The 57,445-nt window shown below is 57.6% G+C and carries 56 protein-coding genes and 1 pseudogene (2 of these 57 running past the window's edge); 19 read left to right on the top strand and 38 right to left on the bottom strand.

Going from position 1 to position 57,445, the window contains the following annotated elements; genetic code table 11:
• Positions 1-380: the 3' portion of a thiolase family protein gene (locus AC0V6W_RS01130; RefSeq protein WP_486146343.1), read on the top strand. The gene continues 817 nt to the left of window position 1, outside the view; the window shows 380 of its 1,197 coding nt (coding positions 818-1,197); its start codon lies beyond the left edge, outside the window; the stop codon is at positions 378-380.
• Between the two features lie 48 nt (positions 381-428).
• On the opposite strand, the gene AC0V6W_RS01135 is transcribed toward AC0V6W_RS01130, so the two are convergent.
• Positions 429-920 (bottom strand): SH3 domain-containing protein, encoded by a 492-nt coding sequence (locus AC0V6W_RS01135; RefSeq protein WP_486151422.1) that lies wholly within the window; start codon positions 918-920, stop codon positions 429-431.
• A gap of 114 nt (positions 921-1,034) precedes the next feature.
• Between AC0V6W_RS01135 and AC0V6W_RS01140 the strand changes: the two genes are divergently transcribed.
• Both AC0V6W_RS01140 and AC0V6W_RS01145 read left to right on the top strand, forming a co-directional pair.
• Positions 1,035-2,051, top strand: a complete 1,017-nt coding sequence (locus AC0V6W_RS01140; RefSeq protein WP_486146345.1) for a 2-hydroxyacid dehydrogenase — start codon at positions 1,035-1,037, stop codon at positions 2,049-2,051.
• Between the two features lie 11 nt (positions 2,052-2,062).
• Positions 2,063-3,259 carry an ammonium transporter gene (locus AC0V6W_RS01145; protein ID WP_486146347.1) on the top strand — a complete coding sequence of 399 codons (1,197 nt, stop codon included), beginning with the start codon at positions 2,063-2,065 and terminating at the stop codon, positions 3,257-3,259.
• On the opposite strand, the gene AC0V6W_RS01150 is transcribed toward AC0V6W_RS01145, so the two are convergent.
• From AC0V6W_RS01150 to AC0V6W_RS01200, 11 genes are all read right to left on the bottom strand, one after another.
• A complete protein-coding gene (locus tag AC0V6W_RS01150) occupies positions 3,256-3,963 on the bottom strand; it encodes an alpha/beta fold hydrolase (protein ID WP_486146349.1) in 708 nt (235 codons plus the stop codon). The two genes, AC0V6W_RS01145 and AC0V6W_RS01150, sit on opposite strands and share 4 nt — an antisense overlap.
• Positions 3,964-3,975: 12 nt before the next feature.
• Positions 3,976-4,431 (bottom strand): GNAT family N-acetyltransferase, encoded by a 456-nt coding sequence (locus AC0V6W_RS01155; protein ID WP_486146351.1) that lies wholly within the window; start codon positions 4,429-4,431, stop codon positions 3,976-3,978.
• A 14-nt stretch (positions 4,432-4,445) separates the two neighbouring features.
• Positions 4,446-5,240, bottom strand: a complete 795-nt coding sequence (locus tag AC0V6W_RS01160; RefSeq protein WP_486146353.1) for an enoyl-ACP reductase FabI — start codon at positions 5,238-5,240, stop codon at positions 4,446-4,448.
• Positions 5,241-5,295: 55 nt separating this feature from the next.
• Entirely contained in the window at positions 5,296-6,525 is a 1,230-nt protein-coding gene (locus AC0V6W_RS01165; protein ID WP_486146354.1) for a beta-ketoacyl-ACP synthase II, read from the bottom strand.
• Between the two features lie 8 nt (positions 6,526-6,533).
• Positions 6,534-7,043: a bifunctional 3-hydroxydecanoyl-ACP dehydratase/trans-2-decenoyl-ACP isomerase gene (gene fabA / locus AC0V6W_RS01170; protein WP_486146355.1), complete on the bottom strand. Its 510-nt coding sequence runs from the start codon at positions 7,041-7,043 to the stop codon at positions 6,534-6,536.
• 106 nt (positions 7,044-7,149) lie between these two features.
• The gene (locus AC0V6W_RS01175; protein ID WP_486146356.1) at positions 7,150-7,875 is read right to left on the bottom strand and encodes a class I SAM-dependent methyltransferase; all 726 of its coding nucleotides are present in this window, start codon (positions 7,873-7,875) and stop codon (positions 7,150-7,152) included.
• Positions 7,875-9,002 (bottom strand): peptide chain release factor 2, encoded by a 1,128-nt coding sequence (prfB, locus tag AC0V6W_RS01180; RefSeq protein ID WP_486146357.1) that lies wholly within the window; start codon positions 9,000-9,002, stop codon positions 7,875-7,877. Before prfB ends, AC0V6W_RS01175 begins: the two co-directional genes overlap by 1 nt.
• An 83-nt stretch (positions 9,003-9,085) precedes the next feature.
• Positions 9,086-9,634, bottom strand: coding sequence for a peroxiredoxin (locus tag AC0V6W_RS01185; protein ID WP_486146358.1), 549 nt, complete (start codon positions 9,632-9,634; stop codon positions 9,086-9,088).
• Between the two features lie 48 nt (positions 9,635-9,682).
• Positions 9,683-12,196, bottom strand: a complete 2,514-nt coding sequence (locus AC0V6W_RS01190; protein WP_486146359.1) for a penicillin-binding protein 1A — start codon at positions 12,194-12,196, stop codon at positions 9,683-9,685.
• A gap of 87 nt (positions 12,197-12,283) precedes the next feature.
• On the bottom strand, positions 12,284-12,436 hold the full coding sequence (locus AC0V6W_RS01195; RefSeq protein ID WP_486146360.1) for an N-acetylmuramoyl-L-alanine amidase: 153 nt from the start codon (positions 12,434-12,436) through the stop codon (positions 12,284-12,286).
• Positions 12,390-13,136, bottom strand: a complete 747-nt coding sequence (locus tag AC0V6W_RS01200; RefSeq protein ID WP_486146361.1) for an N-acetylmuramoyl-L-alanine amidase family protein — start codon at positions 13,134-13,136, stop codon at positions 12,390-12,392. Before AC0V6W_RS01200 ends, AC0V6W_RS01195 begins: the two co-directional genes overlap by 47 nt.
• A gap of 490 nt (positions 13,137-13,626) precedes the next feature.
• On the opposite strand from AC0V6W_RS01200, the pseudogene AC0V6W_RS01205 reads away from it, so the two are divergent.
• A pseudogene (locus AC0V6W_RS01205) lies at positions 13,627-16,346 on the top strand (Rne/Rng family ribonuclease).
• 89 nt (positions 16,347-16,435) lie between these two features.
• Here the strand turns inward: AC0V6W_RS01205 and AC0V6W_RS01210 are convergent.
• Both AC0V6W_RS01210 and AC0V6W_RS01215 read right to left on the bottom strand, forming a co-directional pair.
• The gene (locus tag AC0V6W_RS01210) at positions 16,436-17,062 is read right to left on the bottom strand and encodes a class I SAM-dependent methyltransferase (protein WP_486146362.1); all 627 of its coding nucleotides are present in this window, start codon (positions 17,060-17,062) and stop codon (positions 16,436-16,438) included.
• A gap of 10 nt (positions 17,063-17,072) precedes the next feature.
• A complete protein-coding gene (locus AC0V6W_RS01215) occupies positions 17,073-18,548 on the bottom strand; it encodes a hypothetical protein (protein ID WP_486146363.1) in 1,476 nt (491 codons plus the stop codon).
• Between the two features lie 201 nt (positions 18,549-18,749).
• Here AC0V6W_RS01215 and AC0V6W_RS01220 point away from each other — a divergent pair, with 201 nt between their 5' ends.
• Together AC0V6W_RS01220 and AC0V6W_RS01225 are read left to right on the top strand one after the other, a co-directional pair.
• Positions 18,750-19,781, top strand: coding sequence for a D-alanine--D-alanine ligase family protein (locus tag AC0V6W_RS01220; RefSeq protein ID WP_486146364.1), 1,032 nt, complete (start codon positions 18,750-18,752; stop codon positions 19,779-19,781).
• 266 nt (positions 19,782-20,047) lie between these two features.
• On the top strand, positions 20,048-21,247 hold the full coding sequence (locus tag AC0V6W_RS01225) for a serine hydrolase domain-containing protein (RefSeq protein WP_486146366.1): 1,200 nt from the start codon (positions 20,048-20,050) through the stop codon (positions 21,245-21,247).
• Between the two features lie 156 nt (positions 21,248-21,403).
• Here AC0V6W_RS01225 and AC0V6W_RS01230 read toward each other — a convergent pair whose 3' ends face one another.
• Positions 21,404-22,138, bottom strand: a complete 735-nt coding sequence (locus AC0V6W_RS01230; protein WP_486146368.1) for an SDR family NAD(P)-dependent oxidoreductase — start codon at positions 22,136-22,138, stop codon at positions 21,404-21,406.
• 363 nt (positions 22,139-22,501) lie between these two features.
• Here AC0V6W_RS01230 and AC0V6W_RS01235 point away from each other — a divergent pair, with 363 nt between their 5' ends.
• The 3 genes from AC0V6W_RS01235 to zapE are packed head-to-tail and all read left to right on the top strand — an operon-like array spanning position 22,502 to position 24,952.
• On the top strand, positions 22,502-23,284 hold the full coding sequence (locus AC0V6W_RS01235; RefSeq protein WP_486146369.1) for a succinate dehydrogenase iron-sulfur subunit: 783 nt from the start codon (positions 22,502-22,504) through the stop codon (positions 23,282-23,284).
• 52 nt (positions 23,285-23,336) lie between these two features.
• Positions 23,337-23,822, top strand: a complete 486-nt coding sequence (locus AC0V6W_RS01240) for a PaaI family thioesterase (protein WP_486146370.1) — start codon at positions 23,337-23,339, stop codon at positions 23,820-23,822.
• Positions 23,819-24,952, top strand: a complete 1,134-nt coding sequence (zapE, locus tag AC0V6W_RS01245; RefSeq protein WP_486146371.1) for a cell division protein ZapE — start codon at positions 23,819-23,821, stop codon at positions 24,950-24,952. Before AC0V6W_RS01240 ends, zapE begins: the two co-directional genes overlap by 4 nt.
• An 11-nt stretch (positions 24,953-24,963) precedes the next feature.
• Here the strand turns inward: zapE and AC0V6W_RS01250 are convergent, their stop codons facing one another.
• The 15 genes from AC0V6W_RS01250 to AC0V6W_RS01320 form a co-directional block, all read right to left on the bottom strand.
• Positions 24,964-25,887: a crotonase/enoyl-CoA hydratase family protein gene (locus AC0V6W_RS01250; protein ID WP_486146373.1), complete on the bottom strand. Its 924-nt coding sequence runs from the start codon at positions 25,885-25,887 to the stop codon at positions 24,964-24,966.
• Positions 25,888-26,077: 190 nt separating this feature from the next.
• The gene (locus tag AC0V6W_RS01255) at positions 26,078-27,976 is read right to left on the bottom strand and encodes an XrtA/PEP-CTERM system amidotransferase (protein WP_486146374.1); all 1,899 of its coding nucleotides are present in this window, start codon (positions 27,974-27,976) and stop codon (positions 26,078-26,080) included.
• A 10-nt stretch (positions 27,977-27,986) separates the two neighbouring features.
• Entirely contained in the window at positions 27,987-29,018 is a 1,032-nt protein-coding gene (gene xrtA / locus AC0V6W_RS01260) for an exosortase A (protein WP_486146375.1), read from the bottom strand.
• A complete protein-coding gene (locus tag AC0V6W_RS01265) occupies positions 29,008-30,231 on the bottom strand; it encodes a TIGR03087 family PEP-CTERM/XrtA system glycosyltransferase (protein ID WP_486146377.1) in 1,224 nt (407 codons plus the stop codon). Before AC0V6W_RS01265 ends, xrtA begins: the two co-directional genes overlap by 11 nt.
• 15 nt (positions 30,232-30,246) lie before the next feature.
• Positions 30,247-30,759 carry a GNAT family N-acetyltransferase gene (locus AC0V6W_RS01270; RefSeq protein ID WP_486146379.1) on the bottom strand — a complete coding sequence of 171 codons (513 nt, stop codon included), beginning with the start codon at positions 30,757-30,759 and terminating at the stop codon, positions 30,247-30,249.
• Positions 30,671-31,321: a hypothetical protein gene (locus tag AC0V6W_RS01275; protein ID WP_486146381.1), complete on the bottom strand. Its 651-nt coding sequence runs from the start codon at positions 31,319-31,321 to the stop codon at positions 30,671-30,673. Before AC0V6W_RS01275 ends, AC0V6W_RS01270 begins: the two co-directional genes overlap by 89 nt.
• Positions 31,318-32,253 carry an XrtA system polysaccharide deacetylase gene (locus AC0V6W_RS01280; RefSeq protein ID WP_486146383.1) on the bottom strand — a complete coding sequence of 312 codons (936 nt, stop codon included), beginning with the start codon at positions 32,251-32,253 and terminating at the stop codon, positions 31,318-31,320. The genes AC0V6W_RS01275 and AC0V6W_RS01280 overlap by 4 nt, the downstream gene beginning before the upstream one ends.
• A 2-nt stretch (positions 32,254-32,255) precedes the next feature.
• The gene (locus tag AC0V6W_RS01285; RefSeq protein ID WP_486146385.1) at positions 32,256-33,410 is read right to left on the bottom strand and encodes an XrtA/PEP-CTERM system-associated ATPase; all 1,155 of its coding nucleotides are present in this window, start codon (positions 33,408-33,410) and stop codon (positions 32,256-32,258) included.
• Positions 33,411-33,430: 20 nt separating this feature from the next.
• Positions 33,431-34,084 (bottom strand): hypothetical protein, encoded by a 654-nt coding sequence (locus AC0V6W_RS01290; RefSeq protein ID WP_486146387.1) that lies wholly within the window; start codon positions 34,082-34,084, stop codon positions 33,431-33,433.
• A complete protein-coding gene (locus tag AC0V6W_RS01295) occupies positions 34,029-35,054 on the bottom strand; it encodes a TonB-dependent receptor (RefSeq protein ID WP_486146389.1) in 1,026 nt (341 codons plus the stop codon). Before AC0V6W_RS01295 ends, AC0V6W_RS01290 begins: the two co-directional genes overlap by 56 nt.
• Before the next feature lie 53 nt (positions 35,055-35,107).
• Positions 35,108-36,070: an AAA family ATPase gene (locus AC0V6W_RS01300; RefSeq protein ID WP_486146391.1), complete on the bottom strand. Its 963-nt coding sequence runs from the start codon at positions 36,068-36,070 to the stop codon at positions 35,108-35,110.
• Positions 36,071-36,080: 10 nt separating this feature from the next.
• Positions 36,081-37,601 (bottom strand): XrtA system polysaccharide chain length determinant, encoded by a 1,521-nt coding sequence (locus AC0V6W_RS01305; RefSeq protein WP_486146393.1) that lies wholly within the window; start codon positions 37,599-37,601, stop codon positions 36,081-36,083.
• Between the two features lie 15 nt (positions 37,602-37,616).
• Entirely contained in the window at positions 37,617-38,258 is a 642-nt protein-coding gene (locus AC0V6W_RS01310; protein WP_486146395.1) for an XrtA/PEP-CTERM system exopolysaccharide export protein, read from the bottom strand.
• 198 nt (positions 38,259-38,456) lie between these two features.
• Positions 38,457-39,683, bottom strand: a complete 1,227-nt coding sequence (locus tag AC0V6W_RS01315; RefSeq protein WP_486146397.1) for a pyridoxal-dependent decarboxylase, exosortase A system-associated — start codon at positions 39,681-39,683, stop codon at positions 38,457-38,459.
• Complete coding sequence (locus AC0V6W_RS01320) at positions 39,680-41,242, bottom strand: acyl-CoA ligase (AMP-forming), exosortase A system-associated (protein ID WP_486146399.1); 1,563 nt, start codon at positions 41,240-41,242, stop codon at positions 39,680-39,682. Before AC0V6W_RS01320 ends, AC0V6W_RS01315 begins: the two co-directional genes overlap by 4 nt.
• 32 nt (positions 41,243-41,274) lie before the next feature.
• Here AC0V6W_RS01320 and AC0V6W_RS01325 point away from each other — a divergent pair, with 32 nt between their 5' ends.
• The 4 genes from AC0V6W_RS01325 to AC0V6W_RS01340 all read left to right on the top strand — a co-directional run bounded on the left by AC0V6W_RS01325 (position 41,275) and on the right by AC0V6W_RS01340 (position 44,291).
• Positions 41,275-42,303 (top strand): GNAT family N-acetyltransferase, encoded by a 1,029-nt coding sequence (locus AC0V6W_RS01325; RefSeq protein ID WP_486151424.1) that lies wholly within the window; start codon positions 41,275-41,277, stop codon positions 42,301-42,303.
• A 166-nt stretch (positions 42,304-42,469) separates the two neighbouring features.
• Complete coding sequence (locus tag AC0V6W_RS01330; RefSeq protein WP_486151426.1) at positions 42,470-42,763, top strand: acyl carrier protein; 294 nt, start codon at positions 42,470-42,472, stop codon at positions 42,761-42,763.
• A complete protein-coding gene (locus tag AC0V6W_RS01335; RefSeq protein WP_486146401.1) occupies positions 42,760-43,479 on the top strand; it encodes a hypothetical protein in 720 nt (239 codons plus the stop codon). The genes AC0V6W_RS01330 and AC0V6W_RS01335 overlap by 4 nt, the downstream gene beginning before the upstream one ends.
• Positions 43,476-44,291: a hydrolase 1, exosortase A system-associated gene (locus AC0V6W_RS01340; protein WP_486146403.1), complete on the top strand. Its 816-nt coding sequence runs from the start codon at positions 43,476-43,478 to the stop codon at positions 44,289-44,291. The genes AC0V6W_RS01335 and AC0V6W_RS01340 overlap by 4 nt, the downstream gene beginning before the upstream one ends.
• Here the strand turns inward: AC0V6W_RS01340 and AC0V6W_RS01345 are convergent.
• From AC0V6W_RS01345 to AC0V6W_RS01370, 6 genes are all read right to left on the bottom strand, one after another.
• Complete coding sequence (locus AC0V6W_RS01345) at positions 44,288-45,502, bottom strand: class I SAM-dependent RNA methyltransferase (protein WP_486146405.1); 1,215 nt, start codon at positions 45,500-45,502, stop codon at positions 44,288-44,290. The two genes, AC0V6W_RS01340 and AC0V6W_RS01345, sit on opposite strands and share 4 nt — an antisense overlap.
• Complete coding sequence (locus AC0V6W_RS01350; protein ID WP_486146407.1) at positions 45,499-45,861, bottom strand: hypothetical protein; 363 nt, start codon at positions 45,859-45,861, stop codon at positions 45,499-45,501. Before AC0V6W_RS01350 ends, AC0V6W_RS01345 begins: the two co-directional genes overlap by 4 nt.
• The gene (gene ilvD, locus AC0V6W_RS01355) at positions 45,842-47,557 is read right to left on the bottom strand and encodes a dihydroxy-acid dehydratase (RefSeq protein ID WP_486146409.1); all 1,716 of its coding nucleotides are present in this window, start codon (positions 47,555-47,557) and stop codon (positions 45,842-45,844) included. Before ilvD ends, AC0V6W_RS01350 begins: the two co-directional genes overlap by 20 nt.
• A 41-nt stretch (positions 47,558-47,598) precedes the next feature.
• Positions 47,599-48,321 (bottom strand): N-formylglutamate amidohydrolase, encoded by a 723-nt coding sequence (locus AC0V6W_RS01360; protein WP_486146411.1) that lies wholly within the window; start codon positions 48,319-48,321, stop codon positions 47,599-47,601.
• A gap of 9 nt (positions 48,322-48,330) precedes the next feature.
• Complete coding sequence (locus AC0V6W_RS01365; RefSeq protein ID WP_486146413.1) at positions 48,331-49,167, bottom strand: 4-(cytidine 5'-diphospho)-2-C-methyl-D-erythritol kinase; 837 nt, start codon at positions 49,165-49,167, stop codon at positions 48,331-48,333.
• Between the two features lie 387 nt (positions 49,168-49,554).
• On the bottom strand, positions 49,555-51,201 hold the full coding sequence (locus AC0V6W_RS01370) for an electron transfer flavoprotein-ubiquinone oxidoreductase (protein ID WP_486146415.1): 1,647 nt from the start codon (positions 51,199-51,201) through the stop codon (positions 49,555-49,557).
• 103 nt (positions 51,202-51,304) lie between these two features.
• Between AC0V6W_RS01370 and AC0V6W_RS01375 the strand changes: the two genes are divergently transcribed.
• From AC0V6W_RS01375 to AC0V6W_RS01395, 5 genes are all read left to right on the top strand, one after another.
• Positions 51,305-52,105 (top strand): uracil-DNA glycosylase family protein, encoded by an 801-nt coding sequence (locus AC0V6W_RS01375; protein ID WP_486146417.1) that lies wholly within the window; start codon positions 51,305-51,307, stop codon positions 52,103-52,105.
• Entirely contained in the window at positions 52,075-53,868 is a 1,794-nt protein-coding gene (locus AC0V6W_RS01380; protein WP_486146419.1) for a lytic transglycosylase domain-containing protein, read from the top strand. Before AC0V6W_RS01375 ends, AC0V6W_RS01380 begins: the two co-directional genes overlap by 31 nt.
• Positions 53,869-53,879: 11 nt before the next feature.
• A complete protein-coding gene (gene moaB / locus AC0V6W_RS01385; protein ID WP_486146421.1) occupies positions 53,880-54,407 on the top strand; it encodes a molybdenum cofactor biosynthesis protein B in 528 nt (175 codons plus the stop codon).
• Positions 54,408-54,659: 252 nt separating this feature from the next.
• Complete coding sequence (locus AC0V6W_RS01390) at positions 54,660-55,880, top strand: PA0069 family radical SAM protein (protein WP_486146423.1); 1,221 nt, start codon at positions 54,660-54,662, stop codon at positions 55,878-55,880.
• A 117-nt stretch (positions 55,881-55,997) separates the two neighbouring features.
• Positions 55,998-56,162 carry a hypothetical protein gene (locus tag AC0V6W_RS01395; protein WP_486146425.1) on the top strand — a complete coding sequence of 55 codons (165 nt, stop codon included), beginning with the start codon at positions 55,998-56,000 and terminating at the stop codon, positions 56,160-56,162.
• A 119-nt stretch (positions 56,163-56,281) separates the two neighbouring features.
• Here the strand turns inward: AC0V6W_RS01395 and AC0V6W_RS01400 are convergent, their stop codons facing one another.
• On the bottom strand, positions 56,282-56,494 hold the full coding sequence (locus AC0V6W_RS01400; protein ID WP_486146427.1) for a cold-shock protein: 213 nt from the start codon (positions 56,492-56,494) through the stop codon (positions 56,282-56,284).
• Between the two features lie 376 nt (positions 56,495-56,870).
• Here AC0V6W_RS01400 and AC0V6W_RS01405 point away from each other — a divergent pair, with 376 nt between their 5' ends.
• Positions 56,871-57,269, top strand: a complete 399-nt coding sequence (locus AC0V6W_RS01405; protein ID WP_486146429.1) for a hypothetical protein — start codon at positions 56,871-56,873, stop codon at positions 57,267-57,269.
• On the opposite strand, the gene AC0V6W_RS01410 is transcribed toward AC0V6W_RS01405, so the two are convergent.
• Positions 57,266-57,445 carry the 3' portion of a DUF1330 domain-containing protein gene (locus AC0V6W_RS01410; RefSeq protein WP_486146431.1) on the bottom strand. 261 nt of this gene lie beyond the right edge of the window, so 180 of the gene's 441 nt are visible here — the last part of the coding sequence; its start codon lies beyond the right edge, outside the window; its stop codon occupies positions 57,266-57,268. The genes AC0V6W_RS01405 and AC0V6W_RS01410 overlap by 4 nt on opposite strands.

A 57,445-nucleotide genomic window follows, 5' to 3' on the forward strand; every position in this document is an offset into this window, starting at 1 on the left:
AAGGCCTGACCCCTGTCGCGCGTCTTGTCGCCAGCGCAGCCCATGCGCATGAGCCTGCCAAATTCACCACCGCGCCCATCCCCGCAATCCAGAAAGTGCTCGATAAAGCGGGCTGGTCAGTTCATGAAGTGGACCTGTTCGAAGTGAACGAAGCGTTTGCCTGCGTTGCCATGTTTGCAATGCGCGACCTTGGCATTGCGCACGACAAGATTAACGTAAATGGCGGCGGCACCGCGCTTGGCCACCCAATCGGCGCATCGGGATCGCGGATTATTGTGACCTTGCTGGGCGCGCTGAAAGCTCAGGGCAAAACCAAAGGCGTTGCCAGCCTGTGCATTGGCGGCGGGGAAGCGACCGCCATCGCTGTTGAAATGATCTAATGATCTGAAGATATGCGGCGGCGCTGAGGAAACCTTGGCGCTGCCGCTTTATTCGCTGGGCAATTGGGGCGCGCGTGTGCCCCATAACCTGTCACGCGCCACCCATCCGGTGCGGCCTTCTATATCGATCTCGCACCAATCAGTTTGGCATGTGCCAAGCTTACCCACCACGCCCGGCTGAGCGCGCCAGCGGATTTGCGCCGTTGCATCAGGTTTTGCGCGCAATTCGGTCGCACCCTCCCCCATGATGAGCGCGCCGCGCACGCCGCTCAATTGGCTGTCCGCAATCCAGCCCTGTGTCCCTTCGTGATCGACAACCAGGCTCCACGCTTCGCGTTTGCGAATGACGATCACTGGCAATCCCTTGCGTTTATAGACCCAGTCAATCGGGTAATCCTGACTAGGCCCCACGCGCATGCGCACCTCTTCATAGCGCAAGCTGCGCCATTCGGTTGTGTCAGCATCCTGTGCAACAGCAGCAGGACCGCCCATCACGCCAATCAAGACCAAAGCGAACAAAGAAAACAGCCGAGTTATCATCACATCCAGCAATAGCGCCGATGGCCCGCTTTCATCAAGACAGTTGGGAAAGCTTTCGCATCACGCACCTGCATCCCTTGACCGGGCCGCCCTACTCGCTTTAGCCCTTGGGCCATGGCCAACCAAACCGCATCGCCTCAATTTTCAGCCGGACTTCCCAAAGTCGCTGTCACTCGCCAGCTCATGCCAAGCGTCGAGGCGCGCATGGCGGAACTGTTCGAAGCGCGGCTTAACAGCGAAGATATCCCGATGAGCCGTGATGCGCTGATCGCTGCCATGCAGAATTGCGATGTCCTGGTGCCCACAGTCACAGACCGGATCGATGCAGACATGATCGCGCAGGCAGGCAAGGATTTGCGCCTGATCGCCAGTTTCGGCGCTGGCACGGAACATATCGACCTTGCCGCAGCAGCCGCTCGCAAAATCCCTGTGACCAACACGCCAGGCGTTTTCACCGATGACACCGCCGATATCGCAATGGCGGCGATTATCGGTGTGCCGCGCCGCATTCGCGAAGGCACTGGCCTGGTGCGCCGGGGAGAATGGACAGGCTGGGCACCATCGGGCCTGCTGGGCCGAAAGCTCGGCGGCAAAGTGCTCGGCATTGTCGGCATGGGGCGCATCGGTCAGGCGGTTGCGCACCGCGCGCGCGCTTTCGGGCTTGAGGTTGCTTACACCAATCGCAAACCTCTGCCTGATGCGGTGGAAAGCATGCTGGGTGTGCGCTTTGTCCCCAATGTCGATGATCTGATGGCGCAGGCAGACATATTGTCGCTGCATTGCCCGCTGACGGATGAGACCGCCGGAATGGTCGATGCGCGCCGGATCGCCTTGATGAAACCGGGCAGCAGCATCGTTAACACTGCGCGCGGGGAATTGATCGACAATGACGCTTTGGTGGGTGCACTGGAAAGCGGACATCTGATCGGCGCTGGCCTTGATGTCTATCCTGATGAACCCAATGTCGATCAGCGCCTGATCGCCCATCCCAATGTGATGACCCTGCCCCATATCGGCAGCGCCACTGCGGAAGGGCGCGAGGCCTCAGGCGAAAAGGTAATCGCCAATATCCGCTTTTGGGCAGATGGGCATCGCCCGCCTGATCAAGTGCTCACCGCGTTGATTGGCTGATCGGTATGGCGGTGGCACAAGAATCAGCACAGCAGGCTGCCATTGTTGTGAGCGGTGCAGATGCCGCGTTCGTGCTGGGCGCCAGCGTAATAGCCATCGGTCTTGGAGCGTTGGGCGCAGGCGCAAGCGCGGCGGGCCATTCGGGCGCGCCGCAGCGCAGCGCAGTCATCTTGCAAAGCGCTTGCATCACCGCAGCGGCGGCGCTTGTTTGGATTGTTGCAGGCTACGGCCTGGGATTTGGCGCGGTGACGAATGGCTGGTTTGACCAGATCGCACTGGGCATGGGGTTTGATGCAGCCGATGTGCGTCCCGGCACAGCTTTGCCAGAAAGCGGTTTTGCCCTGTTTCGCATGGCCTTTGCGATATTAGCAGCCACCTTACTGGTCGGCGCATGGGCTGGCCGCGCGCGGCTGTCATGGGCGATTGTTTTTGCAGGCCTTTGGACTCTGATCGTGTTCGCACCCATCGCGCACTGGCTGTGGGGCGGCGGCTGGTTGCGGTCGCAGATTGGCGCGATTGATTATGCGGGCGGTCTGGTTGTCCACACCGCAGCTGGCATCTCCGCTCTGGTGATCGCGGTTCTGATCGGGCCGCGCAAAGGGTTTGAGATACGCGCCGCGGCCGATATCTCTTCCACGACCATCATGCTTGGCGTGGGTCTTTTGTGGACCGCATCCCTGGCACTCAATGGAGCCTCTGCGCTCAGCGCCAATCACAACGCCGCAGCTGCGATGATATCCGTTTTGAGCGCCGGATGCGCGGCTGGTCTGACCTGGCTTGCGCTAGAAAATGCGGGCAGCGGCGAGCCATCGGCGCAAGGGTTTGCCAAAGGCGCACTCGCCGGGCTTGCTGCGATTGCTGCGGCGTCTGTTTATGTGTCCCCCATGGCGGCGATTATCATTGGTATTCTTGGAGGGATTGGGTGCTTTGCCGTCAATAGCTGGGTCACGGTTAGTCTTGGCGTTGACGATGCGGCGGGGGTTTTTGCCGTGCATGGTGTCGGAGGCATTTTGGGCGCGCTGCTGCTGGCGGTGTTCCTGTCATCGGGCCTTGGCGGCACGGGCTATTTCGGCACGTCCACAATGCTGAGCCAATTGACCGCGCAAGCCATTGCGGTGGGCGCTGTCGCTGTGTGGAGCGCGGTTGGAACTGCGCTTACTGCTCTGGCGGTGTCGCTGATCTTTCCGATGCGAGCCAGCGAGACCTAATCACACGCCGCATGTTCGCCCAGCAATTGCACCACATGATCAATGGAGGGGCGGCTGGCGGAAAACTGGAAATGCCGCTCTTTCACTTCGATCCGCAGATCGCTTTCGCCCTCGCGCCCGCATGAGCATTCTGGCGCGACAATTCCATCGCGCGGCGACCATATGGCGAGCGTTTTTACTGGCGGTTTGGCGCTGGGATCATCAGGCAGCGGCGGCGCATCGACTTTGTGGTCATTGATCGCTTCATACAAACGCCAGGCATTGTTTGCACGCCGATTACCCGAAAACGGCGTGCCAAGCGTCATCACCAGTTCCACCTTTTCAGGATGACGCTGGGCCAGCACCCGGGCGAACAATCCGCCAAGGCTGATCCCGATAACGCAGACCTTTTGACCGTGCCGCGCATACACCGCATCAAGCCGCGCTTCGGCTTTGGCAAAGAATTCAGCCGTCACCCCGGTCACCACCCCCATTTTTGACGCATAGGCCGGATAGCCATGCGCGCTAAGCGTGCGGCGCATCAAAGACGTGGCATAATCGCTTGAAAGAATGCCGGGAAAGACCAGGACCGGGGGAAGCTTTTCCTTTTGCGGCTTCGCTCCAATTGGCGGGCGAACACGGCGCACGGGGCTGGACCAGATCAGCGCCAGATTGGGAATTTCGCGCAGCCAATTGGATAAAGGCGGCGGTTTGGCCTCGCTCATATCCGCCCCCGCTTAAGCAAGGCGAAGCGCGAACAATTTGTTGAATTCGCCTGATGTGTAGCCTGCAAAATCATCGCAGGGTTTAAACCCATATTTGCGGTAAAGGCCAAGCGCGGCTTCGAACACTGGCCCCGATCCTGTTTCCAATTTGATTTCGGCAAAGCCTTGCGTGCGCGCAGCCTCAATCAAATGCTCCAGCATCCGCTTGCCCGCCCCGGTGCCGCGCGCGCTGGGATGGGCGCGCATGGATTTGATCTCGGCAAAATCGGCATGGCGTTTGATCGCTCCGATTGCACGCAAACTGTCACCATCGCGCGCTGCAAACACGGTGACATCATCCGCTTTCAACCCGCTCAAATCGAGCACATGACACGTGCCGGGAGGTGAAGAGCCGACCATTTCGCCGTGATGCAATTCAAGCAGAGCGATCACATCGGGTTCGCTAAGATCGGTGCGGGCGATTTGCATTCTGCGCGCTGCCTTTACAGATTGTCGTGCTGCGGCATCCCCAGAACATGGAAACCGCCATCGACACGGATAATCTCGCCCGTCGTACACGCACCTGCATCGCTGCACAGGTAAACAGCCGTGCCTCCCACCGCTTCAAGCGTGGCATTGGCGCGCAAGGGAGCGTTGGCCTCGGTGTGTTTCCACGTCTTGCGCGCGCCGCCAATCGCTGATCCGGCAAGCGTCTTCATGGGGCCGGGACTGATGGCGTTGACCCGGATACCTTCTGGCCCCAGATCATTCGCAAGATACCGCACGCCCGCTTCCAAAGCCGCCTTGGCAACGCCCATCACATTGTAATTGGGCGTGACGCGGTTCGATCCCATATAGCTCAGCGTGATCAAAGTGCCGCCGTTTTCCACCATCAAAGGATGCGCGCGGCGCGATACTTCGATGAAGCTGTAGGCCGAGATATCCATGGAGTTTTTGAAATTGGCCCGCGATGTATCAAGGATGCGGCCTGTCAGCTCCGATTTGTCGGAAAAAGCGATGGCATGAATAAGAAAATCGAGGCTGCCCCACCGTTTGGCAAGCGCGTCAAATGCCCCATCCAGCGACGCGTCATCGGTTACATCCACGTCGAGCATAAAGTCAGAACCCACGCTTTGCGCAAGCGGCTCCAGCCTTTTGCCAAAAGCATCGCCCTGATAGGTAAAAGCAAGCTCAGCCCCGGCCTCAGCGCAGGCTTTGGCGATGCCCCATGCGATTGAACGTTCATTTGCAACGCCCATGATCAGGCCACGTTTTCCTGCAAGCATGCCCATTTTCATCTCACCTTATTCTCTCGGCCCTGACGCCGTTTTTTCAAGCCTGACGGCCGCTAATTCACCCGTGAAACTTTGACAGCAGCATCGAACCATTGGTTCCGCCGAAACCAAAGCTGTTGGTCATAACCGTATCAAGCCCGGCATTTTCGGCGAGCTGTGTTGCAATCTCTTCAGCCTTCAATTCCGGATCGAGCGTTTCGACATTGATCGACGGGATGATGAAATCATGCTCCAGCGCCAGCAGGCAATAGATCGCCTCTTGCGCACCCGTTGCCCCCTGACTGTGTCCGGTCATGGATTTGGTTGAGCTGACGGGAGGAGTGCTTCCTTCGCCAAACACCCTACGGACCGCTTCGATCTCGCCCACATCGCCAACCGGGGTCGATGTGCCGTGCGCGTTGATATAGCTTACCTTGCGGTCTTCGCCCAAGGTTTTGATCGCCCCGCGCATTGCACGCTCGCCGCCCTCACCCGAGGGCGCAACCATATCCGCCCCATCGGACGTCGCTGCAAATCCGGTGACCTCGGCATAGATTTTGGCGCCGCGCGCCTGTGCGTGCTCAAGGCTTTCTAGCACAACCATTGCGCCGCCCCCGCCAATCACAAACCCATCGCGATCTGCATCAAATGCGCGGGATGCGCGTTCCGGCGTGTCGTTATATTTGCTCGACATCGCGCCCATGGCATCGAACAGGCACGACAGTGTCCAATCCAGCTCTTCACCGCCTCCGCCGAACATCACATCCTGCGTGCCCAGCGCAATTTGCTGCGCTGCCATGCCGATGCAATGCAGGCTGGTTGAACAGGCCGAGGTGATCGAGAAATTCATGCCCTTGATCTGATACGCCGTCGCGAGGTTCGCGCTGACGGTTGACGACATCGTCTTGGGAACAGCAAACGGCCCGATGCGCTTGGTAGACCCGTTCTTTAGCACGGTTTGATGCGCGGCCAGCATTGCAGATGTCGATGGACCGCCAGACCCGGCAATCACGCCAGTCATCGGATTGACGATGTCTTTTTCTTCAAGCCCGCTATCTGCAATCGCCTGCCCCATCGCGATATGCGCATAGGCCGCACCCGGCCCCATGAAACGAAGCGTGCGCTTGTCGACATGTTCCTTAACATCAAGATCGACCGCGCCCGCAATCTGCGAGCGAAACCCGCGTTCGGCCATATCCTCGTTAAAGGTGATGCCGGACTTGCCAGCTTTCAGCGAAGCGAGCACTTCGGCTTGATTATTCCCGATTGAAGAGACAATCCCCAATCCTGTTACAACAACGCGGCGCATAATCCCCCTTAAGCCTCTGACAAGGCGACTTTCATGTCTTTGACCTGATAAATAACTTCACCATCAGCTTCGACCCGGCCATCGGCCACACCCATGGTCAGACGGCGAGTTTGCACAGCTTTGGTAAAATCGACGAAATAGGTCAGCTGCTTGCGATCAGGCCGGACCATGCCGGTCAGCTTCACTTCGCCCACGCCAAGCGCATAGCCGCGCCCCTTCCAACCGCGCCAGCCTAGATTAAAACCAGTAAGCTGCCACAGCCCATCAAGGCCCAGACAGCCAGGCATAATCGGGTTGCCGGGAAAGTGGCAATCGAAGAACCACAAGTCAGGTTTGATATCAAACTCTGCCACCACGTGCCCTTTGCCACCCGGCCCGCCATCGCCAGAGATTTCGGTGATCCGGTCCATCATCAGCATGGGCGGTTCGGGCAATTGTGCATTGCCGGGCCCGAACAATTCCCCGCGCGCGCACTTAAGAAGATCCTCGCGATCAAAACTGCTTGGATAATCTGCCATCCTAAAAGCGTCCCACCTGTTGTTGTTTGTACCCTGCGGCGCGCCTAGCACCCCCGATTGCCGAGGAAAAGGGCGCATCCGGTTTCGTAATGGTTTCCGTGATTGGCTAGGGCGCGCTGCTGCACGTTTCAATCGCGCCCGGTTCGGTGCGCGCATCGCCTCTTTCAAAGCGGGCGAAATACCCTTTGATGTCAGGCTTTTCGCTGAACTCGATAAGTTTGTAGCCCACTGCTTCAAATTCGCAAAACAACAAGGCAGGAGGAATACCGTGGCGATTGGTGGGGCGATCAGCTTCCACCACGATGATCTGCCCGGTTTGAGTCAAAGCCGGCCACATCTTCCACAGGAATGCGTAAGGTTCGCCCACTTCGTGATACATGTGGACGAGGAAAATCCGGTCAAAGCTGTCAGCGGGCAGGCGCGGATCATCGACAGCGCCGGGCTTGATCGAGATGTTTTCAAGCCGCTCGTTCTGAACCCGGCGGGCAAGCCGTTCCAGCGCTTTCAGATCAATATCCTGCGCGGTTACCCGGCCTGTTTCGCCCACCCGTTCAGCAAGGCGAACGGTGTAATACCCCTCGCCCGCGCCGATATCTGCGACAGTCATGCCATCGGAGATATTGGCCAGGTCCATCACCTTTTGCGCCTCACCGCGTTCATCGCGGGCGTCTTCGTTCGAGAATTGATTGGAAACAACTTCGGCAACCGGCCGGTCGGGCAGCGGGAAATCAAGCGCGCTTTCGGGCCGCTGGCCATTGTCGCCTGCCTGATTGCAAGCGGAAAGCAGCACAAATGGCGCCAGGAGCACACAATACAGCACTCCTGCCCGCATTAATCGACATCCTCAATATCAGCCGTTTCACCCGTCACCTGCTGGGCCAAGGCCGCCGAGATATACCCATCAATTTCGCCATCGAGCACTTTGTCGGGTGAGCTGGAGGTGAAGCCGGTGCGCAGATCCTTGACCATCTGATAGGGCTGCAAGACGTAAGAGCGGATCTGGTGGCCCCAGCCAATCTCGCTCTTTTCCTGATATTCACCGCTGGCGGCCGCCTCACGCTCAGCCATTTCGCGTTCGAACAGACGCGCTTTCAGCATGTTCATCGCGGTTGCGCGGTTCTTGTGCTGGCTGCGATCATTCTGACTGGCGACGACGATACCGGTGGGCTGGTGCGTGATGCGCACGGCCGAATCGGTCGTGTTCACATGCTGGCCGCCTGCCCCCGATGCGCGGTAAGTGTCGATTTTGAGGTCTGCCGGATTGATCTCAATATCGATATCATCATCGATGACCGGATAGACCCAGACGCTGGAAAAGCTGGTATGCCGTTTGGCCGCGCTGTCATAGGGGCTGATGCGGACAAGGCGGTGAACGCCGCTCTCGGTTTTGCCATATCCATAGGCGTTCTCGCCTTTGATCAGCAAAGTCGCCGATTTAATCCCGGCCTGATCGCCTGCCTGATATTCAACCGTTTCCACTTTGAACCCGCGTCGTTCTGCCCAGCGCGAATACATACGGAACAGCATTTCGGCCCAATCCTGCGATTCCGTACCGCCCGCGCCTGCGTGAATTTCCAGATAGGTGTCATTCCCATCCGCTTCGCCTGAAAGCAGCGCCTGAACCTTATCGGCATCCGCCCGGTCGGCCAGTTTAGCAAGGCTGGCGAGGCCATCATCGATGATGCTTTCCTCATCTTCCGCCTCGCCCATTTCGATGAATTCCATCGCATCGGCCATTTCAGCTGAGATGGAATTGACCGTTTCCACCGCGTTTTCGAGCTGTTTCTGCTCGCGGCTGACGGCCTGGGCTTCCTTGGGATTGTCCCACAATGTCGGATCCTGAACGCGGGCATTCAGCTCATCCAGGCGGCGCAAAGCGCGCTCCCAATCGAGCGATTGCCGCACCAGATCAAGCGCCGCTTCGATCCTGTCGATATGAGCCTGTGCTTCGGCGCGCATCGTTCATACCCTTTACAAAAACAAGAGCGAACCGCTTAGCGGGGCAGGCGTGATTGTAAAGCTTGGCAGGGCGGCTTTGTCGTTCACCGGGAAAGCCTGCGCAGTGCCGCCAGCGTCTTTTTGACATGGCCCCGGTAATCCCCGTCCGAATGAACAAAGGCAACACGGCCATCGGGCGCAATAACATAGGATGTGCGGCTCGACAGGCCGGAATTGCCCAGTGCCACATCGTAAGCGCCAATCGTACGGCGGCTCGCAACGCCTACGGGAAAGGCATCGCGGCATTCTTCGCGGCTAAAGCGTTTCAGGGTCGCAATATCATCGTTGGACAAACCGATAACCTGCGCGCCGGCTTTGCGAAAATCAGGCATCGCCTCGGCAAAGGCATTGGCTTCCAAGGTGCAGCCTCTGGTGAACGCCTTGGGATAAAAATACAGCACGACCGGCCCTTGTTTGAGCGCGGCGGTAAGCGAGAAAGTGAACTCATCGCCCGCTATGGCGGCCTTGGTCGATATGGCGGGCGCTCTATCACCTGCGGCAAGCTGGGCTGCGGCAGGTGCGGTGAGGAAAACAGCCAGCAAAGCTGCGGTGATCATGCGGAATTGTTTGGTCATATCATTGAAACTCGTCATGCTGTGTCTGTGTTCCCCGCGCGCGGTGCCGCAAGCATCAAAAACGCATCAATAAATACCGCCCTGATCCTCAACAAAGTCTTCGGGTTCATCGCTGGCTTGTTCCTCGACCACTTGTGCCCCGCGCCTGCCAGCACGGATCAATGCGAGAATTTCGTCGCGTTTGGCAGCGATCGCGTCGGCTCTTGTCGCGCGGTCTGGTTCGGTATCGGGTTTGAACGCTTCCCAAATGATATCAGCCTTGTCCGCGCCGGATGGCCAGCCATCAAACACCCTTTTGCCCGTGCGGCGATCCACACGGACCATGCGAATGCCTTCGGGCGCGACGGGGGGCAGATCGGCCCATTTGCCGCGCGATTGCTGGATCATGTCCTTGATAATGGGTGCGACAATCGTGCCGCCATAGGCATATCCGCCAAGGTTTTTGGGCGTGTCAAAACCGAGATAGGCGCCTGCGATCATTTGCTGCGTACCGCCGATAAACCACACATCTTTTGGCCCGCTGGTGGTGCCCGTCTTGCCGAACAAAGGCAGATCGAGCGAATTGAGCACAGTCGCCGTCCCGCGCGTCACCACACCTTCGAGCATATGCATTGTCTGGAACGCGGTGCGCGCATCCATCGCCTGCCGGCCTTTCAGACCAAAGCGCGGCATCGCCTCGCCGTCCCATTCGGCCATATTGCAGCCGCGGCAGGTGCGTTCATCCGCACGCCAGATGACTTTCCCGCGCCGATCCTGAACATAGTCGATGACCGTGGGATCATTCAGCCGCCCGTGATTGGCCAAAGCAGCATAGGCCGCAACGATCCGGGAAACGGTGGTTTCCTCCGATCCCAGAGCGGTCGCGGCATAAGGATCGGCATCATCGCTGATCCCGGTCTTGGCAATCATATCGACGACATTGTCCATCCCGGCCTGCATGCCGATCTGCACTGTCATAATGTTCTGCGATTGCTCCAGGCCATAGCGCATCGGGAACTGCCCCGCGCGCCCGCCCCGGATGCATTTCTGCCCTTTGGTGCGGCCCTGATAATAGCAGAACCGGCTGTTATCGATCTGGGTTGAAGGGGTCATGCCATTGTCCAGCCCGGTGGCATAGACAAATGGTTTGACCGTCGATCCGGGTTGCCGCATCGCCTGGGTCGCACGGTTGAAATCAGACAAACGGTGATCAAAACCGCCCTGCATCGCGAGCACCCGGCCATATTGCGCATCCTGCACCACCAACCCGCCTTGCGCGCCCGGAATGGTGCGTACACGGTAACCATTGCCTTGCGGAGACACCGCGATCACATCGCCCGTTTTAAGAGCATTGGGCAGGCGCGATAGGGGCGCTTCTTCCCCATCGGAAAATCCGATAGTCGCAGAACTGCCATTGCGCGCTGTCACTACGCCCACGCGCCAATCATCGTAATTGATCGAGATATAAGAGCTCGCAAGCTGGCTGGCCCAATTGCCTTCTGACACGTCAATGGTTGCAATCGGGCCGGACCATCCGCGCGATCCATGATAGCGGATCAAGCCTTTGCGCAGCGCACCGCGCGCAGCATCTTGCAATTCCATATCGAGCGACGTGCGCACCCACAGCCCGCCGCCATAAACCGAATTGCCGCCATCCTCGGAATTCTCGCCGAATTTGTCGATCAGCTCTCGTCGTACTTCTTCGAGGAAATATCCCGCATCAACGCTGCGCTGAGTGCGCTGGCGGACCAGCCCCAGCGGCTGCGCTTTGGCAGCGGACGCTTCGGCAGCGGTGATAAAGCCGTTATCCGCCATTTGATCGAGCACAAATCCGCGCCGGGCAATCGCTGCATCCTGCTTGCCTGCCCGGCCATACCGTTCGGGCGCTTTGGGAAGGACAGCTAGAAACGCCATTTCATGCAATTCCAGCTCGCCCACATCTTTATCGAAATAAGCGCGGGACGCTGCCTGCACACCGAATGATCGGCGGCCCAGCGGGATTTCATTGAGGTAAAGCTCAAGGATCTCCTGCTTGGTCAATGCCGCTTCGATGCGGCTTGCAAGGATCATCTCTTTCAGCTTGCGCGTGACCGAATATTCGTCGCCCAAGAGCAGCACTTTGGCAACTTGCTGAGTGATTGTTGAGCCGCCAACTGCCCGCCCGGTGCGCGCGGGGTTCAGGTAATCGAGAACCGCGCCCGCAGTGCCGGTGAAATCCACCCCGCCATGGCTGTAGAAAGTCTTATCTTCCGCCGAAAGATACGCCTGTTTCAGCTTTTCAGGAAAATCGGCATATTGCAGCTGCACGCGCCTCTCACGGGCATAGGAATGGATGATATCCCCTTCCATCCCGCGCACCACCGTGGGCAGCGGCGTTTCATATTCGAGCAGGCTTTCCGCCTCTGGCAAATCGCGCGCCAGCCAAACCCATGCCGCAATCCAGAACGCAATCAGGCAAACGAACAGAACAGCAGCAATTTTGAACAGCCAGCTGGTGCGCCACTTATTGGCAACCCAGCCACCAAAACGCGACACATCGCGGCCCGCGCGAAAGCGGATATAGGCAAATGTGGACAGGTTGGAATTGTCAGTCTCAGTCATTTCGCATGGCCGATAGCATGGCTTTATTGCGCTGCGCTAGGCGCTTTGAACGCCAGTTTAACGCAAGACCGAAAGATGTGGCCCCCATCACTCACCACGCGGATCAGAACGGCGAGCGAAATAGACCTGAATGGCATTGGCCAAAACGCGGGCATAGGCGGCCTGCCCTTTGGCCGTTGTCAGCCGCGCGCGGTCATCGCGATTGGTCACAAATCCGCTTTCGAACAAAACCGAAGGCACATCGGGACTGCGCAATACGGCCAAAGCGGCAGATCGGCGCGAGATCGGGGTGGAGCACGATTTCGCCCTCGCCCTCCCGGTTGATAAGCCGCGCAAATTCGGTCGCATCTTCCTGCGTTTGCGCCTGCGAAAGCTCCACCAGGATTGAGCTGACAACTTCGCTTTCCCCCTCCACGGAAATCCCATTCAGACGGTCTGCCTCGTTCTCGCGCGCAGCAAAACGGGCCGCAGCCTCAGATGAAGCATCGGTGGACAAGGTGTAAATGCTCGCGCCTGAAACCGTGTCAAACTCACCCGCGGAATCGGCGTGGATTGAAATGAACAGATCCGCTTCGAGCTGCCGCGCGATCTCTGGCCGATTGCCCAGAACCAGCGTCTCATCCCCATCGCGCGTTAAGGCCACGCGGATGCCGCCACGCTCCACCAATTCATCGCGCAAGGCGAGCGCAATCGCGAGCGTGATCGCTTTTTCCTCGATCCGCCCGCCTTCTTCATCTTCGCCAATCGCGCCGGGATCGCGCCCGCCGTGCCCTGCATCAATCACCACCAGAGGACGATCTGCATCCTCGGGTCCGGCAATATCAGGCAGCGCAAAATCGCCGCCTTCGCCCATCAATTCCCAGCGCAAGACATAATCACGCCCCAGAACCGGGACGGGAATGGACACGCCCAGCGCGATCGCCCCTGCGACAATCAACACAGGGCATCCAAGAATTATTAACAGTAAGCTGCGAATGCTCATCGTGGTTAACCGCTTAGGCCGCCGGGCAAGACATGCGCAATAGAGTTGCGGGGTGTAACCCACGGTGCTAGCGTTCAAATTATGAGGCAAGACCGAGCGCGTCACTGACGAGCAAACGGTGAAACCTCTTTTCCAAAGGCCGAATGGTGTTCAAATCCATTGCCGGTCACACAACAGGTTGATGCAGTGACGAGACGCTTCCGCTCGCAAGATTTATCCGTTCGCGCTTTTGGCGCTGGGCGGTTTGCGGGCCTGAGCGCGGACAAGATCCGCACCTCGTTCAAAGCAGACACAGATCTCGCGCACGTTCCCCTTGCGGGAATGGGCGCGACTATAGCAATTGGCGCAACGTCACCAAATCCGGCGCGCGCTTTTATCCATCAGACACAAATACAACCCGCCCGCACCCGCCGAAAAGCGGTGCGACACCGGGTTTGGAGACAATATAATGGCAACGCGCATGCTAATCGATGCGCGCCACTCGGAAGAGACCCGGGTGGCGGTGCTCAAAGGCAATCGAATTGAGGAATTTGATTTCGAATCTGCCGAACACAAGCAGATCAAAGGCAATATCTACCTAGCCAAAGTCACAAGAGTAGAACCATCACTGCAAGCAGCCTTCGTCGATTTCGGCGGCAATCGGCATGGCTTCCTCGCGTTCAGCGAAATTCATCCCGATTATTACCAGATTCCGGCGGATGACCGGCAGGCGCTGCTTGCCGAAGAAGCCGCCGCCGCCGAAGAAGAAGCGCGTTTGCGCGATGAGGAAGAGGACGAAGGGCACACTCCCGGCGAAGAATACGACGCCGAGGAAGAAAGCGCAGAAGCGCTAGCCGAAGATCTCGCCGAAGATGGCCTTGAAGAAATAGACACGTCCGAAAAGGACAAAGTCGCCACTATCGAAGATGGCGCATCAGACGACGATAGCGACGATGCATCGGACGAAGATGACGACGATGACGATGAAGACGAATCATCCGAAGACAAAGATGATGGCGAGGATAAATCGCGCCGGGGCCGGCGTGGCCGCGGACGCCGCCGTCAGGGCGGCAAAGGCAAAGGCGGCAAAGGCCGCAGCCGTGCCAAGGAAGTGGACGAAGTTCGCGCCAAGCGTATGGCTCTGCGTCGCCGCTACAAAATTCAGGACGTTATCCAGCGCCGTCAGGTTGTGCTGGTGCAAGTCGTCAAGGAAGAGCGCGGCAATAAAGGCGCTGCGCTGACAACCTATCTCAGCCTTGCAGGCCGTTACACTGTGCTGATGCCCAACAGCTCGCATGGGGGCGGGATCAGCCGCAAGATCAGCTCTTCATCTGATCGCAAGCGGTTGAAACAGGTCGTGTCCGATTTGTCCTTGCCCAAACAAATGGGCCTGATCGTTCGCACAGCAGGGCTCAGCCGGACCAAAACCGAGATCAAGCGTGATTTTGATTACCTTGCCCGGTTGTGGGACGAAATTCGCGAGACCACGTTGTCCTCTACCGCGCCAAGTCTGGTGCATTCGGACAGCGATCTGATCAAACGCGCGATCCGCGATATCTATAACCGCGAGATCGAGGAAGTCGTGGTCGAAGGGGAAGATGGCTATAAAGCCGCCAAAGCCTTCATGAAAATGCTGATGCCCAGCCATGCACGCCGGGTGAAAGCCTATTCTGATCCGGTGCCATTGTTCCAGCGTTACGGCGCAGAGGATCAATTGCGCGCAATGTATGATCCGATGGTCCAGCTGAAATCGGGCGGATATCTTATTATCAACCCGACAGAAGCTTTGGTGTCGATCGACATCAACTCGGGCCGTTCAACCAAAGAACACGGGATCGAGCAAACCGCGCTTCACACCAATCTCGAAGCTGCGCGCGAGATCGCCCGGCAATTGCGCCTGCGCGATATGGCAGGCCTCGTGGTGATCGACTTTATCGACATGGAATACAATTCCAATGTCCGCAAGGTCGAAAAAGCGATGAAAGACGCGCTCAAAACGGATCGCGCACGCATTCAGGTCGGCCGCATTTCAGGCTTTGGCCTGATGGAAATGAGCCGCCAGCGTCTGCGCACTGGCGTGCTGGAAGCAACCACGCGCGAATGCCCGCATTGCGATGGCACGGGCCTTGTTCGCACAGCATCCTCAGCAGGCCTTTCAGCGCTGCGTCTGATCGAAGACGAGGCGGCCAAAGGCAAAGGCACTGTCATCAAACTGGCAGCCAGCACCGAGGCGGCGATTTATCTCCTCAACGAGAAACGCACCGAGCTGGTTGAGATTGAGCAACGCTACGGCGTGAATGTCGAAATCGCGCCTGAGGGTGAGGATGAAGGCGCGAAAATGGTCGTTGGCAGCAGCGGCCCTCGCCCAACATCGGCTCCCAAGTTTGAGCCCATCGTTGATGATGACGATGAGGACGAGGATCTGCCCGAAGAGAGCTTTGACGAAGACGAGGACGAACGCCCCCGCAAGAAACGCCGCCGCCGCCGTGGTGGACGCGGGCGCAACAAACGCAGCGATGAAGGCGGCGATGATAGCGGCGAAAGCGCATGGGATGACAATTCCGATGATGACCGGGCCTCTGACAATGCTTCTGGCAATGCCGGTGACAGCGACGATGGCGAGGAAAAGCCAAAAAGCGCCGCCGCAGAGGGGGCCGTGGCCGCCGCCGCAAATCGGGTGACGAGACCGGTTCGCAAGGTGAAAATGGCGATGCGCAGGCAGCTGAGGAACTTGCAGAACAGGTCAAAGAAGACATGACCGTGGTGGCAGGCCCAGACGATGCACCTCAAACAGCCGAGGCAATGGCCGAGCAAACGGCTGATGAAGCGCCTGCCGAAGAAGCGCCTGCCGAAGAAGCGCCTTCCGAAGAAGCACCGGCAGAAAAGCCAAAGCGCAAACGCGTAGCCCGCAAGAAAAAGGTCGAGCCGAAAGACGAAGCACCTTCAAAAGATGCCCCTGCTGAAGCTGACGCTGGGGCCAAGGCAGAGCCAGACGCAGAGGAAAAGCCCAAGCGCAAACGCGCACCGCGTAAGAAAAAGGTCGAAGAGGCCGAACCTGCGCAGGCCGTTCAGGCTGAACCCGAGGCGCAAAGCGGCGCCGAGAGCGGTGACACGGCTGAAGCGTCAGAGGAGACTGGCAAATCCGGCTCCAAAAAACGCGGTTGGTGGCAGCGCACCTTCGGCGAATAAGATGTGATCCCATGTGAGGCCTGGGCTGTGCGGTGTGACCGCGCCGCCTGGGCTTTCACATTTTTCGCGTGCTTACGCCGTCCGTGCGCTTATTTTCGGGCAATGCCCCACTCATTCCAGCCCGCAAATCGGGGTGCTTTGGGCAGATATCCCTGCCCCTTTGGCTCTACGGAGAAGCCCGCACCGCGAAAGGCTGCGCTGATTGGCCGGGTCAGACGGCAGCCGCCTGCCAACCGGCTCCACACAGGTTCAATTCGGTCCTGCCATTTGGCAATCCCTGCATCAGGCGCGCGGCCATGTTCGAGAAACAGCGCCTGCCCTCCCGGCCTTAATATCCGGCGCATCTCAGCCAGAACCGCGGCCGGATCATCGACCGAGCACAGTGTGAATGTGCACACCGCAGTGTCAAAAGAGCTGGCGGCAAACGGGATATGCTCGCCCTTTGCAGGCCTAAAATCCGCTTCAAGGCCAAGTTCGCGCGCACTTGATCTTGCGCTTTCAAGCAGCCCTTCATGCGGATCAATCCCGGCATAGCTGGTGATGGCCGCCGGGTCATAGAACGCTTGATTGATACCCCCGCCGCAGCCCAGCTCAAACACATCGCCGCGCGCCAAAGGGACAATCGCAGCGCGGCGTTTCATCACCTGACCTTGCGAACACGCGCAGGTGATAAGACGCGGCATGATGCGCTCATTGTACCACGCCGTCAGTCCCATCGCCCGCTCCTCAGACCCCGCCGGTTGCCGCCCGAATGGCCTCGCCAATGCGCGTCATATCAGCCTCAATGCTCGCGCGTGCATCGTCAATCGTCAGCCCGGCCAGATGCGCAATCATCGGCATGGAAAGCCCAATACGCAAACTGCCGCCCCAACCGCCGCTATCAGCCAACTTAACACATTTCACCGGTTGCCCCAGCCTGATGCCATCCAACGCAAGCTTTGTATGAATGCCTTGCGCATCATCGAATGCCTTCAAGCCGGGCAGTGCGCTCATATCCAATGTCACCAAAGTGCGCATTTCAATCGGCATGTCCGGGGTGCATTGCGCCTCACCCGGCCACACCCGCTTTGCCCCCAAGGGCTGCGCGCAATGCTCCATCACTGCAGTTTCAAATGCGGCGATGATGTCTGTGACATGCTGCATTGGTATGAGCTGGAACCGCTCAATCTCGAACACGGCAGCTTCCAGCCTGAGAGCAAGCGAGCGGTTCTCGCTATCCTCCAGCACCGAGGCGCCCGGCCACGCCGCAGGCCATTCCGCTCGCCGGGCAATTGTCTTCAGCCCCTCTGGCAGGGTTGCCGCCTTCGCCATGACTTCGGGAGGCACCAAAGCCCAGCCATTAAACGGCGGCGCGCCTACAAATTTGGACCCTGTCATCAGCACAATTGCGCCGCGTGCCAGATAGGCGGCTATAGCGCTTTGCGTGATCCGCGCCTGACACGCATCAATAACAAACGTCACCGCATCGCCAAACCGGGCCTGCAAGGCATCAATATCCGCAACGCTCGGCAGGACCAGCCCCGTTTTTGAGCCATGGACCCCGTGGACCAAGCAATGCTTGCCCGCGCGCCCCGCCTGCTCAATCTCTCGCGCCATCGCCTGCGCTATGCTGGCGCTGGAAAGGCCCTTGCCCGCCGCGCATCGCACCGGGATATCGACCATGGTGACATCGCCAAATCCGGGCACAGGCTCGCCTGCGTTAACGCTGATGCCCAAAGCGGTTTCAGCAGCGAAATAGCGCGCGCGGGCTGAATGCACGCAGCCGCTGCCTATTTCGTCCGCGCCCAAGAGGACATTGTGCACCCCGCCCGGCGCACGCCCTACGGCGCAGGCAAGCGCTGTATATTCCAGATCCGTTCCTGACGGCGCAAAGACGATCTCAGCCGCCTCGCCCAGCGCAAAAGCAGCCTTGATCCGCGCCGCGCAATTGCCCAGCCACTCGCCATAATCGCTCGCATCCCCCGCGCTTTCCAGCAAATGCGAAAAGGCATCTGCCGAGATATCGTTCACTGTCGAAGACGAGTAGGCCAGCACATCGCGCGGAAAAGGCGCGGACATATATTTGTTGAGGCCCGTATCCTCGCGCAAGGCAATGCGCGCATCACCGCCGGCAGCCAGATCACCGATCAGCTGCCGCTCTGCCACGTCAAACGTTATGCCTGGTAAAGGCCAGTTTAGCCTGATCTGGGTAATAAATGCCAATCCCGAATGGCCATGCCGCTTTGCGCCGCTTCAGCCTTGTTGCCAATGCCCGATTTAGATCGCGCCCTGCCCGCGGTCCTGTACGGGATTGGCTTTAACCAAAGGCTGACCACAAGAAAACCGCAAATTGACTGGCGCGCGCCCGCCTGTTTGCCTAGGCCGGGTAAGCTGATCCAAACAAAAAAGAACGAAATCGCAACCATGGTGCAAGCCTTAACATCCGCCCTCACCCCGCTGCGCATTCCCGCTGAGGCCAAAGCCCGGCTTAACGTGCTGTTTCTGGCCAAGAATGCCCTTTGGGAGGGTGACATCCACCCCACCGATGGCAATCATGCGCGTTATCACCGCGAAATGCGCGAAGTGCTCGAAGGGCTCGGCCTTAATCTGACCATTCGCGAGACGCACGATATTCTGTTCGATCCGCCGGGCGATGTTGATTTCGTCTTTCCGCTGCTTAACCGGGCTGGGTTTTTCAATTCTGAAATGCTGGTGCCCTTGCTGTGCGAAAGAGCCGGGCTGCCCTATCTGGGGGCAAGCCCCATCCTGCGCGGATTGTCGGATGACAAACATTTGGCCAAGCGCGTTGCTGCCGATGCGGGCGTGCCCACCGCCCCGTGGGCCGTGTTTCGCAAAGGCGCGCCGGTTACGCCGGACAAATTGCCCAAAGCCGCGCGTTATGTCGTGAAACCCAACAATTCCTCGGCCAGCTGGGGCGTCGAAGATGCGCATGACTGGGACGGGATCGCCGCCGCGATAGAGCGCATTCACAATGATCCAGACAATGGCGGGCAGGATGCGATTGTCGAACCGTTTCTGAAAGGCAGCGATGTCGAAGTGCCGGTGGTGACGATCAAAGGCACGCCGCAAATCATGCCCATGCTGATCTTTCGCCAGGCAGACCCGTCACATCTGCGCACCTATTACGAAAAACGCGACCTGGTGGATCGCAGCCAGAAATATTCACTCGACCCATTTGAAAACCCGCAAATGACCGAGCAAATCGCCAAGCTGACCGCACAGGTTTGGGAAGAATATCGCCCGTTTGATTATGGCCGGTTCGAATTCCGAGTGAACGAGGATACGGGCGAAATCACGTTCCTGGAGCTAAATCTCAACTGCAATTTGTGGTCCGAAAAAGTATTTGGCAAATCCGCTGTATTGGCCGGATGGACACAGGAACAGCTGATCGAAACTCTGCTGGCAGAGGCAATGGCCCGGCACGAGTTGATTTAAGAGCCAATACGTATTTGATCAGGGGCAAAGAGGACAGTCGGCAGGCGACCCAGTTTCGGCTATTGAACTCGGTTGGGAATTGGGTTGACCGCTGACCGTCTATTTTCAATCTAAGGTAGCCACTTCGCTTTGCGCAGCGCCGTCCGACGACAACATTTGGCGCTGAGCAGTCAGCCCAGATTTCTGTGATCGACGGTCAAAAGAAGTGTTGACTACGACCGTAATCGAGGTAGCGGAGAGAGTAGGTTTCTTGGGAGTTCGACGAATTGAAGACAACAAGTTATGTTGCGCGTACCGCTCTGGTCGTTTGCAGCGGTTTGGTTCTCCTGCATGGATGTTCGCCTCAGGCGACTGTTGCTTCATCTCAACCCAGTATCAGCAATCCATATGCCGATTTAGAGCTAGATTTTGATGCTCTTCTGGCGGAAAACAAAGTTGTCACAGCCGGGGCAGCGATAATCACTGAAGGGCACGTTGCGTGGATTGGAAACTTTGGTGAGCAAGCGCCCGGGATCATGGCCTCCGAACAGACTTTGTACAATGTAGGGTCGATTACCAAAACTGTCGCAGCGGAAACCATACTTCGACTAGTATCGGATGGTACATTGTCGCTTGACGCATCAATGTCACCTGTTTGGGTAGATCCCGACCTCCAAGATGACAATCGGCATGAGCTACTAACGCCTCGTGTCGCGCTTACACATAGTACGGGTTTTCCCAATTGGCGGTTCTTTACCGAGAACGGAAAGCTTGCCTTCAATGCCGATCCGGGGACATCATTCACCTATTCGGGCGAAGGGTATGAATATTTGGCAACCTATTCTGAGATGCTAACAGACCAGAAGTTTGAAGCGCTTGTCCAAGAATACGTCTTTAATCCGATAGGCATTGAGAATGCATCGTATAGCATTGACAAGGCCTATTTCGATAACATCGCTCAAGCGAAGGCCCCGGATGGATCCTTTCCAGGACATTATTGTTACCCAAACAACGGGTATTGCCGCTCGGAAGGTAGCTCGACCCCAGCAGACGATTTGGTGATTTCAGTCAGCGATTATGCCTTATTTCTCATCTCGGTGATGAATTCCGACGGGTACGAAAAATCCCTAACTGCCGATAGAGATACAGTGCATGTCAAAAAGAAAGAGGCTGACAGTACAATCCTTTGCGACAGCACAAAATACGCGCAATGCCCGCTTGCTCAAGGGTATGGCTTGGGATGGGAAGTACTCGACTTCGGGGACCGTAAGATTGTTTCCCATGGCGGCAGTGATTGGCACGAGTTAACGCTAGCTTATTTCGATACGCAGTCAAAAGACGGTATCATCATCTTTCTCAACGCCCCGAGCAAAGACGCTTTGAAGGTCATGCCAAAAGCAATTTCATTGTTGGATGCTGACTCGCCAATGATCGAACTTTACCAGCGTTGGCTACAACAAGCTGAAGCTGCTGCTGGTCCCGATTAAGAGTACACTTTGCTCAGTCAAATTGAAGGTGTTCCCGTCTGGGCAGCTCATCAAGGCCGACGTCCGCTTTCACCCCCAAATACGGTCAAGCCATTTGACAAAGGTGTTCGCCAAAAGCCTACATCTAGAGCGCCTCGCGCCCCAAAATCTCGCAGATCAGGCGGGAACCACCTTGCCGGCGAAATCGAATACCTTCCCGCTGTCCCCAGCATCGAGCCCACAAAGCACAGCAAGCAGATTGTCAGCCGCTTTATCCGGCGGGGTTAGCTGTCCTTCGGGCAGGCCTTTTTGAAAAGGCGCTGATAGATCGCTGTCCACCGTGCCGGGATGCAGGCCCACCACCACGCTTTGCTTGTGAGTGCGGGCCATTTCCAGCGCGAAGTTCTTAATCAGCATATTGAGCGCCGCTTTTGAGGCGCGGTAAGAATGCCATCCGCCAAGCCGGTTATCCGAAATCGAGCCGACCCGCGCAGAGAGCGCTGCGAATACGAACCCATCATCGCGCGCCATCAGGGGCAGCATATGTTTGGCGATGTTGGCAGGGCCGATTGTGTTGATCGCAAAAACCTGCGCCATCGCGCCCGGATCAAGGTGTTTGTAAGTCCGCTCTGGCCCGGTGCCATCGGGTAAAGTGAGCACTCCGCTGGCCGCGATCACCCATTCGGGCGGATTATCTCGCATCATGTCTGCGGCGGCTTTTATAGTCGCCTCATCAGCCAAATCGAATGCGAAAGGGGTTATCGCATCGCCTTGCGGCGCCTCTCCTGCGCGAGAGCCTGCATAGACACGCTCGCACCCGCTTTGCGCCAGCTGCTCACACAAAGCGCGCCCAATCCCGCCGGTGCTGCCAAAGACTGCGGCAGTGCGCGGATATTTTCCTACTTCACCCATAGAGAGTAAAGCATTGGAATGCGCGCTTGGTTCCCCGCAATCACTCAGCGCTCGGGCGCAAACACGCGGCATTCAGTCACTGGCAAATTGGCCCAAACCAAAGGTTACACATTGGAACACGCATTTGCCGATTTCCCTCAATTTCTTAGGGCGTTGTCGAAAAGGAAAACTTTTGCAGAATATGGGGGTGAGCGGTCCATGTTGGCGTGGCCGAATGCACCGAAAACACCGAATGCGCGCGCGTCTTGCCTATCGCCTTGCCTTTGGTGCAACCCACAGGCCAAACCACGCAATCGCGTGCCCCTTGTCTCAGGCGGTGGAAACGCTAGTAACAGTGTCAAGACACATGGGATCAGACTGACAATGGCTACTTTCACGCTTCCGAAGAACTCAGTCATCCGCAAGGATGGCAACACGCACAAAGCCGAAGGCGCTGCGCGGGTGAAGAAGTTCAAGGTGTACCGCTACGATCCCGATAGCGGCAAGAACCCGCGCTATGACACGTTCGAGGTCGATCTGGATGAATGCGGCCCGATGGTTCTGGATGCCTTGTTCAAGATCAAGAACGAGATCGACCCGACGCTGACGTTCCGCCGGTCCTGCCGCGAAGGGATTTGCGGGTCATGCTCGATGAACCTGAATGGCAAAAACGGCCTTGCCTGCACCACCGCGATTGAGGATCTGAAAGGCGAGATCCGCATCACTCCCCTGCCCCATATGGATGTGATCAAGGATCTGGTGCCCGATTTCACCCACTTCTACGCGCAATACGCCAGCATCCGCCCGTGGCTGCAAACCGTCAGCCCAACACCTTCGGGCAAGGAACGGCTGCAATCGCCTGAACAGCGCGAGCAGCTGGACGGACTGTATGAGTGCATTCTGTGCGCATGCTGTTCAACATCGTGCCCGTCCTATTGGTGGAATTCGGACAAGTTCCTTGGCCCTGCGATCCTGCTTCAGGCCTATCGCTGGCTCGCTGACAGCCGCGATGAGATGACAGGCGAACGGCTGAATGAGCTTGAAGACCCCTTCCGCCTCTATCGCTGTCACACGATCATGAACTGCGCGAATGTGTGCCCCAAGGGCTTGTCGCCAGCCAAAGCGATTGCAGAAACCAAGAAGATGATGGCGGAACGCGCGATCTAAGCTGGGTTAAAGGCGCTTTCCTACTTCCATAAGGCATGGCAGAGGCTGGCGCATGAACACCGCCCATGACACGATCAACGTACCCTTCGACTTTCACGCCATTTCGCCTGAAGATGCCGAGGGGGAGCAAGACTGGTTCAGCTGGAACCTTGTCGATCGCACACGCTACAACACCGCCGTGCTGGGCGATATGCGGGTTCGCCGAGAAGGCGATACGTGCCGTTTGCGCATGTATCCCGAACGCCGCCACACCAATCTGGGTGACAATGTGCATGGCGCAGTCACCCTTGGCCTGATCGACATCGCGCTGTTTGCAACCATGCATATGTGCGGCACGGGCGAAGCTGGTCCGTCGGTAACGGTGGAGCTGTCCACGCAGTTTGTCGATGCAGGCGACCCTTCGCGGCCGCTTGATGCCGTAAGCGAGATCGTGCGCGAGACTGGCCGGATGCTGTTCGTGCGCGGACAAGCGGTTCAAGGGGACACGATTGTCGCAAGCTATTCGGGCATTGTGCGCAAGATGAAGGCGCGCAAATGACAGGGATAATTGCGCGCTACGAACAGCTGATCGCAGAGGGTCAGCTACAACCCGACGCCGCACAGCAAGCCGCAGCTGAGCGCCTGCAACGCTTGCAGGATGAGCTGGCCGCTTCCCCGCCCTCACGCAGCTGGTTCGAACGGTTGACGGGCACTGCGGTATCGCGCGTAGACCCGCGCGGTGTCTACATGTGGGGCGGAGTGGGACGCGGCAAATCGATGTTGATGGACCTGTTCGTCGAAACGCTCGCGATTGAGAGCAAGCGGCGCGTGCATTTCCACGCCTTCATGCTTGAGGTAGACGCTCTCGTCGCTGAAGCGCGCAAACAGCAGCGCCCCGATCCCTTGATATCGGTCGCGTTGGAGCTTGCCGAGAAGACACGCTGCCTGGCCTTTGACGAGATGGTGGTGACCAACACAGCCGATGCAGCGATCATGGGGCGGTTCTTCACTGCCATGATGCAAAACGGCACAGTGATCGTGACAACATCCAATCGCCCGCCGCAAGACCTCTACAAGGACGGCCTCAATCGCTCGCTGTTTGTGCCTTTCATCGATCTGGTTGAGCAAGAGATGGATGTGGTCGAGCTGAACGGCCCGACCGATTACAGATTGGAACGGATTGGCGGGCTATCCACCTGGCACACTCCCATCGGCGAGGCAGCCACAGCGCAGGTGCGCGAGGCGTTCTTCCGATTGACCGACTTTGCCCCCGAAGATGCCGATCACGTTCCCACGGGCACTTTGGACTTGGGCGGAGGGCGCACTCTGCATGTGCCCAAAGCGCTCAAAGGTGTGGGCGTGTTCAGTTTCAAGCGATTGTGCGCAGAGAACCGCGGTGCGTCAGACTATCTGGCGATTGCCCGCGCGTTCCACACGGTCATAATCGTGGGCATTCCGCAAATGGGTCCGGAAAACCGCAATGAAGCGATCCGCTTCACCAAACTGATCGATGCGCTTTACGAACACCGTGTAAAGCTGTTTGCAACCGCGGCGGCAGAGCCTGATGGGCTCTACAAGACAGGCGATGGCGCGTTCGAGTTTGAGCGTACGGCGAGCCGGCTAAACGAAATGCAAAGCGATGACTATATGGCTTTGGGCCATGGCGCGCAGGAGGAGGCTGGTGTTTAACGCTTGGCAACCTAGGCAGCAGCGTTGCGCTCTGCCACTCGGCCTTGAGCGGCAACAAGACGGCTCATCATCTTCAGGTCATGGTCGGTCAGTTGCAAAGCGGTGTCCGCCCACATTTCGGTGATGCGGTTCAGTTCTGCCAGCTCAAGGTTCCACACATGCTTGGTAGCCCGGCAAGCGCCAACGATACCCGCATGACGGCGATCCGACTTCTTGATGTAGTCTTGCACAGCCTGAACCCCCTCACCCGGCTCTGCAAGAACATGAACAATTCCAAGGTCGTACATGTCCTGAGCGGTGTAAGTCTCGCTCGAAAGGATGATGCGATCCGCCATGGCGCTGCCAAGCTTGCGCGACAACATCGCATGCGCGCCCATACCAGGATAAAGGCCAAACATGATCTCAGGCAGGCCGAACGTCGCCTGCTTTTCGGCAATGATCGTATCAAAGGAGAGCAAAGCCTCAAACCCGCCGCCCAGCGCAGCACCTTGGACAAGGCCCACAGTAACCATCGGAATGTCGAGCGTGCGCAGATTGCGGTCAAGAATGGCGCAGCAGCGGTGGCCGTATCTGACCAATGCATCCCGGTCACGATTGCGGATCAAGCGCTGGAACAGCTCAAGATCGCCGCCATAGCAGAACACATCATTGGCGCGGCTGCCCAACACAAGGTAACGAAGCGGAACGCCGGACCCGCCGAAACTGCCGCCAATAAGCCGCTGCCAAGCTTCAAAATCATCAAGCATTGCGGGCGTGAAACTGGGCCGAAACTCAGGCCGCATGAACGTCCACAAAGTGGCGCGTTGATCGTCATACAAAACATCAAGCTGATCGAGGTTCAACAGCTCTTGCGGGATCGAGGCGTGTACGAGGCTTTCCGCAAGTGCATCTTCGTCACCCGTCAAGGGAATTGCGCTGTTGGCGCCAATATCCATACCTGTTCTCCGACCCTCCCCAAGAAATTCAAGGGGAATGGCTCTGAATAGAGCCGCAGCCTTTGCGGCTTGCTATGAACCTAAGCTAGTCGAGAGCGCTGCGTGTTTGCAAATAGTAATTCAAACTAATTCGGGTATTGAAATCCCAAAAAGGGATAGTGCTCTTTGGGACACATCGAAAAACGAGAGATCACCTTGTCAGTTCAAGACGCTGTATCGATTTGTCGAGCATCAGCAATTGCCACAAGATACGCGAATTGTCTGACCTGCCCGCGATATGATCTTCGGAGAGATTGGAGAGTTTGCGGGCATCAAACCAACCAGCATTTGCGACCACCGACGTACTGGTTATCGCTCTCGCTTCATCAGCCAGCGGGCCGCGAAACCAGTCGGCGATCGGCGTAACGAACCCTTGCTTGGGCCGGTACAGGATATCCCGAGGAAGCACCGGCTCCATCGAATGTTTCAGCAGATATTTGCCGATGCTGCCGCGCACTCGCATATCTTCGGGCAAACGGGCTGCAAATTCGACCAAGCGGTGATCGAGCAAAGGCTCACGCGCCTCGAGACTAACCGCCATGCTGGTGCGATCCACTTTGGTCAGGATATCTCCAGGCATCCAGAAAGTGAGATCGGCATACTGAGCGCGGTCCAAACCGCTTCGTCCGGGAGCATGACGCATAATGTCGATCAGCTCATCCTCGCCCTTAAAGCCCGCCAGATCACGCTTGAAACTGGCGGAATAGAGCCCCGCGCGAAAGTCCGATGTTGTTGCGGACAATCCGCGCGCATAACCGCGCTCACCACTTTCCGCCAATGCCAACAAGGTCGCTTTTGCGCGCAAGGGACGCGGTGCCCAATCGGCTTTGGGCCATAATCGCCCCAACCCGCCAAAAAGCGGCCCGCGCAATGATGCAGGAATCTTGCTGCGAATGCGCTCTTCATTGTGATGAAAGACCTGACGGCGATAACCCGCAAACGCTTCGTCCGCGCCATCACCGGACAAAGCAACGGTGACATGCTTTCGGGCAAGCTGGCACACTTTCCAGGTGGGTAATGCAGAGGCGTCCGCGAATGGCTCGTCAAACATATCCGCGAGTGCATCAATGCCTGCAAACTCGCCCGCATCGACAATCTGTGACTTGTGATTTGTCTCAAACTTCTCCGCTATAGTGTTGGCATAGCTGGTCTCATCCAGCCCTTTCGCGTCAAAGCCGATTGAACAGGTTGTGACAGGATGCGCGCTCTGCTCGGACATCAGCGCCACCACGCTGGAGCTGTCTACGCCGCCCGAAAGAAACGCGCCCAAAGGCACATCAGAGACCATACGCGATGTGACCGCCTCGCGCATTAAATGCGCAAGCTCGGCCGATAAATCCGCTTCACCGCCCGCCGCGCGGTCTTCAAAGCTGATATCCCACCAACGACGCGGATCGGACATCCCCTTGCCCTGCTCAAGCTTCAGAAAATGGCCTGCAGGTAGCTTACTTACGCCTTTAAGGATCGAGTGGCTGTCGGGCACGTAGCCCCATGTCAAAAATGCATCGAGTGCCTCAGCATCAAGCCTGCGCGGCATTTGCGGCAAGGCGAGCAAACCTTTCAATTCCGAAGCAAATGCAAGCTGCCCATCGGGAAGGAGAGACAGAAAAAGCGGCTTTACCCCAAACCTGTCACGCGCCAAAAACAGCTCGCGGGTTTGCGTGTCGTAAAGGGCAAAGGCGAACATGCCATCAAGCCGGGCGAGGCAATCAATTCCCCAGCGCGCATAGGCGGCCAGAATAACCTCTGTATCGCCCATTGTCTGAAAGCGCGCGCCGCTATCTTCCAGTTCCGTTCTCAGCTTTTGAAAATTGTAGATCTCACCATTGAAGACTATCACATACCGACCGTCAGCCGAGTGCATCGGTTGCGGTGAACCCTCCAGATCAATGACAGACAATCGGCGATGGCCAAGGCCAATGCCTGGCGCGGTCCACACTCCTGCCCCATCCGGGCCGCGATGGACCAGAGCATCGGTCATCGTCTCAACACTTGTTGGATCGATATGGCCGCTGCCTTGCGTATCAAAAATTCCTGCGATGCCGCACATGGTTCAGCTTTCAAACACCGCTGGAAGGGATAAGAGCAGCGCCTGTTATTGCTGCTGAAATGGCAAGTCCCATCACTGCGGCTGCGGCAATGCCGGTCTTTACAACGAGCGGGTCCAATCGAGCCAGAATTTGCGCATCACCGATTTGTTCAGCAGTCCAGCCATAATCTTCGGGTTCACGTTCAAAAAACCGCCATACCGCCGCAAGCAAAACTGCGACCACGATTGCAAAGAAGAACCATCCATAAATGACATGGTCAAACCCCTCTGCAAATTCGACGCCGTAAAATTGCGCGATATAGATCGTCCCCCATGCGCGCACTCCGTTGGCGAGGATCGGAACGATCACACAAGCGGCCAAAAAAGAAGCGCGCTTCATCCAGCTGTTAAAGCGAGTGAAGCAAACCAGCACTGCCAATGTCACCATAGCGATGAGAAAACGAACCCCCGAGCACGCCTCGGCAACAATAAACAGACCTGCGGGAGTGTCGATGTAGATGCCATCAATACTGGCAGGGATACCAGACCATTCGGTGAGCGCTATTGCGATGTCTGCGGTGATCATCTGCAAGGGACCGATAATCTCATCGCCGAACGGCACCAGAAACACCGCAAACCCTAATGGCAGCATCAAGAGAACCGATGCCCGAAGGCCCAGAACTGTCAGGACAGCGGCCTGAAGCGCGCCGACCGCGCCCGCTTGGGCAAACAGATTGATCCCCGTGAACCGACCAACTGCCCAAAGCCCCAAAGCCAAGACCACAAGCCCCAGTCCTGGGGCAAAACTGCGCGGCACAATCTTGCCAAGCTCAGACAGTTTCAGAGTAACCAGCCAAGCGATGATGAGCGGCACCAACAAGATGTGCGAATAGGTATCAATGTTCCACCATTGGTGCAGCATTTCGCCCCATTCGCGAGCGGTCACAAGAATGAGTGCCGCGCTCGCTGCGACAAGGCTGAGCACCGGCATACGCCATTCCGCAGGTAGGCTGTCCAGCAGCCCCCCGCGCGCTGTATCGCTCGCTGTCCCTTCAGGCGGCATCGCGCGCGCCTCCAGTCATGCCAAGCAAATCATCAAGCGGAGCCAAGGTCGCCGTCCAATCGTGATGATCCATGACAAAACGGCGCGCAGCCTTACCGATAGCCATCAAAGCCGCTTTGTCCGCCAAAGCGGTCTTTATTGTGCTGGCCATTTCTTGCGGGTCAGCATCGCTCACCAGCCAATGTTCCGCGTGGGTCGCTGTAATTCCGGTGGCGGCTTCGGGAGTTAGGCAAACAGGTTTGGCCATCGCCATCGCTTCAAGCACTTTGTTCTGAACCCCGCGGGCTATGAGAAGCGGCGCGAGAACACAGTCAGCAGCTGCAAGAAACGGGCGCACATCGGGAACTTCACCCCATATGCGAACACCCGGCATATCACCGTGTTTCAGCAAAGAAGGCGTGGGATTGCGGCCAACAATGTGAAATATCGCTTTGGGATGATCGGCTCTTACGAGTGGCAAAAGCTCTTCAATCGCCCACAAGGTGGCTTGTTCATTTGGCCGGTAATCCATTTGACCGGTGAAGACGAAATGCGGCCCGTCGCCCGCTTTTAAGTCCGGATGGGGAGTAGTGACAGCGGGATCAAAAGCGCGCGCGTCTATCCCGTTGCCGATCACCTGCACATTGGCTTTGGATGGCTCCTTAAGGCGGGAAGTGAACAAGGCCGCTTCAGCATCGCTAATGAGGATCGTGGCATCAGCACGATGTGCGAGCCTTTCCTCCTCTTGCGATAGCAACCGAGCCTCACGGGCGTTGAGCCACACCCGTTCACCCGCATCGGCGTAGTTTTCAAACTTGGCGCTATCAACATCGCACAGATCAATGACGCACGAGCCTGAATAATCTGCGGGTAGATACTGCCCCATCTGGCCCGAAAATATAACGACTTTGCCAATGCCGCGCTCGCGCAGAGTATAGCGCACCCAGCTTTCAAGCCGCGCGCTGTGAAAAGCGGTAAGGCTCACAGGCTTGCCCGTCACAACCGCTTGCGCGCCAGCGAGTGACAAGGGTTTTTTGCGGTCCACCACGCAATGCGATGCGGCCACTGCGTCCAATTGAGTGATGGCTGCCCGGTCCTCTTCACTGTCAGCAAAACAGCCCACATGCACCGGACCCAATTGCGCCAATTTGGCAAGCAAATGATGCGAGCGGATTTTGTCGCCGCGATTGGGCGGGAACGGGATCCGATGCGTAAGAAACAGAATATCGCTCACTGGCCCACCCAACTGTTAGGCGAGCCCGCGCGCGATCCACGGCCCAATCGTGTTCGCAACCGGCAATGGAAGCTTCTTCCACAGGTCAATCTTGCGGCTGTAGCTGGCGTCAGTGGGATCAATATTGCGCGGTTCGTGCCCCGCCGCATTCCAGCCTGAATAAGTGAGCGGCTTGGGCTCAAACCCCCAATTTTTCTTAAACTTGTATGGCCCGCTATCGGTTTTAGACCGGCCAAAATCAAAACTTTGCATCCCGCGTTCGCGCGCGTGTTTCATAAGCTCGAAATACATGCGCTCATTGGCGCGAGCGCCGCGCGCGGCAAACGTGCCGCCGCCCCAAAACGGCATCACTGCACCATTGTGGTAAAAAGACAGAACGCTGGATATCGGCTCTCCCTGGTGCAGAACGGTCAGCACATTGCTCGCATAAGGAAATGCCTCAAGCATGGCTGCAAACAGCTTCTTTGGGAAAACGGGCGTACCCAGATTGCGAACGCTTGCGCTGAACGTAGCGTAATGAGCAGCCAAATCCTCTTTTCCTGAGCCGATGCGAGATCTCGAGATCGTTCTTCAACCCCTTGCGCACTTCAGCGCGGGCCTTGCGCGGGATTGCCAGGAGCTCAGCTTCATCGTCTGCGGCGAGCGGGCGTTCAAAGCCGCAATGCTTATCATCCCAGTGCCGCCACCCATCAGGAACTGCACCGCCGCGCGCCTCAATGTTTGTAAAGCCGTTTGCCTTGGCAAACGTCTCAGCGGTTTGGCCAAGCGCATTTGCAGTTTCTTGATCGACTGCGCAAATTCCGCCTCCGACGCCAAAACCGCTTGAAATAAAGGCTTTTCCAAACAGAGCAGACCGCACTTCGCTGATGGGCAGCCAACCTGTGATGACACCGCCCTGCTCTGCCAGAAAACCCGCGGCACGCTGGCCTGTTCCTGCTTCCACCGCTTGCAGCCAGGCTGGCAGATGAAACAGGCTCGCGCTGCGTTCAGCCACGAAACCTTCAATCCGCCGAACAGTGCGCACATCGTTGAGGTCAACCGGATTGACTTGCAGAACGGTCTTAACGGGAGGTTTCACAGGCGCATTCACGCTGCCAGTTCCTGAGACGGAGCGGCGACATCAAACGGTTTGGCGCGCAGCTTTTCGGTTTCTGCAACCTTGTCGACGCGGTCCCAATGAAACTCTTCAGCCAGATCGCGCAACTTGCCGGCCATTTGGCGCAGGTTGGTATAGTGACGCAGCTTTGATCGCATGGGCGCGTTAGGCACACGAGGCTGATCGGGGTCCACTTCCCAAGGGTGGAAATAGAACATTGCCGGGCGCGCTTCCTGCGTGTTCACTTGATTGATGGCCCAGCGCGAAAAGGCGTATGGCAGCACTCTGAAAAAGCCCCCTCCGCCAGCGGCCACGCGGCGACCGCCTAGCATTGCAGTCGTCACGGGTATTTCGACGAGCGAAGAGCCAGTGATCGGCGTGAAAGCAAAACGCGGCGCCTCAGGCCAACCATAGTGATCGTGCGCTACCGGGGCGACACTGGAGGAATAGGCATAGCCTTGTTCAGCCAACACTTCGAAAGCCCAAGGATTGCGCTTGTCGATGGAAAAACTTGGTGCGCGATATCCCTTTACAGGCTGACCGCTGGCGTCTTCGATCAATTGCTGCGCTTTGCGGATATCTTCCGAGAAGCTTTTGCGGTCCAATGTGAACACGCGCGCGTGATCATATCCGTGGCTGGCCAATTCGTGACCCGCATCAGCAATCCGGCGCACCATGACCGGGTGCCGCTCTGCCATCCAGCCAAGCGTGAAGAATGTCGATTTGATGCCCGCTTCGGCAAACAGTTCCAGAATGCGGTCGATATTGCTTTCAACCCTGCACGAAATGCCGTCCCAGTCATCGCGAGAGATCACATTTTCAAACGCACCGACCTGGAACCAGTCCTCGACATCAACCGACATGCCGTTGATGACCGGGTCCGTAGACCGGCTCAAAGAACTGTCATTGGGATCGCCCCGATGCATTGTCAGGCGGCCTCACGCTCGGAATCATCTTCGAGCCATTCAATCAACATTGTCAGAATATGACGAACGGATTGTTCTTGATCCTCAAGTCGTTTTTCGATGCGCGCTATCGCAGATGCAAGGTTCGGATCCGATTCCAGATCGCCCGACCTGGCTCCGCTGGCACGCAGTTCGCTAATGGCTTTTTCCAGTCTCGCGGTGCGCTTATCGCGCTCAGCCAGCAGCGCGGCTACTTCAGCTGCCGGGACATTGCCAGCCACACCCATATGGGCAGCATCCTGATCGGAGACTGACATATCTCCGGTCAGTTCAATTGCTGGTGCAGGCGCATCAAGTCCGCCTTCGACATCACCCGCCATCTCTTCAATGACGGTGTCCAGCATTTCGGCCGTTAAGCGGTCCTCAGTTTCGATAGCGCCCAACAACAGCAGCCTATTCATGACCTGATTGACGCGGCGCGGAATACCCTCGGTCGTGCCAAACAGGGCTGGCATCAGCTTTTCATCGAGGGCGGGACGTCCGCCCCAGCCCACTCGCTTCATCCTGTGCGTGATGTAGCCTTCCAGCTCATCTTCATCCAATGCTTCCAGATGATGCGATGCGATGATGCGCTGGCGCAGTTGATCCAAACTTGGGTGATGCGCCAGAGTTTTGCGAAACTCGGGCTGACCCAAGAGCAGGCATTGCAATAACGGATGCGAGCCAAGCTGAAAATTGGACAGCATTCGCAGCTCTTCCAAAGGCTCCAAATCGAGGTTTTGGCATTCATCGACGATCAGCAAACACCGCCGTCCAGCACGGGCCTCGTCCTGCAGCAAACGTTCAAGCGCGCCCAGTGCGCCTGCCTTATCGTGCCCTGCCACCTCAAGACCAAATGCCTGCGCGACGACATGTATAATCTCTTCACCATCCAGCGCCGTGGTAACAACATGCGCAACGGTGAGCGATTTGCGATCAACCCGTTCCATCAAATGCGCAACAAGCGTTGATTTACCCGCACCCACTTCGCCGGTGATGACAATGAACCCTTCGGCCTGGTTCAAACCATAGCCAAGATAGGACATCGCCTTTTTATGCGTTGAGCTTTCAAAATAGAAATCCGGATCAGGCGTGAGCTGAAACGGGCGTCCGGTAAAGCCGTAATATTGATCGTACATATTGTTTAAGGCCCCGTCCTTCAGAAGTCGTAGCGCAGGCCCACAAGGGCTGATGCGACTGCAAAATCGTCTGCCGAAAATTCACTATCGACATAGTCTAGAGCAAGCGCACCACGGGCTGAAAGTTTTGAAGTGATAAACCTTGTATAGCCCGCAGAGATACCCGCAGAATTCACATCACCGCCATCGGTTCCACTTTCGAAGCGGTTGTAATAGGCATTGGTGGTAAAACGGCCGCTATTGCCCAATTGGCGATTGGCCGAGGCGATGACGAAATAGCTTTCATCGGTGACGCCATTGAGTGATTCAAGGACGGTTCCGGGAGCTCCAATAAACTCTCGATTATCATAACCGACAGCAAGTCCCGTGCTCCATCTTCCCAGTTGCCGCTGATAGCTGGCATTCACACCGCGGCCTCTGAAAGCTGCGGACCGAATGGAACCAACAGAACCAATTGAACCAGGTCCGCCGGCGCCTGTTACGAGCCCGCCAAACCCGCCTGTTACAGGATTTCGGACCGCGTTAAAGTCGCTCGACAGCCCCGCAAGCCCGCCGTTCAATCCGCCACCAAAGCCGCTTACCGCGTCATAGACATTCACAGCAAGCGAGCTGCGCGCATCAGGTGCATAGGTGAAATTGCCATAATACGTGGTCGAGATCGTAACGCTGGCCAACACTTGCCGCCAACGATGTCCGCGAACTGGGGCGCCACAATACGCCAACGTCCCACAGCAGCCCATCCACATCAAAGGCAATCTGGCGCGGACCGGTTTCGTCAGTTACGAACCGGCCCGTCTCATCAATAATCGGATCGCCGTTTGTATCGCGCAAAGCGTCGCGGCTTGAAATTTCAACATCCTCATATCCGACACCGCCAGTGATGGCGAGTGAAGGCGTGATCGGGACCGTGACATTAACGCGGGCGAACAGATCGCGCACACGCTGGTCAAGGTTGGAAATATCTTCCTGAAATGCTCCGACAGCGACGCCAACACCGATTGGCAATGGCTCGCCGGGGCGCGTGGTGGCGCTCAGCTGGCTGTTTATGGTCGTGCTTTCATCGAAGAGATCGATTGGATTGCCATTAACATCGGCGAGCACGCTGTCGCTTTCGAAGCGGTTATAGCCGACGCGAGTGGATCCTGCGACATCGACAATGCCGAACCTGCGGTTGAGTGTCGGCCCGGCGAATATGCTGTAAATCTCACTCGATGCGCCATCCTGAACAAGCGGATTGGCAGAAAATCCGCCGCCACCGTCAAGCCGCGTTGTGCTGGCCAAGGCGCCCGCATCGATACGCACTGACTGATCAAGCGCGACGTAACCACGCGCAATGCCGGTCAGGCGATCTGTGTCTACACGGTTGTCATCATAGCTGATGTTCCGCTCATATCGCAGGGAGACCGAACCGCCTGAGTTTCGCCCTTGCGCGTTCAAATCAACGCCGGCGGCAATCTGGGTAAATGTGAGAACATCATCACCTGGCGAAAGCTGAGCGCTGAGCACCTGGCTTACTTCGATGTAGGGCTGAACGTTGACCCCACGCCGATCATTTTGCTGCGCTTGGTCCTGAGCGTAGACGGGCGCAGAAAGACCGATCGCCGCAACGCCAAATGCTGCGGCGGCTTTTGTCGCTGCGCGCATAGCTCTTTTGGATTTCCCCATAGATGATGCGTTTCCTAGCACGGCGGGCATGATTAAATCTCCCTCTCGCCATAATCGCCAAAGCGGCGACCAGACGGGCTGAACTGCGCTGCATTCAAAAGCAGCTTGATATCGGGACACGCGGACAACAATTGCCGCGCATCTTCCAAAGCGGCGCGGCCAGTTTCGCCGGCGCGCACAACCAAAACGGTTTGCCCAACATGGCTGGCAAGCTCAGCCACAGGCGAAGCTGCCAAAGCTGGCGGCGTATCGAAAATTAAATAACGGTTGGGCGCACCAGCGGTCAGCCGATCAAGGATTTCCCCAGTTCGCGCGCTTGCAAGAAATTCAGAATCGCGCGCACTGCTCGTACCAGCGGGCAGAACATACAGGCGTTCGATATCCGTTTTTCGCGCAAGCGCCTCAACTTTGACATTCGGATCAGCCAGGGCATCCATCAGCCCCTGACCCTCGCCCTCTTCATCATCCATACCCAAGCGGGCAGCAACCGAGGGATCGAGGACATCGGCGTCAACCAGCAGCACTTCAACATCGCGTTCTGCGGCAAGCGCAATGGCGAGATTGACAGCACAATAGGTTTTACCCTCGCCTTCATGCGGGGAAGAAACAAGAATGCGGCGGCCGCGCTTGTCTTTGGTAGCGCGCGCATCAGCAATCAATTCGCGTTTTACGATGCGGAACTCCTCGAGCAGGCCAGTGACCTGATCTTCGGGAACAATCAGCCCCTCGCGGCGTAAGCGGTCGCGATTGACAACGCATGCAGGTCCGCTCAGCTCAACTTTTACCTCAGGAACAGCGGGATTCTGGCGCTCTGCAATTTCCGATTGAGCACCTCGCGTCGCTGCGACAGGAACAGGCCGCCGCCGATCATCCTCCGGGAGATCCTTTGGAACGTTGACAGCACTTACCTTGTCCAGACCAAAGGCCGAATTAGCCCGCTCCAACAAGGATGGCGTTTTCTTACCGGGTTTCGGGATTTTGCCGTGCTCGGTCATATCAATACCCTCATGCCACCGATGCGACCGAGATCATTTCGATCACGAGCAAGATTAAAAACACACCCACAAGCCCGGCGCAGGCCCCGGCGAATTGTTTGAGCCGCCGCTTTTCAAGCAAGCGAACGGCATCGGAACGATTCAAGGAAATCGAACCGATGACAGGCAGATCCATCGCGCGCTCCAATTTATGCGGCGTGGCAAAGCCAGACCGCAATTGCGCCATGCCCCACGCGGCACCCGCGCCGACAGCGGCTCCAACAAACAGGATGCCGAGCAAGAGCAAGGGACGATTGGGCGCAATCGGCTCTTGCGGAACAACCGGCGGATCGGTGACCGTAAAACGGAACTGGCTGGTCTGATCCTCAACATCACCGCGAGTCCTGAGATCTTCGCGGTCTTGCAACAGATCCTCATAGTTTTTGCGCAAAACTTCGTAGTCGCGGCTGATACGATTGGCTTCCGCAGCAACAGCAGGCTCGGAAGCCTGGCTCGCCATCAAAGACGCGATTTGCGATTGCACGGCAGCGCGGCGCGCTTGGGCTGAATCGACCGATGCCTGACGGTCGCCGCGTATAGCCAGCAGGGATGAATAGGCAGGGTTCATAGTGCCTCCGCCGCCATCACCAGCGGCAGCCACCTGCCGCTGCAATATCTCAACCTGTTTCTTTGCGGATGCAATGTCAGGATGGTTGTCGGTCAGACCGCGAGCGCGCAAGGTCGCCAATTGTGTCTGTGCTTCTGACAAAGCTGCCTGAGGGCCAGATGCATTGGGCCCTCCCGTGATTGTGCGCGGGGTCGAGGCGATCTGGCCGTTTATTGCCCCAAGCGCGCTTTGCGCTGCCGCCAGATCCGCTTCGATCTCACGAAGTTCGGTGCGTGATTGCTGGATCTTCGTCGACAGCGATTCAGACCCGCCAATCAATTCAGGATATTGCGTTTCGAAAGCAAGACGGCGTTCTTCGGCGGCTTCCAGCTCAACCTTGCGCTCTTCCAATTGCTCATTGAGCTCTGCGACGCCTTGGCTGATTCCTGCGCGATTGCCGACGATATGTTCTTCACGGAAAATATCGAGGAGCTTTTGCACCACATTGCGCGCAACAACCGCGTTTTCAGCATCACTCAGATTGCCCTCACCGACAGTTGCCACGATTGAGAACAAGCTGTCCTGCTCGCTGCGCACTTGGACATTCGGCCTCAAGTCCTCGATCGCTGCCTGCATTTCGCTGTCAGTCGTGATTTCCTTGCCAAGCTCCGTTGACGAGATGACTTTGCGCAAATTGATCGCACTCACCAAAGTCTGGCGAACACGCTGAATTTCTTCCTGACCGTCATTCGCGATACCCATCTGTTCGGACAGGACATCATCGACATCGACATATATGCTCGCCTTCGCCTCATAGGAATTGGGAATGAGCGCGACCACCAGCCAACCCAGCAGGCACACGCCCCACGCCACGGCCAGCGCCAACCAGCGGCGCTGCCAGACAGCATGGAGCGCTGTGCGCAGTTCTTCGACAAGTTCGTTCATAAAATCAGCAGGCCTTTAGAACCGGCTCTCGGGAATGATGATGGTGTCACCGGGTTTCAAAAGCACATTGGCCGTGCTGTCGCCGCGCTTAAGAAGATCGGAAAGGCGCAGGCGATATTCTTCCTGCGTGCCCGATTCTCGATTAAGCCGGATCAACTTGGCACGATTACCTGCGGCAAACTCGCTGAGCCCGCCAACTGCGATCATGGCATCAAGCACTGTCATGTTAGCCTGATACGGCAACGAGGCAGGCTGTTCGGTCGAACCGACCACCTTTACGCGTTGGTCGTAGGTTCCTTCTGGCGTGTTGACGATCACCGAAACGATCGGCTGTTCGATATACTCAGCCAATTGTTCGGCGATGTAGGTCTGCAATTCAGTTGCCGTTTTGCCAACGGCTGGAATGTCACGCACAAGAGGGATCGTCAGACGACCGTCAGGGCGCACCTTTACCTTTTCCGCGCTCAGTTCCGGATTGCGCCAGACGTGGATCGTAATCTCGTCAAGCGCGCCAATGCGGTATTCCTCACTCGGCGCTATAGCCTCGTTGGTGTAGGTTGCAGGCGGCAATTCAGGGCCGGTAGTGGTGCAGGCCGCGACGGCCACACTAACAAAGGCAGCGCCGGCAAACCGCGTAAACGAGATGGTCTTTTGCATTGATACGTATCCTTAACGTTGCGCGCCTGGTCCAAAAGCGAGGGTGCAGGAGCGACCTGCCACTTTCATTCCATCAAACACGCGGGTTAACTGGCAGAAAATGGTGAACATCCGGTTAGTGATGTGCGCCTAATCACCGCCTATCTCGGAATGAGACAATGCAACAAGGCTCCTTAACACAGCTTAACTCGGCAAGTGTCAGACCACTATTTCCGCCGCAGGACCATGCCCGAGGAAATCGCTCGGGCTGGCCGATGCGCCATATGCACCCGCGCAAAACACCGCGACAAGGTCCCCAACCTTCGCTTCTGGAACATTCGCCTGGTCCGCGAGCCGATCGAGCGGTGTGCACAAACATCCCACAATATTAACCACTTCGCTGGGTTCTGCGGCGAAGTGAGAGGCAATTGAGACGGGGTAATTGCGCCTTACGACCGTGCCAAAATTGCCGGACGCCGCCAATTGGTGATGAAGACCCCCATCGGTTACCAAATAGGTTACTCCATGACTAACCTTGCGATCAATGACGCGGCACAGATAAACCCCGGCTTCCCCGGCAATGTAGCGTCCTAATTCGAGGCATAACTCAGTCTTTTCCAGCGCGCCGGGTAGATCGGAAATCATGTCGCTTAACGCCCAACCGATCATACTAAGGTCGAGCGCCTCATCATTTGGGAAATAGGGTATCCCAAAGCCGCCGCCCATGTTCAGCTTTGGCACCCTTTCACCAATTTTCTCAGCCAGTTGGACCGATAACTGAAGCACATTTCTCTGCGCATCGATGATCGCGTCTTCGCTGAGAGCCTGACTGCCTGTAAAAATATGCAAACCGCGCCATTCAGCGCCTTCTGATATGACAAATTTGGCCAAATCGGGCACCTGCTGCGCATCTATACCAAATGGTTTAGCCCCGCCGCCCATCTTCATGCCTGAGCCCTTTAGCTCAAAATCGGGGTTTACTCTCAGGGCGATACGGGGTGCTTTACCCAAGCGCTGACTGATGGCGATTGCGCGGCCAGCTTCGCCTTCAGATTCGCAGTTTAGCGTGGCACCGACTGCGATGGCGGCTTCCAGCTCCTCATCGCGCTTACCTGGCCCTGCAAAACTCACACGTGCCGGATCAATCCCAAGGCTCTGCGTAACCGCCAGCTCTCCTGCCGAAGCAATATCGAAACCATCAACGAGCGCGTCCAAATGCGCGACCACTTCCCGCATGGGATTGGCCTTGATCGCATAATTGATCCCGATCCGGTCTGGGATATTGGCGCGCAAATGCGCAATCCTGCGACTTAGAAGATCGCGTGAGTAAACAAACAGCGGCGTTCGGCCTGCTTCTTGCGCCAAATCGCTGGCTTTATGCCCGCCAACCGCAAGTTCACCATCTATCGTTTCATATCCATCAGGAATTGGCCCTACAGGTTTCACTGGGTCTTCTCCTGCGCGGTCAGCTCATGCAAGAGCGCCGTTCGGTCAATCTTGCCGTTAGGATTAAGCGGCATTTCTACGCGCCAGTGGATCACCTTGGGGTGCATGAAGTTGGGAAGCTCCTGCGCGAGCTCTTTGCGAAACGCCTCGCGCTGCGCCTCGCTTGCGTGTCCGCGCACAATCAAATGAACCGCGTGGCCTAAAGACGGGTCCGGCAGACCAAGCGCCACCGCTTCTTGCACAAAGTCGCTGGCGATTGCGGCTTCTTCAACTTCTTGCGGACTTATACGATTGCCCGCGCTTTTAATCATCGCATCCCTGCGCGCCACAAAATGCAGCAATCCGTTACTGTCCCGCATCACCGTGTCGCCAGACCACACAGCCATGCCGCCATAGCGTGACTGGGCTGGCGCTGGTCGAAAACGTTTGGCGGTGCGCTCAGGGTCTTGCCAATATCCTCGCGCGACCAATGGGCCGCAATGGACAAGTTCGCCCTCTTGCCCTGGCTCCGCGATTTTTCCGTTTTCAGACATGACGAGAATTTCTGCGAAAGGTATCGCCTTACCCATTGAAGTCGGGTGCTTTTCAACAAGATTTGGGTCCAAATAGGTCGAACGAAACGCCTCGGTCAATCCGTACATCGGATACACATCTGCCCGCGGAAAGATTGACGTCAAATCATTCACCAATTCGCGCGTCAACGCACCGCCGCTGTTGGTCAGACGGCGCAAGGGCTTGCTTGCTTCGAGAGGCCAATCAATTTCGGTCAATTGCACCCAAAGCGGCGGGACGGCGGCAAGGGTTGTGATCGCATGCTTTGCACAAGCCTTTGCCACATCGCGCGCAAACAGAAAGTCGAGCGGAACCACGCTCCCTCCCGCATACCACGTCGATAACAGTTGGTTTTGCCCGTAATCAAACGAGAATGGCAGCACGCCAAGCGTGACGTCATCCTTCTGCAATTTGAGGTAATGCGCCACACTGACAGCACCCAACCATAAATTGGCATGGCTCAGCATTACGCCTTTGGGCCTTCCGGTCGATCCGCTTGTATACAGAATCGCAACAAGATCCTCAGGCGCACCGCTCGATGGGCCTAGATCCATCGCCAAAGCAGCCGCTTCATCCAGCGCGGCGGGTTCTTCCAATACACCACAACCCGGCGGAATGTCGCCCGCCTCGAGCGACTTTAACCGCGCAGGCGTCGCAATCAGCATCACAGCACCGCTATCTTCCAAAATGTGCGCTGCTTGCGCGCGTTTGAGCAATGGGTTGATAGGAACATGCACCAGACCGGCCCGCGCCGCTGCCAGTGGCAGAAGGCTAGTGAGCTCGCCTTTGGCTGCCCAACTCGCGATCCTGGCGCCTTGCTCAGGCACTTTATACCGAAGCCATCCAGCAAGCCGAGCAACACGCGCCCTTAACGCTTCGTGGCTAAGCACCGCATCGCGCAATATGAGGGCCGGACGTGTTTCATCCCCCCGCTCCAATGCTAGTTCAGCAAGATGGTCGATCGGGCGAAAAGTTTCCCGAGGCTCTTTGGTTGACCGGTTTGTCATGGCTTGTGTTTTAAGGGATATAGCGAATTGTGATGATTACCAGCTATCACGATAGCGTTAAGGATGTGCAAGCCCAGTTTGGCAGTGCAGGCGGTCTTGCTGGCACTGCCATCGCCCCTTTTGATCGTACTGACTGGTATGATCTGCTTCAGCAGACTGGTCTTTCCCCGCTCTATGCCTGTGTTGAAGACGGCGAGGAAGGCGCTTTTCTGGCGCTGTCCCAAACCGGCAGACAGCTGGAGGCTCTGCGCAATTGGTACGCTTTCACGTGGCGGCCACAAGCCTCTCGAAATGCGCATGGCGATCAGCTGATCTCGCATATCGCCCGCGACCTTAGATCGCGCGCACATCGGGTAACCTTGGAACCTGTGCCCAATGAATGCGGATCAGCAGATCAGATTGCGCGTGCTTTTGCAAAAGCTGGATGGCGCGTCGAAGTCAGAGAATGCGACACCAATCACTTTATCCGCCTACGCGGTCGCAATTTTGCAGACTTCTGGTCAACGCGCCCCGGCCCGCTGCGCACCACGCTCAAGCGCAAGGGCAACAAGGTTGAAACTCGCATGTTGACCGAATTTGATGCATCCATGTGGGCGCACTATGAAAGTATCTATTCAGCCAGTTGGAAGCCCGATGAGGACCACCCCGGAATGCTGCGGGCCTTTGCCGAAAACGAGGCGAGATCGCAGCGACTGCGGTTGGGCATCGCGCTTTACGAAGATGAACCCATTGCCGCCCAGTTTTGGACCGTTGAGGACGGATGCGCCTATATCCACAAGCTCGCACACCTCGACGAACACCGCAATCTTTCCGCTGGCACCACATTGTCAGCGGCGATGTTCAAACATGTGATCGACATTGATAAAGTGGAGCTTGTTGATTTTGGCACTGGCGATCAGCCCTACAAATCAGACTGGATGGGCGAAACGCGCCCGCGCTACCGGATCGATTGCCTCAACATGAAAAGCCCGCGCGCATGGGTCGATCTTGCCAGACTGGCCTATCGCCGACTTCAATCCGATACCGTCCCGGCGCTTGCACCGCGCCCCGCCGCTGGCTAAACGCGCGCGAAAGTTTGAAAGCAGCCTGATGCGCGCTTTTTCGCGCTAATGACGACACAATGCTGCGGAAGGGGAATTAAAGGTCATGAGCAATTCGCAAGCTCACCCAAGTGAGGGCAAGCATGCCGCGCGCACCAATGACGATGATCGTGTTGCGGCGGAGAATGTGGACACTGACCTGAAGCAGATTATTGCCGACGTGCTCGGGCTTGATGCGGAAACAGTTCTCCAGTTCGCCCCGGAAACCGGATTGTTTGGACATCTTCCGGAATTGGACTCCATGGCCGTTGCAGGCTTGTTGACAGAGATGGAGGATCGGCTCGGCATCTTTATCGAAGATGATGATGTCGATGGCGAAATGCTTGAAACCTATGGCGGCCTGCTTGCGTTTGCCCAATCCAAGCTTTCGGAAAGCGACCAGTGTCATACAGAACATGGCAAGGATAGTCCGGCGAAGTGATCGCAACCTGGCCTTGCCCGCTGCCCGATGGCCGGAGCGTTGATGAACTGCTGCTTTCGATTGAAGCTGACGAAGCGGGGGAAAACGGCAAGACCGGCGAGGCATGCGTTCTGATTGTCCCCCCTTTGTTTGGGGAGCACAATTTGATGCGGCGGCAACTGGTCCTGGTCATGCGATCGCTCGCGGCATCGGGTATCGCAAGCCACATGCCGGATTTGCCCGGACTGAATGAAAGCGTGGAGCCGCTTGGGGACCAGACCATCGCTCATTGGCATTCTTCAATTCGCCGCGCCGTTGAGCAATTGGGAGCAACATATGTGTTCGCGGTGCGCAGCGGCGCGTTGCTCGCCCCAGATGTGTTGCCTGGCATCCTCTACGAACCCCAATCAGGCGCGAAGCTGTTGCGCGGCATGATCAGGGCGCAAAGCATCGCAAGTCGCGAGGCGGGAATTGCAGAGCAAGTGAACGATATGATGCAGCGCGGCCTAGAGGATGGGATTGTTCTTTCAGGGTGGCACCTTGGGGCGCACATGGTTAGAGAACTTGAAACAGCAAATGTTGCTGCCGCGCCGGACCTCAGAGAGATTCAACAATCGCAGGTCAGCAATGCTGGTCTTTGGCTCCGTGCTGAACCCTCGCAAGACGTGCCGCAGGCTGAGCAAATCGCGCACATCATTGCGGCGCATATCCAAGAACTGGGATTGCCAAGCGCATGACCCGGCTCGCGCTCGATTTTGGCTGCGGCAGTCTCAAACTTGCTGGCAGCTTCGACACAGCACCGGGCGCCACTGGTCTGCTGATCGTGAGCGGCGGAAATGAAATTCGATCAGGCGCATTTGCGGGTCAAGCAAGACTTGCAGCGCAGATTGCAAAGGCGGGCTTTCCTGTGTTCAGGTTTGACCGGCGCGGCGTTGGCGATAGCGAAGGCGAAAATCGCGGCTTTCGCTCCAGTGCGGGTGACATTGCCGCAGCGACAAAGGCGTTTCGCGCCCTTGCCCCGCAGATCAACCGGGTGATCGCGTTTGGCAATTGCGATGCAGCATCGGCGTTGATGCTCACATCGGGAGCGGGTTTCGACGGCCTTATCCTGTCCAACCCATGGACTAAAGATGACGATAGCGGCGTGTCAGATGGCCAAAAAAGCGACCCAACACCGCCGCCAGCTGCGATCCGTGCGCGCTATGCTGAAAAGCTAAAAGACCCAGCAGAGTTAATGAGGTTGCTGCGCGGCGGTGTCGATCTACGCAAACTGGCCCGCGGGCTGTTCAAGTCTGTGAGCGCCACGTCCCAGCCCTCCGATCTCGCAAATGAAATGCGCGATGGTCTCGCCAAATTTGGTGGACCAGTGAGGATATTGCTGGGAAGCGCTGATCGCACCGCTCAGATCTTTGAAAACGCTTGGGACCAAGCTGATCCCCTTGTCGCTTCTTACATGATCGAAAAGTGCGAAGGTGCTGGCCACGCCTACGTCGCGCCTGCGCATCAGGAATGGTTGATCGCGCAAATCCTGGCTGGAATGCGTGCTTAGCGCTCAAACAGGCTGATCAATTCGACATGAGTGGACCAGCGGAATTGCCCCACTGGGCGCAGTTTGGTGAGCGCAAATCCCTTTTCAGCGAGGGTCGCAGCATCCCTCGCCCAGCTCGATGGATTGCAGCTCACATAGACAACTCGGTCGCAAGTGCTGCTGGCGATCTCAGCCACTTGCATTTTAGCGCCCGCACGCGGCGGATCGAGCAACACCGCGTCAAATCGGCTTAGTTCTACGCCGGTCAGTGGGTTGCGGAAAAGGTCACGATGAAGGGCATGCACCGCGCCGCCGGCTCGAGCAGCGGCAGTCTTGCACGCCAGGTGCGCGGCTTGATCGGCTTCCACAGCGAGCATCTTTCGCCCCGACTTCAAGGCAAAAGCAAATGTTCCAAGCCCGGCAAACAGATCCGCCGCCAGCATTGCATCACCCAGAAACACGCGCGCATCTTTGACCAATTGCGTTTCAGCATCTTGGGTTGCCTGCAGGAAGGCACCCGACGGCAGTGAAACCGCAACCCCGCCCAAAGTAACGCTTACCGGATCTGGTTCCCACTGCGTTTCTGCGCCGTATCCCTGATCCACGCTTACCCTTGCAAGCCGATGTTCACGCGCAAATTCCGACAGCGCCTCAATCGCTGCAAGGCCGTCCAACGCGAAATTCGAAAGCCCCACATCAACCCCTTGGTCGCAAACGGTCAGATCGATGTCCACTGCGCCCTTTGGCCCGAATTGGGCGATGAGCCTGCGTAAAGGGGCGACCAGTTCAGCAAGATCGGGATGCAAAACCGGGCAAGCTTTAACGTCCACGATGCGGTGCGATCCGCTCTCGCGAAATCCTAAAGATGCGCCTTTTTTGGTGCGCAAGGCGTGCAAAGTGCATCGTCGGCGAGCGGCGGCGGGCGACAAATAGGCTGGCAATTCCTCGCCAATTTGCAGGCCCTGCCCCAATGCAGCGTTCACCACTCTATCGCGCACAAAAGTGCTTAAGGCGGTATCATCGGCGTGCTGCAACTGGCACCCGCCGCACGTTCCAAAATGCGGGCATGGCGGTGATTGATGATGGGGGCCGCGTTCGACAATTGCGCCCACCGGATCGACAGAATCGCCCGGCAGCGCGCCTTTGGAATGGATGCCGCTCAGCGTGACCCCATCGCCTTTCGCGGCGAGGCGGACAACTTGCTCCGTCAAGGGAGCGCTGGCATCGCTCACTCCGCAGACGCTCGAAGCATGTTTGCAGGCACGCGGTATTGATCTTGCCCGATGGAAAACTCTGTCACGTCTTCACTGCTCTGATCGCTGATCCTGAGAGTGTCCGCCCCATCAGCGACTCCCAATTCCTGGCTTTCGGGATCAAATTCGATCCGGCGAAAGCCGCCATCAGGATGGTGCAGAATGAAGAAATCAGCATCTGCCCCAATGCTATGTTCAAGAGTGCAAACTTGCGACATCTCCACGCCTTGGCCGATCGCACAGTCGATAGCATCACCTTCGGGTTCGGGGCTTGCCTGCGTGCCGCACCCGCTTAGCAATGCCGCCGAGCTTACAGCGCTAAATATCCGCAAAGACATGGCGTTCCTCTTTTGCTCCGGGATGGGTGAGCGCGCCATAACGCGCTTTGCCGACATTCTGGGCATAGCGCCACAAAGCACCCGACTGGTAATCGTTGGTACGCGCTTCCCATTTGGATTTGCGCGCCGCAAGTGTCGCCTCGTCAACATCCAGATCAATGGTGCCCGCTTCGGCGTCAATGCTGATCGTGTCGCCATCTTCGACCAAAGCGATGGGGCCACAATCCGCAGCCTCCGGCCCGACATGACCAATGCAAAACCCGCGTGTTGCGCCGGAGAAACGGCCATCGGTGATAAGCGCGACTTTCTCGCCCATACCCTGCCCGTATAGCGCCGCCGTGGTGGATAGCATTTCGCGCATGCCGGGGCCGCCTTTGGGTCCTTCGTAACGGATAACGACAACGCAGCCGTCGGCAATATCGCGCTGCTCAACCGCGGCAAAAGCGTCTTCCTCGCAATCGAAGACGCGCGCAGGGCCTGTGAACTGGAGGCGCTCCATCCCCGCAACTTTTACGATGGCGCCGTCAGGTGCAAGTGAGCCTTTCAGACCAACCACTCCGCCTGTAGGCGTCAGCGGGGTTTTGACATCATAAAACACCTTTTGATCCGGGTTCCACGTGATCTCTTCGATGTTTTCGCCCAGCGTTTTGCCGGTTACGGTGATCGGATTGGGATCAAGGAAACCGCCGTCTAGGAGCGTTTTCATGCCCATATAGACACCGCCCGCTTCGTGCATATCCTTCGCCACATATTTGCCGCCCGGTTTCAGATCGGCGATGTAAGGCGTTGATCTGAAGATTTCGGCGACATCAAACAGATCGAAATCGATCCCCGCCTCGCTCGCCATAGCGGGCAGATGCAATGCGGCATTGGTCGATCCGCCAGTCGCAGCCACCACGCGGGCGGCGTTTTCAAAGGCTTCTTTTGTGCATATATCGCGCGGGCGCAGATTGATCTTCAACAGCTCCATCACCTGAGCGCCCGCAGCGCGCGCAATCTCTTCGCGTGATTTGTACGGCGCGGGCGACATATTGCTGTTCGGCAGCGATAATCCAATCGCCTCCCCCACGCACGCCATGGTGTTCGCGGTAAATTGTCCGCCGCAAGCACCGTGGCCGGGACAGGCGACTTTTTCGAGCGCAATGAGCTCCTGCAGCGGGCAATTGCCAGCGGCGTGTTGGCCCACAGCTTCGAACACGTCGACAACCGTGACATCCTCGCCCTTATAAACGCCGGGAAGGATCGACCCGCCATAGACAAAAATACTGGGCACATTCAGCCGCAACATCGACATCATCATGCCGGGCAAGCTCTTGTCGCACCCAGCAAAACCAACCAGCGCATCGTAGCAATGCCCGCGCACCGAAAGCTCGACACTGTCCGCAATCACTTCGCGGCTGATTAGCGAGCTTTTCATGCCCTGATGGCCCATCGCAATGCCATCGGTCACGGTGATCGTGTTGAAACGGCGCGGTGTCCCGCCTGCGGCGATAACACCTTCGCGGCAGATATCCGCTTGCGGATCAAGAGTGGTGTTGCACGGCGCGCTATCATTGCCGGCGCTGGCAACCGCAACAAAAGGCTTTGCGATATCCTCTTCGGTCATACCCATCGCATAATAGTAGGAGCGATGCGGCGCGCGTTCCGGGCCGACAGAGACATGGCGCGATGGCAATTTCGATTTGTCGTAAGACATTATGTTTCCCGCTACATTGTATTTGCGAAACAGCCCTGCCTTTATGCGAGCGCCAGCGCAACCCTGCCCGCTACATCAGCAACCATCGCAGCCCAGCGCGATTGTTCTGCCCTTGTAGCGATCAAGTCTTGGCGGATCTCAATCGCGAGGTAAGGCCGCCCGTGCGCTTCGGCATGGCGGTTCATCGTCGCGTTCAACTCGCGGCCTGAATAGGGCTGGTTATCACCTACATTCAGGCCAAACTCACCAAACAGTCTGATGGCATGACGCGCAGCGCGGTCATCCTGATTATAGAGCAATGCAACCTCCCAAGGGCGTTTTTCATCGCTGGTTTTCAGGCTGGGTGTGAAGGAGTGGAGCGAAAGGATCAGACTGGGCCGCGCATCATCCAGCCATGTGGCCAGAGCATCGTGATAGGGCCGGTAAAACCGCTCAATCCGCCCTTCCCGATCCGCGCCGATATTGCCGGGGATGAGGTGCCCATCGCTTTCCTCCGGAATAAGGCCGGGGTGATTTTCCTCACGGTGAAGATCAATGACAAGGCGGCTCTGGCAGGCAAGATGCGCTGGGATGCCGTGACGGCGAGCCAAACGCTCTGCGATGCCCTCAACCCCGATATCGACCGCGATGTGTTCGTCCAAAAGATGAGGCGCTATGCCCAGCGGCACGTCTTCGGGCACAAAATTAGAGGCGTGATCGGAAACGCACACTATGCCGCCGAACGTGAGTGTGCCGATTTGTCGGAACGCAGGGGAGTCATTCATCCAAGAGCTTTAGCGCAGTTTGCCCGCCAATTGCCACCAATCCGGATGGGCTGTCTCTATCTGGGCAGCGGCTTTGTCGCGCGCCTCGATATTGTCGTAAAGCGCGAAGCATGTGGCACCTGAACCAGACATGCGAGTGAGCCACGCCTCGGACTGGTTTAGTTGATGAAGTACCTCCGCAATGGCGGGTCTGAGCGAAATGGCGCTGTTGGAAAGATCATTACGTCCTTCCATTGCAATATTGCGCGCACTGGCCAAGGCGCCGCCCTCTGGTAAGGCAAGCCCGCCGCGATCCACGCCATCCCAGCCTTTGAAAACCGGCCCTGTCGCGAGAGGTTCGCGCGGGTTCACAAGCAGTACAGGGGTTCCAGTGAGGTCGTTTTCAACCGGCTCCAATTCGGTGCCTGTGCCGCGTCCGATCACCGTTTCGCTGCGCACACAGCACGGCACATCTGCGCCGAGTTTTGCCGCACGTGCGTGCCAATCATCGGGGAGGCCATACATCTGTTGTACCAGCCGGAACACCGCGCCTGCATCCGCCGAGCCTCCGCCTAGCCCTGCGGCGACGGGGAGGTTCTTTTCGAGCGTAATGGCGAGGCCCTGATAAGAACTGCGCGGGCGTGGGAGGGTGGCGAGCGCCTTGGCCACCAGATTGTCGGACGGATTGTCGATCCCAGTCGCGAATTCGCCGATGGTCTCGACGCTGTCCTGCTCCGCCGAGCGAGCGCTCAAAGTGTCGCCGCTATCCACAAAGGCGAAGAGCGTCTCCAGCGTGTGATAGCCATCATCCCGCCGCTCGCGGACGTGCAGCGCAAGGTTGATCTTGGCGTAGGCGGTTTCGTTCAAGGCTCTCTACACCCTAGCTCAAGCTTTGAGCGGAGAGCTGGCGTCCCAACCGCCACTCAGCGACATCCCATTCAAAGACATCGCCTGTCCGAATATTCACCGCGAACCACCCCATAAGGACGCTGCCGCAGGTATCCTGATAGCAATAGCCGTTGTGACGAAGGACTTTGAAACGGTCTTTGCCAATAGCAACAGCTTCTCCGACTATATCGCAGCTGGCAATCTTGTTCCGATCAAAACTGCCCGCCTTTGCATGAACTGTTTTCGACCGCTCGCACACATCAATAGCGTCCTTGGAACTGCCAGCGCGAGCCTCGCTAGGAGGCCAAGCTGCTGCGATTGGTAAGGTCGCACACAGAAAAGCGGCTAGGCGGATCGAGTACCCCATCACATATTCGGATAATTAGGCCCGCCGCCACCCTCTGGCGTTACCCAGTTGATATTCTGGTTCGGGTCTTTGATATCGCAGGTCTTGCAGTGGACGCAGTTTTGCGAGTTTATCTGGAATTTGGGTTCTTTGCCCTCTTCCTCGATCCACTCATAGACGCCTGCCGGGCAATAGCGTGATGACGGACCGCCAAAGACTTCGTATTCGCTTTCTTTCTGCAAATCCCAATCCGCCACTTGCAAGTGGACGGGCTGGTCTTCTGCGTGATTGGTGAAGGAATAGGCCACATTGGTCAGCCTATCGAAGCTGATCTCGCCATCGGGCTTGGGGTAATCGATCTTGGGATAGAGGTCCGCGCGCCCTGTCTGCGTGTAATCAGCATGGTGTTTCATGCTGATGGGCAGGCCGATTTTGAGCGTCCGCATCCACATATCCACGCCGGCGAGCACCGCGCCGATGTCTTCGCCGTATTTGGCAACGGCAGGTTCTGCGTTCTGAACTTTCTTGAGCTCGTCCGCGATCCAGCTTGACCGCACGGCGGGCTCATAGCCTTGCAGTTCGGGCTGGCTTTCATGGCTCTCTATCTCGGCTACGATAGCTTCGGCGCAGAGCATCCCGCTCTTCATCGCGGTGTGAGAGCCTTTGATCCTTGGCACATTCACAAATCCAGCCGCACAGCCGATCAGCGCGCCTCCGGGGAAGGCAAGTTTGGGGACAGATTGCCAGCCGCCTTCATTGATAACGCGCGCGCCGTAAGCAACGCGGGTGCCGCCTTCTAGATATGCGCGGATTTCAGGGTGCTGCTTCCAGCGCTGAAATTCCTGATAGGGCGATACCCATGGGTTCTTGTAATCAAGCGCGGTGACAAAGCCGATGGCGACCTGATTGTTCGCTTGATGGTAGAAGAAGCCCCCGCCCCACGTGCCGCTTTCGGACAAGGGCCAGCCTTGGGTGTGGATGACACGGCCCGGCTTATGCTTCTTGGGGTCAATATCCCACAATTCCTTGATGCCAAGTCCGTAGACCTGTGGCTCGCAATTCGCCTCAAGGTCGTATCGGGCTTTCATCTGCTTGGTGAGGCTGCCGCGCGCGCCTTCTGCAAACAGCGTGTATTTCGCCTCGATCTCCATGCCGGGGGCAAAGTCGCCTTTTTGGCTGCCATCCTCGGCGATGCCCATATCCTGCGTGATGACACCTTTAACCGCGCCATTGTCGTCAAACATCACTTCGGATGCGGGAAAGCCGGGGAAGACCATCACGCCAAGCTCTTCAGCCCGCTCGGCAAGCCAGCGTGTCATATTACCCAGCGATCCGGTGTAGCAGCCATGATTGCTCATCAAAGGCGGCATAACGATATGCGGGATCGAGGTTTTGCCGCCTTTGGACAAAACCCAGTGCCAATTATCGGTCACCGGCGTTTCTGCCATCGGGCAATCCTTATCGCGCCAATCGGGGATCAGTTCATCCAGGGCCTTGGGATCAACCACTGCGCCCGAAAGGATATGCGCGCCGATTTCCGATCCTTTTTCAAGGACCACAACCTCAAGCTCTTCATTCAGCTGTTTCAGCCTGATTGCGGCGGAAAGGCCCGAAGGCCCGCCACCAACAATCACAACATCGCATGGCATGGATTCGCGTTCAGTCATCTGCTTTTGGTATCCCGGTTAGTCATCGAAACGGCGCAAATCCGCTTCTTTCGCATTATCACTTGCTTACTGGCAAAGCCGCAGTCAAGACTTGGTGTAACCGATGGATACCTCTCTGCCCCCTATCAAAGATGAATTGGCAAGCGCATTCGACTGGTGGCGCGATGCCGGGGTGGATTGCGCGTTCACCGATGACGCAGCGGCATGGCTGGGTGAAGCGGCCGCGCAAGGGGAGACTGAAACGCTCAAACAGCCGTCCAAACGCAAAGCGGTTGCGGATGAAGGAAAGAGCAATAATTCACCGCCACCAGCTCAAACTTTGCCGGACAGGGTTGACCTTTTTGCAGGATCACCGCCTGAAAGCCTTGAGGCGTTTCGCACTTTCTGGATGGAGACGCCGGGATTGGACGCGATCGGTCCGCGCGGCCGGGTGCCGCCCCGTGGTGATCCCGGTGGAAATCAGAGCACAAAGCTGATGCTGTTGGTCACCGATCCTGAAGCGCACGATAGCGAGCGATTGCTATCTGGTCCGCAGGGCGAGTTGCTGACTGCGATGCTGCGCGCAATGGGCATTGATGAAAGCGAAACCTATATTGCGTCCGCTCTGCCGCGCCACACGCCTGTTGCAGACACCGCTGCCATCGCGGCGAGCGGGATGGATACGGTAACGCTGCATCATATTGCTCTGGCCCAGCCCAAGGCTGTCTTGGCCATGGGGCCGAACACTTTGCCGCTGCTTGGGCTCGCATCACCGAAAGCATCTGCGTCTTTACGTGAAATCAACCTAGGTCATTTATCAAAGCCTTTCATGTTAACCGACGGGCTGGACAGCCTATTGGCCATGCCGCGATTGAAAGCGCGGTTCTGGCGGAGATGGATCGAATGGTCAGCCGAAGTGTTTTGAATGTTGGCCTGCGCAGGCTCGGACTTGCCGCAGGTCTTGTTGCCAGTTTTGCTGTCCCGTCCGCACTTGCCGCTCAATCGAGCAGCATGGTCGCGCATTACGAACGCCCTTCAGCCGGGGCGAACGACACCGCTTTCACGATCCTGTCGGCAGAGGAACTGGCGCTTTACCGCGATGTGTTTGCCGCGATTGATGCGCAGCAATGGTCACGCGTTGAGCAGCTGCTTTCCAATACACAGCCGGGCGTGCTGCATCAGGCGGCTTGGGCGGAGTACTATACCCATGCCAACAGCCCCAAAGTCAGCGCAGGCCAGATCGCGCGCTGGTTTGAGTCGGGATCAGATCTGCCGCAGGCTCAGCAGCTCAGCCGGCTGGGGGCAAAGCGCGGGCTGACCAGCCTGCCTTATCTGCCTCAGGCCCGCAGCTTTCGCCGTCAGCCATCAGCGCCCAAACGCATTCGTCCGCGCGCCGTCAATGATGGCACCATTTCGGCCAGCACAAGGTCCGCCATTCGCGACCGGATCAAGAACGATGACCCGGCTGGCGCACACGCATTGCTCGCCGAAGTCGATCCCTATCTCAGCTCTGCTGCCCGCGCTGAATGGCGCCAGCGTGTCGCGTGGAGCTACTACATTGAGAACGACGATACGAACGCTCTCGCGCTTGCGGACACCGTATCCGAAGGCTCCGGCCCATGGGTCGCTGAGGGGTACTGGGTCGCAGGCCTTGCTTCCTGGCGGCTGGGCGATTGCGCCATCGCCGGTGAAGCCTTCGCGCGCGCTGCTGCGGGTTCTGCCAATGCCGAACTGACAGCGGCTGCGCATTACTGGGCGCACCGTTCGCTTGTCCGCTGCCGTGAGCCAGGCCGCGCGCAATCGCACCTGTCCAGCGCTGCCAGCCATGCCGAAACGCTGTATGGCATGCTCGCCGCCGACCAGCTGGGCATCACCCCGCCTGCCGCAGGTGAGCCGGAACCGCTCAGCCAGGACGAGTGGTATGCCCTTGCCCGGCGCAGCAACGTCCAGGTTGCCGCCGCGCTTGTCCAGATCGGGCGGCCTCAACTGGCCGACGAAGTGCTGCGGCATGAGACCCGGATCGGCAATCCGCAAGACTACACCGCAATGACCAAGCTCGCGCGCCAGCTCGGCCTGCCTTCCACCCAGCTCTTCATGGCGCACAACGCACCTTACGGCGTGCGCAGCGATGCGGCTTTGCGCTTTCCCGTCGCGCGGTGGAAGCCCGCGACCGGCTGGCGCGTTGACCCTGCGCTGGCCTTTGCCCATGCCCTGCAAGAGAGCAACTTTCGCGCCTCTGCCGTCAGCCCGGCCAATGCGCGCGGGTTGATGCAGATCATGCCGGGCACTGCGCGCGATCACAACCGCCGCCTCAACCTTGGCGCATCCTATGCCGACCTCAATGACCCCGAGGTCAACCTTGCCTATGGCCAGCAGCACCTTGAGATGCTGCGCGATAGCGGCGCAACGCAGGGCCTGCTTCCCAAGATCATGGCGGCCTACAATGCCGGCCTTACTCCCGTTAGCCGCTGGAACTACGAGATCCGCGACCAGGGCGACCCGCTCCTTTGGATGGAGTCGATCCCCTATTGGGAAACGCGCGGCTATGTCGCTATCGTCATGCGCAATTACTGGATGTACGAACGCGCCGCCGGCCTCCAATCGCCTTCGCGCAAAGCGCTTGCACAAGGACAGTGGCCACTCTTCCCGCAAATGGCTACGGCAAGGGCAGCGCTTCTTCAGCAGTAAGGACATGACCCATGGCGATCGACACGGAACGGACATTCACACCCATCCAGATCGCCGTCCTTACCGTCTCTGACACCCGCACGCCGGAAACGGACACCTCTGGCGACATCCTTGCCGCGCGCGTTACCGGTGCAGGTCACACTCTGGCCGCCCGCACCATTGTCAAAGACGATGCCGCCTTGCTCGCCGCGCAGCTTGATGCGTGGATCGATGACCCCGCGATTGACGCCGTTGTCTCCACCGGAGGCACCGGACTGACAGGCCGCGATGTGACGCCAGAGGCGTTCACCCTGATCGAAGGCGCGCGCGACATCCCCGGCTTTGGCGAGCTGTTCCGTTGGCTCAGCTACAAGACCATCGGCACCAGCACAGTCCAATCGCGCGCCTGCGCCGTGGTTGCGCGCGGCACATACCTGTTCGCCCTCCCCGGCTCGAACGGAGCGGTCAAGGACGGGTGGGACGGTATCCTTGCCGAGCAACTCGACAGCCGCAATCGCCCCTGCAACTTCGTCGAACTGATGCCCCGTCTGCGCGAGTGATAGCGCGAATGACAGCGCCCATTCACCCATAAAGCGTTATCAAGCACTTAGCTGAGACATGGACCGCATGTTACACGGTCTTGGCGCTAAAAACCCTCCCTCCCATTCCGGCCTTCAAAAGTGGCCGCCGCAATAGCGGTTTGCCGCCCTGTAGGAAAGCGGTCCAGTTTGCGCGCCGCCCATCAATGTCCCGGCGCTCGCATCAGAAATTCGGTTGGCATTGGGATACTATGTTCTATATATGTTCTCCCCATGGAATCGCCTCCTCACCCCGATTATGAACGCGGCAGAGGCGCTGCTTCTGGCGATGCGCCGACGCGGTTTGGGCTATCCTCGCGCGAGGTTGATGGCGATTGGCGCGATTATGTGGCCGCCCTTAACGATGGCCCCCCTGCAAAGCTGCGCACACGGGTGACCGAAGAGAACCCCAAGACCATCCTCTCCTTCAACCGCTCGCCCGATGTGCCATTTGACCGGTCAATCAACGCCTATCGCGGGTGCGAGCATGGGTGCATCTATTGCTTTGCCCGGCCCACCCATGCGTATCACGATCTATCACCCGGCCTCGATTTTGAAACGCAGTTATTTGCCAAGCCCAATGCGGCAGACTTGCTGCGCAAAACGCTGGCAAAGCCGCGCTATCAGCCGCGCCCGATTGCGCTGGGCACCAACACCGATCCTTATCAGCCGATTGAGGGGCGCTACCGCATCACGCGCGCGATTCTTGAGGTGTGTCTGGAAGCGCGCCATCCCGTCACCATCACCACCAAATCGGACCGCATATTGCGCGATGCCGATCTGCTGGAGGAAATGGCGCGCCGCCGCCTGCTGGCCGTGGCGATATCGGTCACAACGCTTGATCCGGTGCTTTCGGGCAAGCTGGAGCCGCGCTGCACCGCGCCTGCCAAACGCATAGCGGCCTTGGGTAAGCTGGCCGCTTCTGGCGTGCCGGTCCATTGCTCTGTCTCCCCCATCATTCCTGCGATCACCGATGAATTTATGGAAAGCATCATTGAAGAGGCGGGCAATGCAGGCGTGCAAAGCGCAAGCTGGATCCCGCTGCGCTTGCCGCACGAAGTGGCCCCGCTGTTTCGCGAATGGCTGGATGTGCATTACCCGCAGCGCGCAGCGAAAGTGATGGGCATTGTGCGTTCCATCCGCACAAAAGACGGACGCGCGCACGATAATGATCCGCAGTTCTTCACCCGGATGAAACCTCAAGGCGTGTGGGCCGATCTGTTTCGCGCGCGGTTTCGGATTGCGTGCAAGCGCGCGGGCATCGCGCATGGCGATATGGGCGCAGGTGAAAAGCGCGGGAGTGAAAGGCGCGGGGGTGGAGTGCCGAGAGGAAAGGCGAGTGAACGCGAACAGGGCGCGCGCTGGGTGGGCGATGGGGGCAGCGCGATGCGCCATCCGCTTGATTGCAGCGCCTTCAGACCGCCTGAGATTGATGGCCAGATGCGGCTGCTTTAACCATAATGGCGGTAAGTTAGGGGTTTGTCCGTATATCACTCTTCGTGATTTCTACGTAGAACCTCGGGGAATAGGTCCGAAATCGATGTTTCGGGCGCGATCTGACCGGGGATAGTCATGGAACACACAAAACAAACCACCACAACCGAACTGCGCGCGGTTCTGGCCGCCTTGCAAGTGCAATTGGCAAAACTCGATAAAGTGGGGGCCGCAATTCCGGCGATCCATCTGGATGCCTCGATCCAGGAATTGCGAAAAATGATCCGCCTAGCCGGTGTGTGATTATCCGGCGGTTTTAGGCGATTGCCTCAGGCGCGCTTTGCAAGGCGCAAAGCTAGCCCGCCGGTCCCGGCATTCATCCAAGGACGAAAGCGAAAGCGGCGGGCAGCAGGTCTGATCGCTTAGTCAGCGGCAGACAGGTTCACAGCCGAAGCCTTGCCATTGCGGCCGGTTTCGATCTCGTAATTCACGCGCTGTTCTTTATCGAGCGTTTGCATGCCAGCAGCCTGCACGGCGCTGATGTGAACAAAGCTGTCATCACCGCCATCGTCGGGCTGGATAAAGCCATAGCCCTTGTCGGTGTTGAAGAATTTAACGGTTCCGGTCTTGCTCATAATGGTTCCTTTCAAGAACGCTTGAGTGTGCCGCATGGCAAAGCGCCAGGCGGTATGCGTAAAATCGTCCGATGAAAGGAAGTCGTCGTCTGGTTTTCGCCGGGGTTGCGATGCAACAAGCGGCGGTCGTCATAATCCGAAGTCCGTCGCATATTTCGACGTCAGCAAAAGCGGTGTAGCAGGGTATAGGCGGCGTGGATAGCTTTGTGTTTGGTGGGGTTAACAAAGGCGCAACACTCGCCCCCGCCACACTTCCTTCAAACCGTCATCCCCGCGCAGGCGGGGATCCAGCTGACTTAGTCATAACGCCAAAAGAAGCTGGATCCCGGATTAAGTCCGGGATGACGGGGAAAGCGAACAGCGATATACCCCACCCATGAAACGGCCTCAGATCATGGCGGATTTGCAAAAGCTCTATAATGGAGGGGTAAGCGCAAGCGGTTGGTCTGGAGACGCTGGAGACGAAACAGTCCGGCATTTCTCGAAAAAGCTAAACCTCCCAGAAGATGAAATCCTGAATGACATTGCGCTGGACACCGCAAAGGGATTCCTTTCTGGCGAGCTTACATGGTGCTTTGGCGACTGGGTCGCAAACGATTGCCTCTTTTCTGGAGTCTCAAAGCTCGGCCTTGATGGCGGCCCCCCTGACAAACCATCTTTGTGGTGGTCAATCTATCTGGCATTCGACCACAGCGAAACTGCAGGCGAAAACGCGGAAGCGGTCGCAAAAGAAGAAATTGTCAAAGCGCTTTCGAGCCAAGGGTTCCCGACCTAGCCAAAACCCCCGCCAATCTCGCCCGGCTTAAACCGCATCAGGCGGCTGTCCATCAGCGCGGCTGTCCGGTTCACTACGGCAAGCTGATACTCCGCATCCTTGATCATCTCAAAAAACGCGCCCGCATTGGGATATTGCGCCACGAACCCGTCGTGCCACACCTTGTCATCCGGCTC

This window comes from Erythrobacter sp. JB1-7, from assembly GCF_057365015.1.

Bases quoted from the DNA above. Each gene is read 5' to 3' on its own strand.
- AC0V6W_RS01135 (WP_486151422.1), bottom strand. From the start codon at position 920: ATGATAACTCGGCTGTTTTCTTTGTTCGCTTTGGTCTTGATTGGCGTG.
- AC0V6W_RS01140 (WP_486146345.1), top strand. From the start codon at position 1,035: ATGGCCAACCAAACCGCATCGCCTCAATTTTCAGCCGGACTTCCCAAA.
- AC0V6W_RS01150 (WP_486146349.1), bottom strand. From the start codon at position 3,963: ATGAGCGAGGCCAAACCGCCGCCTTTATCCAATTGGCTGCGCGAAATT.
- AC0V6W_RS01155 (WP_486146351.1), bottom strand. From the start codon at position 4,431: ATGCAAATCGCCCGCACCGATCTTAGCGAACCCGATGTGATCGCTCTG.
- AC0V6W_RS01160 (WP_486146353.1), bottom strand. From the start codon at position 5,240: ATGAAAATGGGCATGCTTGCAGGAAAACGTGGCCTGATCATGGGCGTT.
- AC0V6W_RS01165 (WP_486146354.1), bottom strand. From the start codon at position 6,525: ATGCGCCGCGTTGTTGTAACAGGATTGGGGATTGTCTCTTCAATCGGG.
- fabA (WP_486146355.1), bottom strand. From the start codon at position 7,043: ATGGCAGATTATCCAAGCAGTTTTGATCGCGAGGATCTTCTTAAGTGC.
- AC0V6W_RS01175 (WP_486146356.1), bottom strand. From the start codon at position 7,875: ATGCGGGCAGGAGTGCTGTATTGTGTGCTCCTGGCGCCATTTGTGCTG.
- prfB (WP_486146357.1), bottom strand. From the start codon at position 9,002: ATGCGCGCCGAAGCACAGGCTCATATCGACAGGATCGAAGCGGCGCTT.
- AC0V6W_RS01185 (WP_486146358.1), bottom strand. From the start codon at position 9,634: ATGACGAGTTTCAATGATATGACCAAACAATTCCGCATGATCACCGCA.
- AC0V6W_RS01190 (WP_486146359.1), bottom strand. From the start codon at position 12,196: ATGACTGAGACTGACAATTCCAACCTGTCCACATTTGCCTATATCCGC.
- AC0V6W_RS01210 (WP_486146362.1), bottom strand. From the start codon at position 17,062: ATGGGACTGACGGCGTGGTACAATGAGCGCATCATGCCGCGTCTTATC.
- AC0V6W_RS01220 (WP_486146364.1), top strand. From the start codon at position 18,750: ATGGTGCAAGCCTTAACATCCGCCCTCACCCCGCTGCGCATTCCCGCT.
- AC0V6W_RS01230 (WP_486146368.1), bottom strand. From the start codon at position 22,138: ATGGGTGAAGTAGGAAAATATCCGCGCACTGCCGCAGTCTTTGGCAGC.
- AC0V6W_RS01235 (WP_486146369.1), top strand. From the start codon at position 22,502: ATGGCTACTTTCACGCTTCCGAAGAACTCAGTCATCCGCAAGGATGGC.
- AC0V6W_RS01240 (WP_486146370.1), top strand. From the start codon at position 23,337: ATGAACACCGCCCATGACACGATCAACGTACCCTTCGACTTTCACGCC.
- zapE (WP_486146371.1), top strand. From the start codon at position 23,819: ATGACAGGGATAATTGCGCGCTACGAACAGCTGATCGCAGAGGGTCAG.
- AC0V6W_RS01250 (WP_486146373.1), bottom strand. From the start codon at position 25,887: ATGGATATTGGCGCCAACAGCGCAATTCCCTTGACGGGTGACGAAGAT.
- AC0V6W_RS01255 (WP_486146374.1), bottom strand. From the start codon at position 27,976: ATGTGCGGCATCGCAGGAATTTTTGATACGCAAGGCAGCGGCCATATC.
- xrtA (WP_486146375.1), bottom strand. From the start codon at position 29,018: ATGCCGCCTGAAGGGACAGCGAGCGATACAGCGCGCGGGGGGCTGCTG.
- AC0V6W_RS01280 (WP_486146383.1), bottom strand. From the start codon at position 32,253: ATGCATCGGGGCGATCCCAATGACAGTTCTTTGAGCCGGTCTACGGAC.
- AC0V6W_RS01285 (WP_486146385.1), bottom strand. From the start codon at position 33,410: ATGTACGATCAATATTACGGCTTTACCGGACGCCCGTTTCAGCTCACG.
- AC0V6W_RS01295 (WP_486146389.1), bottom strand. From the start codon at position 35,054: ATGCGCGCAGCGACAAAAGCCGCCGCAGCATTTGGCGTTGCGGCGATC.
- AC0V6W_RS01300 (WP_486146391.1), bottom strand. From the start codon at position 36,070: ATGACCGAGCACGGCAAAATCCCGAAACCCGGTAAGAAAACGCCATCC.
- AC0V6W_RS01305 (WP_486146393.1), bottom strand. From the start codon at position 37,601: ATGAACGAACTTGTCGAAGAACTGCGCACAGCGCTCCATGCTGTCTGG.
- AC0V6W_RS01310 (WP_486146395.1), bottom strand. From the start codon at position 38,258: ATGCAAAAGACCATCTCGTTTACGCGGTTTGCCGGCGCTGCCTTTGTT.
- AC0V6W_RS01320 (WP_486146399.1), bottom strand. From the start codon at position 41,242: ATGACAAACCGGTCAACCAAAGAGCCTCGGGAAACTTTTCGCCCGATC.
- AC0V6W_RS01325 (WP_486151424.1), top strand. From the start codon at position 41,275: ATGATTACCAGCTATCACGATAGCGTTAAGGATGTGCAAGCCCAGTTT.
- AC0V6W_RS01340 (WP_486146403.1), top strand. From the start codon at position 43,476: ATGACCCGGCTCGCGCTCGATTTTGGCTGCGGCAGTCTCAAACTTGCT.
- AC0V6W_RS01350 (WP_486146407.1), bottom strand. From the start codon at position 45,861: ATGTCTTTGCGGATATTTAGCGCTGTAAGCTCGGCGGCATTGCTAAGC.
- ilvD (WP_486146409.1), bottom strand. From the start codon at position 47,557: ATGTCTTACGACAAATCGAAATTGCCATCGCGCCATGTCTCTGTCGGC.
- AC0V6W_RS01360 (WP_486146411.1), bottom strand. From the start codon at position 48,321: ATGAATGACTCCCCTGCGTTCCGACAAATCGGCACACTCACGTTCGGC.
- AC0V6W_RS01370 (WP_486146415.1), bottom strand. From the start codon at position 51,201: ATGACTGAACGCGAATCCATGCCATGCGATGTTGTGATTGTTGGTGGC.
- AC0V6W_RS01375 (WP_486146417.1), top strand. From the start codon at position 51,305: ATGGATACCTCTCTGCCCCCTATCAAAGATGAATTGGCAAGCGCATTC.
- AC0V6W_RS01380 (WP_486146419.1), top strand. From the start codon at position 52,075: ATGGATCGAATGGTCAGCCGAAGTGTTTTGAATGTTGGCCTGCGCAGG.
- moaB (WP_486146421.1), top strand. From the start codon at position 53,880: ATGGCGATCGACACGGAACGGACATTCACACCCATCCAGATCGCCGTC.
- AC0V6W_RS01390 (WP_486146423.1), top strand. From the start codon at position 54,660: ATGGAATCGCCTCCTCACCCCGATTATGAACGCGGCAGAGGCGCTGCT.
- AC0V6W_RS01395 (WP_486146425.1), top strand. From the start codon at position 55,998: ATGGAACACACAAAACAAACCACCACAACCGAACTGCGCGCGGTTCTG.
- AC0V6W_RS01400 (WP_486146427.1), bottom strand. From the start codon at position 56,494: ATGAGCAAGACCGGAACCGTTAAATTCTTCAACACCGACAAGGGCTAT.
- AC0V6W_RS01405 (WP_486146429.1), top strand. From the start codon at position 56,871: ATGAAACGGCCTCAGATCATGGCGGATTTGCAAAAGCTCTATAATGGA.